Source organism: Cellulosimicrobium marinum (assembly GCF_020551945.1).
Taxonomy (GTDB): domain Bacteria; phylum Actinomycetota; class Actinomycetes; order Actinomycetales; family Cellulomonadaceae; genus Cellulosimicrobium; species Cellulosimicrobium marinum.
The window spans coordinates 1-50,695 of the sequence record NZ_JAJBZH010000011.1; the positions used below are offsets into that span (position 1 = coordinate 1).

General features: G+C 69.4%; 53 protein-coding genes and 1 pseudogene. 13 read left to right on the forward strand and 41 right to left on the reverse strand.

All coding sequences use genetic code 11. From position 1 onward, the window contains the following. Window positions 1–303: 303 nt before the first annotated feature. The 12 genes from LGQ04_RS16925 to LGQ04_RS16980 form a co-directional block, all read right to left on the reverse strand. Window positions 304–1,335, reverse strand: coding sequence for a DUF4192 domain-containing protein (locus LGQ04_RS16925; protein ID WP_229245148.1), 1,032 nt, complete (start codon window positions 1,333–1,335; stop codon window positions 304–306). Window positions 1,336–1,788: 453 nt separating this feature from the next. Continuing rightward, entirely contained in the window at window positions 1,789–1,950 is a 162-nt protein-coding gene (locus tag LGQ04_RS16930; protein ID WP_229245149.1) for a hypothetical protein, read from the reverse strand. 25 nt (window positions 1,951–1,975) lie between these two features. Beyond that, complete coding sequence (locus LGQ04_RS16935) at window positions 1,976–2,197, reverse strand: ParB family protein (protein WP_229245150.1); 222 nt, start codon at window positions 2,195–2,197, stop codon at window positions 1,976–1,978. 254 nt (window positions 2,198–2,451) lie between these two features. Beyond that, window positions 2,452–3,339 (reverse strand): ParA family protein, encoded by an 888-nt coding sequence (locus LGQ04_RS16940; RefSeq protein ID WP_229245151.1) that lies wholly within the window; start codon window positions 3,337–3,339, stop codon window positions 2,452–2,454. 158 nt (window positions 3,340–3,497) lie between these two features. Further along, complete coding sequence (locus LGQ04_RS16945; RefSeq protein WP_229245152.1) at window positions 3,498–5,111, reverse strand: bifunctional DNA primase/polymerase; 1,614 nt, start codon at window positions 5,109–5,111, stop codon at window positions 3,498–3,500. A 386-nt stretch (window positions 5,112–5,497) separates the two neighbouring features. Further along, window positions 5,498–5,788 (reverse strand): hypothetical protein, encoded by a 291-nt coding sequence (locus LGQ04_RS16950; protein ID WP_143314469.1) that lies wholly within the window; start codon window positions 5,786–5,788, stop codon window positions 5,498–5,500. A 58-nt stretch (window positions 5,789–5,846) separates the two neighbouring features. Beyond that, the gene (locus tag LGQ04_RS16955; protein WP_229245153.1) at window positions 5,847–6,164 is read right to left on the reverse strand and encodes an ArsR/SmtB family transcription factor; all 318 of its coding nucleotides are present in this window, start codon (window positions 6,162–6,164) and stop codon (window positions 5,847–5,849) included. A 179-nt stretch (window positions 6,165–6,343) separates the two neighbouring features. After that, window positions 6,344–6,649 (reverse strand): ArsR/SmtB family transcription factor, encoded by a 306-nt coding sequence (locus tag LGQ04_RS16960; protein WP_229245154.1) that lies wholly within the window; start codon window positions 6,647–6,649, stop codon window positions 6,344–6,346. Window positions 6,650–6,695: 46 nt separating this feature from the next. After that, window positions 6,696–7,964: a MinD/ParA family ATP-binding protein gene (locus LGQ04_RS16965; RefSeq protein WP_229245155.1), complete on the reverse strand. Its 1,269-nt coding sequence runs from the start codon at window positions 7,962–7,964 to the stop codon at window positions 6,696–6,698. A 104-nt stretch (window positions 7,965–8,068) separates the two neighbouring features. Then, window positions 8,069–9,502, reverse strand: a complete 1,434-nt coding sequence (locus tag LGQ04_RS16970) for a hypothetical protein (protein WP_229245156.1) — start codon at window positions 9,500–9,502, stop codon at window positions 8,069–8,071. Window positions 9,503–9,527: 25 nt separating this feature from the next. After that, window positions 9,528–10,604, reverse strand: coding sequence for a M15 family metallopeptidase (locus tag LGQ04_RS16975; protein ID WP_229245157.1), 1,077 nt, complete (start codon window positions 10,602–10,604; stop codon window positions 9,528–9,530). A gap of 29 nt (window positions 10,605–10,633) precedes the next feature. Then, a complete protein-coding gene (locus LGQ04_RS16980) occupies window positions 10,634–11,083 on the reverse strand; it encodes a hypothetical protein (protein ID WP_229245158.1) in 450 nt (149 codons plus the stop codon). A 155-nt stretch (window positions 11,084–11,238) separates the two neighbouring features. Here LGQ04_RS16980 and LGQ04_RS16985 point away from each other — a divergent pair, with 155 nt between their 5' ends. From LGQ04_RS16985 to LGQ04_RS17025, 9 genes are read left to right on the forward strand one after another with little or no spacing between them, the layout of a single operon-like run. Beyond that, window positions 11,239–11,907 carry a DUF6668 family protein gene (locus LGQ04_RS16985; protein WP_229245159.1) on the forward strand — a complete coding sequence of 223 codons (669 nt, stop codon included), beginning with the start codon at window positions 11,239–11,241 and terminating at the stop codon, window positions 11,905–11,907. Next, entirely contained in the window at window positions 11,904–12,173 is a 270-nt protein-coding gene (locus LGQ04_RS16990) for a hypothetical protein (RefSeq protein WP_229245160.1), read from the forward strand. Before LGQ04_RS16985 ends, LGQ04_RS16990 begins: the two co-directional genes overlap by 4 nt. Before the next feature lie 12 nt (window positions 12,174–12,185). Further along, window positions 12,186–12,911, forward strand: a complete 726-nt coding sequence (locus LGQ04_RS16995) for a DUF8175 domain-containg protein (RefSeq protein WP_229245161.1) — start codon at window positions 12,186–12,188, stop codon at window positions 12,909–12,911. Next, window positions 12,904–14,322 (forward strand): hypothetical protein, encoded by a 1,419-nt coding sequence (locus LGQ04_RS17000; RefSeq protein WP_229245162.1) that lies wholly within the window; start codon window positions 12,904–12,906, stop codon window positions 14,320–14,322. Before LGQ04_RS16995 ends, LGQ04_RS17000 begins: the two co-directional genes overlap by 8 nt. After that, window positions 14,319–15,830: an SCO6880 family protein gene (locus LGQ04_RS17005; RefSeq protein ID WP_229245163.1), complete on the forward strand. Its 1,512-nt coding sequence runs from the start codon at window positions 14,319–14,321 to the stop codon at window positions 15,828–15,830. Before LGQ04_RS17000 ends, LGQ04_RS17005 begins: the two co-directional genes overlap by 4 nt. Beyond that, the gene (locus LGQ04_RS17010; protein WP_229245164.1) at window positions 15,830–17,485 is read left to right on the forward strand and encodes a putative type IV secretion/conjugal transfer ATPase; all 1,656 of its coding nucleotides are present in this window, start codon (window positions 15,830–15,832) and stop codon (window positions 17,483–17,485) included. The genes LGQ04_RS17005 and LGQ04_RS17010 overlap by 1 nt, the downstream gene beginning before the upstream one ends. Then, window positions 17,485–19,236 (forward strand): type IV secretory system conjugative DNA transfer family protein, encoded by a 1,752-nt coding sequence (locus LGQ04_RS17015; RefSeq protein ID WP_229245165.1) that lies wholly within the window; start codon window positions 17,485–17,487, stop codon window positions 19,234–19,236. Before LGQ04_RS17010 ends, LGQ04_RS17015 begins: the two co-directional genes overlap by 1 nt. After that, complete coding sequence (locus LGQ04_RS17020) at window positions 19,233–19,640, forward strand: DUF4913 domain-containing protein (RefSeq protein WP_229245166.1); 408 nt, start codon at window positions 19,233–19,235, stop codon at window positions 19,638–19,640. The genes LGQ04_RS17015 and LGQ04_RS17020 overlap by 4 nt, the downstream gene beginning before the upstream one ends. Window positions 19,641–19,670: 30 nt before the next feature. Beyond that, window positions 19,671–20,771 (forward strand): hypothetical protein, encoded by a 1,101-nt coding sequence (locus LGQ04_RS17025; RefSeq protein WP_229245167.1) that lies wholly within the window; start codon window positions 19,671–19,673, stop codon window positions 20,769–20,771. A gap of 88 nt (window positions 20,772–20,859) precedes the next feature. On the opposite strand, the gene LGQ04_RS17950 is transcribed toward LGQ04_RS17025, so the two are convergent. From LGQ04_RS17950 to LGQ04_RS17070, 10 genes are all read right to left on the reverse strand, one after another. Next, on the reverse strand, window positions 20,860–21,561 hold the full coding sequence (locus LGQ04_RS17950; RefSeq protein WP_372470128.1) for an ABC transporter ATP-binding protein: 702 nt from the start codon (window positions 21,559–21,561) through the stop codon (window positions 20,860–20,862). After that, a complete protein-coding gene (locus LGQ04_RS17030) occupies window positions 21,558–22,643 on the reverse strand; it encodes a hypothetical protein (RefSeq protein ID WP_229245168.1) in 1,086 nt (361 codons plus the stop codon). Before LGQ04_RS17030 ends, LGQ04_RS17950 begins: the two co-directional genes overlap by 4 nt. Before the next feature lie 2 nt (window positions 22,644–22,645). Beyond that, on the reverse strand, window positions 22,646–23,611 hold the full coding sequence (locus LGQ04_RS17035; protein ID WP_229245169.1) for a hypothetical protein: 966 nt from the start codon (window positions 23,609–23,611) through the stop codon (window positions 22,646–22,648). An 86-nt stretch (window positions 23,612–23,697) separates the two neighbouring features. Next, on the reverse strand, window positions 23,698–24,084 hold the full coding sequence (locus tag LGQ04_RS17040; RefSeq protein ID WP_229245170.1) for a hypothetical protein: 387 nt from the start codon (window positions 24,082–24,084) through the stop codon (window positions 23,698–23,700). A 239-nt stretch (window positions 24,085–24,323) separates the two neighbouring features. Continuing rightward, the gene (locus LGQ04_RS17045; RefSeq protein ID WP_229245171.1) at window positions 24,324–25,259 is read right to left on the reverse strand and encodes a TIR domain-containing protein; all 936 of its coding nucleotides are present in this window, start codon (window positions 25,257–25,259) and stop codon (window positions 24,324–24,326) included. A gap of 103 nt (window positions 25,260–25,362) precedes the next feature. Further along, complete coding sequence (locus LGQ04_RS17050; protein WP_229245172.1) at window positions 25,363–27,507, reverse strand: DNA methyltransferase; 2,145 nt, start codon at window positions 27,505–27,507, stop codon at window positions 25,363–25,365. Window positions 27,508–27,509: 2 nt separating this feature from the next. Beyond that, entirely contained in the window at window positions 27,510–30,251 is a 2,742-nt protein-coding gene (locus LGQ04_RS17055) for a DEAD/DEAH box helicase (RefSeq protein ID WP_229245173.1), read from the reverse strand. A gap of 268 nt (window positions 30,252–30,519) precedes the next feature. Further along, window positions 30,520–30,819, reverse strand: coding sequence for a histone-like nucleoid-structuring protein Lsr2 (locus LGQ04_RS17060; RefSeq protein ID WP_267495108.1), 300 nt, complete (start codon window positions 30,817–30,819; stop codon window positions 30,520–30,522). A 338-nt stretch (window positions 30,820–31,157) separates the two neighbouring features. Continuing rightward, a complete protein-coding gene (locus tag LGQ04_RS17065; protein ID WP_229245174.1) occupies window positions 31,158–31,304 on the reverse strand; it encodes a hypothetical protein in 147 nt (48 codons plus the stop codon). Between the two features lie 58 nt (window positions 31,305–31,362). Continuing rightward, the gene (locus tag LGQ04_RS17070; protein WP_229245175.1) at window positions 31,363–31,680 is read right to left on the reverse strand and encodes a hypothetical protein; all 318 of its coding nucleotides are present in this window, start codon (window positions 31,678–31,680) and stop codon (window positions 31,363–31,365) included. Between the two features lie 159 nt (window positions 31,681–31,839). On the opposite strand from LGQ04_RS17070, the gene imuA' reads away from it, so the two are divergent. After that, entirely contained in the window at window positions 31,840–32,199 is a 360-nt protein-coding gene (gene imuA' / locus LGQ04_RS17975; protein WP_504748520.1) for a DnaE2-dependent mutagenesis accessory factor ImuA', read from the forward strand. Window positions 32,200–32,405: 206 nt separating this feature from the next. Here imuA' and LGQ04_RS17075 read toward each other — a convergent pair whose 3' ends face one another. After that, on the reverse strand, window positions 32,406–32,924 hold the full coding sequence (locus LGQ04_RS17075) for a GNAT family N-acetyltransferase (protein ID WP_229245176.1): 519 nt from the start codon (window positions 32,922–32,924) through the stop codon (window positions 32,406–32,408). A 404-nt stretch (window positions 32,925–33,328) separates the two neighbouring features. Between LGQ04_RS17075 and LGQ04_RS17080 the strand changes: the two genes are divergently transcribed. Beyond that, the gene (locus tag LGQ04_RS17080; protein ID WP_229245177.1) at window positions 33,329–33,493 is read left to right on the forward strand and encodes a hypothetical protein; all 165 of its coding nucleotides are present in this window, start codon (window positions 33,329–33,331) and stop codon (window positions 33,491–33,493) included. Between the two features lie 1,379 nt (window positions 33,494–34,872). On the opposite strand, the pseudogene LGQ04_RS17085 reads toward LGQ04_RS17080, so the two are convergent. The 3 genes and pseudogenes from LGQ04_RS17085 to LGQ04_RS17095 all read right to left on the reverse strand — a co-directional run. Further along, window positions 34,873–34,973 (reverse strand): annotated as a pseudogene (locus LGQ04_RS17085) (thymidylate synthase); the annotation flags it as partial. Between the two features lie 314 nt (window positions 34,974–35,287). Beyond that, on the reverse strand, window positions 35,288–36,295 hold the full coding sequence (locus LGQ04_RS17090; RefSeq protein WP_229245178.1) for a zeta toxin family protein: 1,008 nt from the start codon (window positions 36,293–36,295) through the stop codon (window positions 35,288–35,290). A 17-nt stretch (window positions 36,296–36,312) separates the two neighbouring features. Next, entirely contained in the window at window positions 36,313–36,771 is a 459-nt protein-coding gene (locus tag LGQ04_RS17095) for a sigma-70 family RNA polymerase sigma factor (protein WP_229245179.1), read from the reverse strand. A gap of 109 nt (window positions 36,772–36,880) precedes the next feature. Here LGQ04_RS17095 and LGQ04_RS17100 point away from each other — a divergent pair, with 109 nt between their 5' ends. Beyond that, on the forward strand, window positions 36,881–37,531 hold the full coding sequence (locus LGQ04_RS17100; RefSeq protein ID WP_229245180.1) for a hypothetical protein: 651 nt from the start codon (window positions 36,881–36,883) through the stop codon (window positions 37,529–37,531). A 21-nt stretch (window positions 37,532–37,552) separates the two neighbouring features. On the opposite strand, the gene LGQ04_RS17105 is transcribed toward LGQ04_RS17100, so the two are convergent. Then, complete coding sequence (locus LGQ04_RS17105) at window positions 37,553–39,109, reverse strand: relaxase/mobilization nuclease domain-containing protein (RefSeq protein WP_229245181.1); 1,557 nt, start codon at window positions 39,107–39,109, stop codon at window positions 37,553–37,555. Next, window positions 39,106–39,507 (reverse strand): MobC family plasmid mobilization relaxosome protein, encoded by a 402-nt coding sequence (locus tag LGQ04_RS17110; protein WP_229245182.1) that lies wholly within the window; start codon window positions 39,505–39,507, stop codon window positions 39,106–39,108. Before LGQ04_RS17110 ends, LGQ04_RS17105 begins: the two co-directional genes overlap by 4 nt. Window positions 39,508–39,744: 237 nt before the next feature. Here LGQ04_RS17110 and LGQ04_RS17115 point away from each other — a divergent pair, with 237 nt between their 5' ends. Then, the gene (locus tag LGQ04_RS17115; protein WP_229245183.1) at window positions 39,745–40,041 is read left to right on the forward strand and encodes a hypothetical protein; all 297 of its coding nucleotides are present in this window, start codon (window positions 39,745–39,747) and stop codon (window positions 40,039–40,041) included. 64 nt (window positions 40,042–40,105) lie between these two features. Here LGQ04_RS17115 and LGQ04_RS17120 read toward each other — a convergent pair whose 3' ends face one another. The 13 genes from LGQ04_RS17120 to LGQ04_RS17180 all read right to left on the reverse strand — a co-directional run bounded on the left by LGQ04_RS17120 (window position 40,106) and on the right by LGQ04_RS17180 (window position 50,302). After that, a complete protein-coding gene (locus LGQ04_RS17120; protein ID WP_229245184.1) occupies window positions 40,106–40,891 on the reverse strand; it encodes a Fic/DOC family protein in 786 nt (261 codons plus the stop codon). 2 nt (window positions 40,892–40,893) lie between these two features. Beyond that, window positions 40,894–41,085 carry an antitoxin VbhA family protein gene (locus LGQ04_RS17125; protein ID WP_043652390.1) on the reverse strand — a complete coding sequence of 64 codons (192 nt, stop codon included), beginning with the start codon at window positions 41,083–41,085 and terminating at the stop codon, window positions 40,894–40,896. A 53-nt stretch (window positions 41,086–41,138) separates the two neighbouring features. Further along, entirely contained in the window at window positions 41,139–42,161 is a 1,023-nt protein-coding gene (locus tag LGQ04_RS17130) for a toprim domain-containing protein (protein WP_229245185.1), read from the reverse strand. A 7-nt stretch (window positions 42,162–42,168) separates the two neighbouring features. Further along, complete coding sequence (locus tag LGQ04_RS17135) at window positions 42,169–42,492, reverse strand: LPD29 domain-containing protein (RefSeq protein ID WP_229245186.1); 324 nt, start codon at window positions 42,490–42,492, stop codon at window positions 42,169–42,171. Window position 42,493: 1 nt separating this feature from the next. After that, window positions 42,494–42,745, reverse strand: a complete 252-nt coding sequence (nrdH, locus tag LGQ04_RS17140; RefSeq protein ID WP_229245187.1) for a glutaredoxin-like protein NrdH — start codon at window positions 42,743–42,745, stop codon at window positions 42,494–42,496. A gap of 332 nt (window positions 42,746–43,077) precedes the next feature. Then, window positions 43,078–43,866 (reverse strand): hypothetical protein, encoded by a 789-nt coding sequence (locus tag LGQ04_RS17145; RefSeq protein ID WP_229245188.1) that lies wholly within the window; start codon window positions 43,864–43,866, stop codon window positions 43,078–43,080. 555 nt (window positions 43,867–44,421) lie between these two features. Further along, complete coding sequence (locus LGQ04_RS17150) at window positions 44,422–45,138, reverse strand: hypothetical protein (RefSeq protein WP_229245189.1); 717 nt, start codon at window positions 45,136–45,138, stop codon at window positions 44,422–44,424. 203 nt (window positions 45,139–45,341) lie between these two features. Beyond that, a complete protein-coding gene (locus LGQ04_RS17155; protein WP_229245190.1) occupies window positions 45,342–46,283 on the reverse strand; it encodes a DUF3560 domain-containing protein in 942 nt (313 codons plus the stop codon). 82 nt (window positions 46,284–46,365) lie between these two features. Then, on the reverse strand, window positions 46,366–46,647 hold the full coding sequence (locus tag LGQ04_RS17160) for a hypothetical protein (protein ID WP_229245191.1): 282 nt from the start codon (window positions 46,645–46,647) through the stop codon (window positions 46,366–46,368). Between the two features lie 150 nt (window positions 46,648–46,797). Beyond that, window positions 46,798–47,130 carry a hypothetical protein gene (locus LGQ04_RS17165; RefSeq protein ID WP_229245192.1) on the reverse strand — a complete coding sequence of 111 codons (333 nt, stop codon included), beginning with the start codon at window positions 47,128–47,130 and terminating at the stop codon, window positions 46,798–46,800. A gap of 74 nt (window positions 47,131–47,204) precedes the next feature. Then, on the reverse strand, window positions 47,205–47,600 hold the full coding sequence (locus tag LGQ04_RS17170; protein ID WP_229245193.1) for a DUF6573 family protein: 396 nt from the start codon (window positions 47,598–47,600) through the stop codon (window positions 47,205–47,207). 429 nt (window positions 47,601–48,029) lie between these two features. Further along, a complete protein-coding gene (locus LGQ04_RS17175; protein WP_229245194.1) occupies window positions 48,030–48,689 on the reverse strand; it encodes a hypothetical protein in 660 nt (219 codons plus the stop codon). Window positions 48,690–48,889: 200 nt separating this feature from the next. Continuing rightward, window positions 48,890–50,302, reverse strand: coding sequence for a ParB/RepB/Spo0J family partition protein (locus LGQ04_RS17180; protein WP_229245195.1), 1,413 nt, complete (start codon window positions 50,300–50,302; stop codon window positions 48,890–48,892). Window positions 50,303–50,695 lie beyond the last annotated feature (393 nt).

Genomic DNA, 50,695 nt, shown 5'->3' on the forward strand with positions numbered 1-50,695 from the left:
AACCGCGGCCGCGCAGCGGCCACGACTCGGGTCCCGGCCGAAGGCCGGGAAAGCACCAACCCGGCGAGCTCGACCACCACAGCCAGCCCCACCACTCCCCCACCGGCCACCGGCCGGGACCACCTGCACACCGAGGACTCGTTGGCGGCGTCGTCGTCGACGCCGGCCCCACGCTGGAGGCGGGGGTTCGGGGGGCGGCAGCTCCCCGGTGCCCGTGCCGGCCCTCGATGGGCCGGTACGGGCAGCACCACGTGCGACGGCGCGCGGCCCGCGGGGCTCCCCCACGGGCCGTGCGCCGGGCGGTCAGTGCGCGTCGCGCTCGCGCGCGACCCAGGCGGGGGGCATCCCGACTTGGATGGCGGTGTTGAGCAGGAGCGCGAGCCGGTAGGACTCGTCGCTGCGCAGCGCGCGGGCGAATGCGTCGCCCGCGGCCGGGCTCTGCCCGTGCCACCAGGCGACCAGGCCCCAGAGGGTCCAGGCGGGGGCGCTGGTGGGCACGTGGGCGACGATCTGGGCGAGGAGGTCGGCGGCCGCGTCGGCGGCGTGGCCCGGGCGCTCGCCCACCTTCGGGTCGACGATCGCCGCCACCGCCCGCCCGGTTGCCTCGTCGGGCGCGTTTCCGGCGGCGGTCTCGGTCACGGTGTCGGGGCCGATCCCGGGGACCATGGACAGCAGGGCGGCGTCGCGCACCTTGGTGTGCGTGAGCATTTGCGCCAGTTCGCCGTAGACCCCGGGGCCTCCGACCAGGCCCGTGAGCGCGAGCCGCCACGTGGCGAGCGCGTGCGTGGTCTGCTCGTCGGCACTCTTCGCCGCGTGCTTCTCGGCGGCCCGACGGGCCGTGGCCTGCGCCTCGGGCTGGGCCTCGGCGGGCAGCAGCCCGGCGCGGTCGCGGACCGGAGCGATGCCGAGGGCGACCATCTCGGCGGCGAGCACGCTCGACGTGACGTCCGACAGGGGACGGACGACGGCGGCCGAGGCGTGCATGTCGACGTACCCGGCGGCGCTCACCTGGACGGCGTCCTGGACGTCGATGGCCTGCCCGTGGAGCGCTTCGGTCATGCTGGCGAGCACGCGGTCGGCCCCCTGCCGGTCGTCGGTGTAGAGGGCGACCACCGCCGACGCGGCGCGGTCGTTCGCGATGTGCACCGCGAGCATGTCGGCCGTCTCGGGCGTCACGTCGGACAGGTCGGCGCGGGCGACCAGCCCGACCTGTCCCGTGGTCGACCGGCGCCCGACGACGACCAGGCTCTCGGTCGGCGCGTAGCCGATGCGGGCGGGGATGTAGGCGAGCAAGTCGGCGACGGAGCGCGCACGGATCTGGGGCTGCTGAGCCACGTAGGGCTCCTTCCTGCGCAGGTGGTGGGTGGCCGGTGGTCCCGACCGTTTTTCGCCCCCTCCTGGCGTCGTAATCACCACCCGCGCGGGGCCCCCGGGCCGCAACCCGCGGTCCGGACCGACGGCGGGGCCGGTTTGCGCGGACACGCCTTTCGTCCGCGCGGGCCGGTTTCGACGGCGGGCCGGCGCCGAAGGCGAGCGGGTTTCGGCACGGGGTGCGCGGGTGATGATGGAGAGCCAGGAGGGGAAGAAAACCGCGCGCAGCGCGGCAACCGCGGCCGCGCAGCGGCCACGACTCAGGTCCCGGCCACCGGCCGGGAGCACCACCCACCCCGGCGAGCTCGACCACCACAGCCAGCCCCACCACTCCCCCACCGGCCACCGGCCGGGTCTGGGAACGACACCGCCCCGGTGTCCCTCATCCGAGGATCACCGAGGCGGTGGGAAGAGTTGCTAGAGCTGGTCGGGAGCCGCGGCGTTCGGCCAGATCAGGTCTGCCACCACGGGCCCGCTCGGCCCATCTCCCAGGATCCTGAGCAGACTCCCTTCGACGTCCGCACGCGCCGGAGGCATCGTCACGGTGAACGTGTGGGGGTGTGTGAGGTCGATGGTCATGCGCTGCTCCTTCGATCGGTGGCGGTCAGGACCCGATGGGCCGGCCCCTGCGGAACCCTCCTCGGTTCGCGGGGAACGGCTCGCCGTCGTTCAGCTCGTCCTCGAGGCGGGCTAGCTCGCGCTCGAGCGCGGTGTTGAGCAGCGCGGTCATGGAGACGTGGCCGCCCTCGAGGCCGGCGGTGCGCAGGACGGCTGTCTCGGCACGGCGGATCAGGGCCTCTTGGAATCGGAAGGTCCGGGAGATCATGGCTGTGCCCACGGTGGCCGGCACCGGAGGTTCAGGCTCGGTCGAGCGCGGGCGCTGCGCCGGGGAGCGCCGCCGCGGCACGGCCGCGGGCGGAGCCTCAGTCCGCGTGCCTGGCTGCTCCGACGGTGCCGTCGGAGCTGCGGGGTCGGCTGTCGGCTGGACGACTGGCGCGGGCACCGCAGGTGTCGCGATCGGCTCGACGCGGGGCGTCAGGGAGATCGGGCTGGTTCCGCTGGGCCGCTTGCGCTCAACCATCAGGCGATCCTCTCGGCGTACGCTGGCAGAATCCGGTCGATGATGCGCTGGGCGACCTCGTCGAAGATGCGGACTGTGGTGCGTCCGCGCTCATCGTTCCAGGCGGTGAGCGAGACGCCGGCGGCGTCGGCCTCTGCGAACCTCGTCCACTCGGGCACGTACGGCGGCGTGAGTTCCACTTCCACGTCGCCGGGGATGATCTTCGCGGTGCGCAGGTTCCACACGAGGTCGCCAAAGCGCTCACGCAGCCCTTCGATCTGGAAATCTCCCTCAGCGGTCTGGCGGCGCCGTGTCACGAGGACTCCGCCGACGCGGAGCTTGGGGTTGGCGAGGTCGACGGCGTGCTGCGTTACGAAGTCGCTGACCCGGATCGCCGCTTCGACGGAGTCGTAGCCTGTGTCGGAGGGGATGACTACGACGTCAGCGGCGCTCATCGACATCTGCACCAGGTGGCCAAGGTCCGGGCGGGAGTCGATAAGTACGACGTCGTAGTCCTCTGTCCAGCCCGTGAGTGCCTTGCGCAGGCGGCGGAACGCGCCGACGGTGCCGGCTTCGGCTTCGCGGTTGATGAGGTCGAAACGGGCCGGAATCACGTCGATGTGCTTGGCCTCTGCCGTCGCTTCGCCGGCGGCGTTCTTCCAGCCGCACTCGACGACCGCACCTTCACCGGCGCCCTCGGCGTTCGCGGCGATGGCCTCGGACACGCTCGGGATGGGATTGGCGGGGTCCCAGTCGATCCCGAGGCGTCGGGTGGCGTTCGCCTGCGGGTCCATGTCGACGACCAGGACGTCGAGCCCCTGACGTGCGAGACCGGCTGCGGTCTGGACCGTGCATCCGGTCTTCTGGACTCCACCCTTGTTGTTGGCGAAGAGGATCGTGACGGGCATCTCTGGCACCTCCTGCTGCAATGCAAGCATTGCAATACTTGCTTTCGTTGCTGGACACGCCGTGGCGCGGCAACCAGCATAGCAAATAATGTAATGCTTTCAATCCTTGTAAGACTTGCATTACTTGCAAGTCTTACAAGCCTTGCTGCCAACCATGCCTATGACGCGAGGCCGTCGACCAACGTCCACTCACTCGCCTGCGCATCGTCCGGTGGCCACCACCAGGACTCGACCGGGTCTGCAGGTTCCGCGGCTTCGTGTCGCGTGAGGTACGCACGCCATGCGCCGCGCTGCGCGGCGTAGAGGCGCAGCTGGTCCGCGACGCCCTCGAGGGCCCCGAGCTGCTCGGCCACGCGGAGCAGCGCGTCGGAGCGGGGGAGAAGCGCTCCCGCCGTCCGCTCGAGGAGTCCCCACCCGCTGAGCAGGTCGACGGCTTCGTGAACCGCGCGGCGGGAGATCCCGGTGACGTCCACCAACTGGGTGATCGTCTCTGCGCGGCTGTTCTCGACGGCCTCGAACACTAGCGCGGCTACATGCCCTAGCTCCCGGAACACGGGTCTCAGCGCGTGCACTTGCCCGCGTTCCCACCGCAGGTGCGTGGCGCGGTCAACCAGGTCCGACGGGAGCGTGAGGGCGTAGAGATCAGCGTGCTCGCCCCGACCTTGCTCGAGCCGGTCGATCCAGCCGGCCTTCCCGAGTTCGTGGAGCAGGACGGAGACGGTTGAGTGGTCCATCCCCGTCGCGATGGCCAGAGAGCGGGTGCCGAACGAGACGTACCGGCTCCCGGTCTTGTGCGCTGCTTCTCCGAGAGCTCGTAGGAGGAATCGAGCGCCGTACCACTTACGGCCAGGGAACCGGTGTTGCTCTGTAGTGCGAAGGCAGGCTCGCCAGGTCCTAACGAAGGCGTGCTCGTCGCCGAGGTCTGCGGTGCCCCCCTGTGACTCTTGGGCGCTTGTGTTGGATCTATGCACAGTGTGATTCCCGGCCGTCGTGGGCGGGGGGGTGTGCTGGGTGACGTGGCGCTGGGCGTTGTGCCAGTCGCGGGCGAGGGCGCCGTGGCGCTGGGTGGGCGAGTAGCGGGCGTAGAGCGCTGCCAGGCCGGGCCAGCGTCCGTCGGTGAGGCGGGCGGCGACGTCGGCAAGGCGCCAGCCTGCGGCGGCCGCGCCGGCGATGACGGCCTGTCGTGCCTCGGACGGTGAGGGGTAGCGGCCGGTGTCGTAGACGCCGTCGCGGGCGATGCGCGTCAGACGCGCCGAAAGAGCCCGCCCGCGGACGGTCGAGCTGTGCGGGTCCGTAGCGGGCTCAGAGGCATGGAGAGGGGCCTGTGCGGCCCGCAGCGCGTCGATCTGGGCGCGGTAGGCGTCCTGGAGCGCGCCGACCGCTGCGGCGGCGCTGGGCCGGTGCAGGACGTCGACGGCGATGTTGAGGCTCATCGTGAGCGCCTGGTGGCCGCCCGTTGCGTGGGCGGCGCCGGGGACGCGGATGCAACCGGTGCGCAGCGACTGGTGCGGTCCGGGGTCCATCGTGGGGTAGGCGGTCGCGATCGCCTCAACGAGCTCGCGGGCGCTGGTGTAGTCCAGGCGCTCGGCCAGCGGGACATAGACGTGGCGGCCGCCGTTGGGGGAGACGTCGGTGATCACCCGAGCGCCGACCGACTCGAGCTCGCGCACGAGCCGTGTCGCATCGGCGAGGACGCGCGCTGCGCCACCCCGTGAGGAGTCGAGGTCGAAGCACAGGGCACGGCAGGTGCCGTCGTCGCCGTACACGCGCACGGCTGCCGGCGTCGAGGGCAGGGCGGCGGTCAGGGGACGCTCGTCGCGGTCGCGGTACTGGACCCCGCCGGCGCGTCGTGATCCGAGCCGGACCCGCGGAGCGCCTGCGAGCAGGGGAGCGCAGGCGGCCCACTCTGCCGTGGCTACGTCGGGGGACGCACTGGACGTTCGTTCAGAATCGGGCGCGTGCAGCTCGACGCCGCTCGGTGTGTCGCCCCCGAATTCGTGTGCGAGGGCCCGATGGGTGCTTATGATGGTCTCCAGACAGCGACGCACCTGAGGGTGCGTCAATCGGGGCCCATCACCTCCGCGCCGCCAAGCTTGAGGGTGATGAGCTTCTGATCGTGGCCCGCCCCTTCGGGGGCGGGCCGCTCTGCGTTATGGGGTTATGCGCTCTTGCGAGGAGCAGCCTCCCGTCGGTTGGCGATCACCAGTTCGAATCCGTCCTGCTGCGTGGCCGACGACGGCCACCACTCGGGGACTCCGTTGTCGTCGAGCTCGCTCCGCGCGTGCTTCGCCAGCTCCTCGAGCACGAGGGCGAGCGAGACTCCGGTGGCGTCCGCGATCTCGTCGAACGTGGCCTTCGCGTCCTTGTCGATCTCAGCGAACAGCGACCGGCGCGTGTGAGCGTCGAGGGACCCGCGGGCCCGTCGTGTCCTCGCTGCCTTCGTAGCCATGTCTAGAAACCTAGCCATAGGCATATGGCGACTGTGGGAGGACACGCCGCGCGTGTCGTCAGCGGCCGGCGATGTAGTCCGCGAACGCGGTGCCGATTTTCTCGACCTCGCGCTGGTTGGCGCGCCATTGCACGCGACGGCCTTGGCGCCGTTCCGGCGGCACGTCGCCGTGGACGAGCTCTTGCGCCTCAAGCACGCGCAGGTGTCTCTGGACGGCCTGCCGGGTCGCTCCGAGTAGGTCCGCGAGCTCTGGGATTGTGAGCGTGTCATGGAGAGCCAGGGCGCGCAGCACCTCGGCGCGCGCCCTGTTGCCGATGAGCTCAATGGCGACCTCGACCTCCCTAGGCATCCCCGGGGGCTTCGTCAGTCGCGGCATGACTTCATCCTGCCGGATGAGCGCGTGACGCCCTGCCCCCTCCTGCTAACAATCTATCGTTGTATGTTGCGTACTCTGATGCTTGCCAAGTGAACAGCGCGATTCTCGGTGAGTCTCGGGGCCGAGAACAGGCCCGGGCGCGTTGTGTGCGCCCGGGCCCGGGGGAGTGTGAGCCGGCGTCAGCCGAGCAGCACTCGTTCGAACTTCTTGAGGAGCTGACGGACGCGCTTCTCGTCGAGCTGGTAGCGGACGTACCGACCGTGCCGCTCGTGCTGGGGGAGGTCTCCCTGGATCACTCCTGCGGTCTCGAGCTCGCGCAGGTGCTTCCCGAGACTGCCGGTGGCTATGCCGGTGCCCTTCTGGATGGCACCGAAGTAGTTCTCGGCGGGCTTCTGACGCAGGTGTCGGATCACGGCGATCCTGTCATCGCTGCGGGCGATCTGTCCGAGCGAGTCGAGGTCGTCGTCCGGGGACTTGTAGGGCAACTGAGATCTCGTTCTGTGAGGGCTGACGTGTGGACTTGCGCGGCGGTCAGAGACCGCGGGCTACCGCTGCCCCCGCGGATAGCCAAGCACGTCTTGTCTCGGGCCGCAGCGCTCCGTATCGGAGCGTGCCCTCCTGCATGGCCGGGTCGAACGGGATGGCCACGGCTTCTCGGGCGATCCACCGGTCATCTGCTGCGAGCTTGGAGGCTTCGTCGAGGGTGCCGCCCTTCTTCTCCTGGCTGACCACGACGACGGCGTTGCGTGCGAGGGCGGCACTGCGCTCGTCGCGCTCTTCGAGGGTGTCGAGCAGGAGTCGGCCAGCCTCGGCTCGGTCGGCCTGGGTGGTCGTCGCGACCACCAGCTGGTCGGCGTTCTCGACCGCGCGCAGCCACAGTTCGTCCGACTCGTCGTTGCCCGTGTCGATGAAGATGAGCCGGTAGTACTTGCGCAGGACGGAGTGGAGCGCGTCGAACTGGTCGGCGCCGAGCCGCTGGTCCTTGGCAAGGATGAGCGGCTGGGAGCGCAGAACGTCGTAGCGGTCGCGCGTCTGGTGATGTACATAGTGAGCGAGGTCAGCGCTCTGGGCCGAGGTCCCGAGCAGCCGGTCGACGGCCGGCAGCAGGTCCAGGAACGTGGCCTCGTGTGGGCCCTGTTCGGTCCTCCACCCCAGCGTCCCTCTCGTCTGGTTGTTGTCCATCGCGGCGACGCCGGCACCACCGAAGAGCGCGAACACGGCGGACAGGCAGATGGTCGTGGGGGTCTTGTTCGCCCCGCCCTTGCCGTTGACGATCACGATGGTGCGCGGGCCGGGCCAGTGCTGGGAGACGTGCCGGGCGTCCTCGCGTTGAGCTCGCTCGGCCTCGTTGGGCGCCATGCGGATCCCGACGCGGGCGAGGAGCCCGCGCAGCCCTTCCTGTGCCGGCTCTTCGATCTGCTCATGGGTGAGGAACGACTCACGCCGCTCGCGCCGCGTGGCGGGAGCGCCGTCGTGAGCGGCCGCTGCGCGCGGCGTGTCGGAGTACGGCGGGGGAGTCGGGCCGTCAGTTCGGGCGTCCTGGTGAGGCGCCGTCGCGAGGGCGGGGAGCGCAGCAGGCCTCTCGTCGGCGAGCTCCGGCCCGGCGGCGGTCGGGACCGCGGTCTCGGGTTCCGCCTCGGGCGCGGCCGCCGTGGGTGCGAGACCGGCGTCCTCGTCGAGGGTGATGACCTCGACTCGGCCGTCGGGGGTGACGCGCAGGTGGCGCATCTGCGCGCCGGTCTCAGCCTGGACGGTGAGCGACTCGCCAGAGCTGGCCGAGTGCTCGACGAGCACGCTCACGGCCTGAGCCTGCACTTCGCTCGGTGATCCCGGATCGAGGTCGACGATGCGGTCAGGCATTCGGACCTGGCCGCCCGTGCCGTCAGGGCGGACGAGAACGGTGATCATGGGTTCGTCCTTTCAGTTGTGCGGGGAAGTGCGTACAGCAGGGTTTGGTCGACCTTCTCGGCGACGAAGTAGGCGAAGTCGTCGGTGACGGCGAAGGGGAGGGCTGGCGCCCCGCTGTCGCCGTAGACACGAACCGTGCCCGTGCCCGTGCCCGTGCCCGTGCCCGTGCCCGTGGCGATCGCAGCGCGACGGTCGGCGGACCCGTAGACGGTCCGCCCATGGACGGCGGTCGGCGTGATGTCCTTGAGCTGGGCGACGTGCGGCGTGTCCGAGTAGTCGACGAGCACAGTGCCGAGCGTCATGGAGTCGCCCGTGGGGTCGTGCAGAGGTTCGGCGTCCGCGCGGATAGCGCCTGTGGCGATGTCGCTCGAGGCTCGGATCGTCCCGTTCGTGAGGTCGATCAGCGCCGCCACGGCGCTGTCGTCGCCGGTGGACCAGGTGACGAAGAGCTGGGTGTCGGTCGCGGCGGAGACGGCGAGGGGCTTCCCGCTGGCTCCCGCGGGCCGGGGAAGTTCGTGCTCCTGAGGCTCGTTGTCGGCCGTGACCAGCCACCACGTGTCAGGTCCGACGGCGATGACGCCCTCACCTGTCGCGAGGACGGGCCGGGAGCCGACGGGGATGTCCCGTCGGGTCAGGCCGTCGCCGTCGAAGAGGGCGACGGTCTGGTTCTCGAGCGTGACGAGTGGCACCGACCCCAGGTAGGTGACCTTGCCGCGCGCGGTCAGATCGAGGGTGACCGGGGACCCGTCCCACTCATCTGCTCCCATGTCGAGCGGCCACAAGGTCAGCTCCTCTCCCGAGGAAGCGGCCAGGACCGGCCGGCCCTGCACCTGAGCCGCATGCACGTCGGCACGAGCCTTGGATCCCGTCCAGGTCGTTGCCGCGGTCGCGCCGTCGACGATGCGCAGCCGGCCGTCCGGATCGGTCAGGACTACGCGCCCGTCGGCCAGGAGGATGGGCGTGGACCGTGCGGCGACCGGAAGCGCCCACGTGGCCTTCTGCGCGAACCCGGGGGGAGCGAGGACCGGAAGGTTGGCGCCCGCACCTGGCAGTGGGGCAGGCGTGGAGCGTTCGGTAGTGGCTGGCGGTGCTGGATCCTCTCCGCCGGCGAGCGCGACGCCTACGGCGGTCAGGCTCAGAACGGCCAGGACGCTCGTCCCGACCGCGGCCAGGAGGAGCGGTCGACGGCGGGGCGCAGCGCGCTCTGGTGGGGGAGTCGTGTCGATCGCCTCACCGTCGGCCGTGACGATCATCTGGAAGGTGCCGTCGGGGGTTGTGGCTCGGGCGCGCACCGCGTTCAGGTGGTGGGCGCGGACGTACTCGGCGACCGCCTGGACGCCGACGGTCGTCGCGCTCTGGCCGTCCGCGACCTCCACGGGTGCACCGTCGACGAAGAGCTCACCGCTGGTCGAGAGGCGGAGGTTGACCACCGGGAACGGCGGTACAGACTGCGGATCAAGCGTCATCTCGAACTCCCCAGAACTCCCAGTGCCACGGCTCGGGCAGGTCCCCTCCCTCGTCGGCCCAGACCGGCAAGATCCAGCCGTAGGCAGGGGCGTTGTTCTTCATCCAGACGTGCTGCGGTGTGCCGAACCGGTTGATGCCGCCACCGAGGTCGACTGCGAGGGCCCAACCGTGGAACGAAGTACCGGGCGTGGCTGCCATCCCGCCCTTCTGGTCCTTGAGGATGACCTGGGTGTCGTAGTCCCGGTACGCGTCGGTGATGGCGATGTCCCTGCCGAACTGCGCGCGGTAGGCGTTGTTCAGCGCGATCAGCGCGTCGGCGGCGTCGGCGCGCAGGCGGTGACCAGGGGCCCACGGCAGCGGCTTGATCTGGCTGTCCGGGATGCGCCCGTTCTGGTGACCGCCCCAGGGGCCCGGCTCCGCCCACCCAACCGGGATCGCGCCGCTTCCCGCGCTGGTGTCGACGGCGCACCTGGGAGCTGATCCCGTACCGCTCGGATCTACGACGATGCCGGCAAGTGCGCCGACGATGATGTTGGCCGTCTCCCAGTGCGGCTCGTAGTGCCACGGGTTGGCATTGCGCTGCACGTGGTGGATGGCGATGGTCGGCTCGAGGTCCGTCCACCCGTCGACCTTCGCCAGCGCGCGGAAGAAGAGCTTTGCGCTCGTCGAGGGGTCCATGACCTCCTCCTTCGTGCCCCACCCCAGGCACCACTGCTGCTGGAAGAGGCCGAGCGAGCACGTGGGGGTGCCATCCGGGTTGGTGACGCCGTGGATGTCGTCTCCGTAGTCGACATTGATCAGCGTCGACTCCCCGAGTGCCGCCTGGACGCCGATGATCTGGGCCTTGACCGGCAACCCTTCCTCGGTGGCGGCGTTCATGATGAACGCGGCGTTGCGGATCTGCTCCGCGCGCGTCTCTGGGTCGCTGGAGAGACCGGGGCTCGGCACGTCGGGCAGCTGCTCGGTGTCGACGCTGACGGCGTCAGTGACGACCCCGGTGGCGCCGCCGACACAGCCGCCACCGCCGAGGATGACCACCAGAAGGATCGGGAGGAACAGCGCCACCGCGGCGACGCCTCCTGCGACGCGCCCCATCAGGAGTCACCGGGCGGGGTGAGCCGGTCGACGAGCCATGGGGCGCCCACCGACTGGCGCACCAGCTCCACCCGGTACTGCCCCACGTCGGTGCCGACGAGCACGGAGGCCGAGGTCCCGTCCGGTGCGGCACTGAGCGTTCCGTTGTCGGTCACGGACGCGGCCGGGATCGCGGCCGGGTCAGTGAACTCGAACGCCTGCCGCGCCCCTGGCGTCAGGTGCGGCGCGAACGCGCGCCACCAGTCCTCGTACGACCGCTCGCGAGCGACGAAGTCGGACAGCGCGTCGACGGCCGCAGATCGGGCCCCTGCATCATCGCCCGGGACGAGGGTGTCGGGGGCGGACTCTCCGGGAGCGGGCGTCGGCAGCGTCGACGTCGGCGGCAGCCCTCCGGCGGTCGTCGGCGGCGACGCGCTCGGCGACGTGGCGCAGGCTCCGAGCCCAGCCACGCATGCCGCCACGACCACCACCCCCGCAAGTCGCTGGTAGTGCTGCATCCGCTCCCCCTGTCGCGTCCATCTGAACCTGATATGAGAAAATACTAGCAGACATCCTTACGATTGTGCGATAATCTAAGTCAATCATCGTTAGAAGGAGTGAGGGAGTGATTCGACGCAAGCGGGAGCCGGCGGTGCCGGCCCCACAGAACCCCTTCGTGGCAGCGGCCGCGCCTCCGCCGGCGGCCGTGCAGGAGGAGGCCGCCGGGGACCCGTTGTGGGACGACGCGCTGAGCCTGACCGGCCCTGCCCGACCTCAGTCCGCCCCCGATGTGGATGTCAGCGACGAGCGACCGTGGCCGGTCGTCGAGACGGGCGATCGCCCGGCGCTCTGCGTCATGGGCCTGCACGGCGGCGCCGGAGCGAGCACCGTGACGGCCCTGCTGGGGCCCGACGCGCTCGACGTCGGGCAGCACTGGCCGGTCGCGTCCGGCTGGGAGCGTCCTCTCCCCAGGCTGAACGTCGTGGCAGTCGCGCGGACCCATCGCGCCGGCCTCGCAGCGGCGGACCGGTTCGCAAAGCTCTGGGCCGCCGACACACTTCCCGCGTCACGGCTAGTGGGTCTCGTCTTGGTCGACGACGGACCCCGCCTCACCGCGGCGCAGCGCTCAGCCGCGCGCAGGCTCGGGCGGATGACCCCACACGGCTGGCACCTGCCGTGGATGGAGGCGTGGCGCGTTGAGGAAGCGCGCCTGTCCTCAAGCCCCCTGCGAGTTCGGCAGGTCATCAAGAACGTCCGCGCGCTCGCGCGGGAAACCGAAAGGGATGAAGCATGAACCGGATCTACGCGCTGGCCACCAGCGTTCTTCCGAACCCGACCCCGGAAGCGCCCCCCGGCGTCGACGGCATCTCGACGCTCCTCAACTGGCTGGCGTGGGGAGTGATCATCCTGGGCCTCGCAGGCTTCCTCGCGTCCGCGGGCTACCTGGCGTTCGCCGCGTTCACCGGCCGTGAGATCCAGGGGTTCAAGGGCCTGGCGATCAGCATCTTGGTCTGCATCCTCGCGTCGGCGGCCGGCACGATCCTGCTGACCTTCGTCTAGGAGCTGCTGATCATGAGCGACGAGAAGGAGACGTCGAACCCGTTCAACGCCTGGTGGTGGGTCTCGGGCGGGTTCTTGCTGCTGATCGTCGTCCTCGTGGCCGTGGTGGTCGCGACGTCGTCGGGATCGGAACCCGATCCCGACCCGTCGCAGAGCGTCACGGCGACGCCCTCGCCCTCGTCTACAACGGGGGCTGAGCTGGACGAGGACGACACCTGCATTCCTGGCGGTGCGAACCAGGACATCCCCGTGTCTGGACCCGAGGCTCAGTGGGAGGCGGTGGGGTACTTCATGGTTCCCACGTCCCCCGAGCACGGGCCGGTGGACGGGCCCGAGCCGCTGTGGCCGTGCTTCGCGCACTCACCGACGGGCGCCCTGTTCGCTGCTGCAAGCTTCTTCGCGGGGCTCGGAGAGCCCGACTACGAAGAGTTCAGCGCCGTCGCCGCGGTGGACAACCCCGCCTTGCCCGCCTGGCTGGCTACCCAGGACCCCTCGGACCGGACGCAAACGCCCGGGCGGGTGGCACAGATCGCTGGCTTCCAGTTCCAGCAGGTCGAGCCTGACGCCGCGATCGTGAGCCTGGGCTTCCGCCAGGAAGACATCGAGGCCGAGGTCCGGGTCTCGCTGGTCTGGGACGACGCGATCGACAACTGGAGAGGCGACCTCGCGACGAGCCAGCTCACGCCGTCGATCGTCGATCTGACGACGTTCACACCGTGGGGGGCGACCGATGGCTGAGGAGTGCTCGAGCTGGCACGACTTCTCCTGCCATCTCGGGAACATCGGCAGCAGCGTCGCGGAGTCCGCAGCGGCAGACTTCGTCATGAGCCTTGGCGAGGGCACCGTCGCGGTGCTCGGGTGGCTCAACACATTCTGGATCAACATGCCGGGCGTCGACGTGGCCTCCGGGCCGGTGACCGTGATCCAGGGGCACCTGTCGTGGTACACCTTCGCGTTCGCGCTCGTGGGGATCCTCGTTGCGCTCGCTCGGATGGCGACGACCCACGACTTCCGCAGTGGGGCAGGCGCGGTCAAGATGGTGGTGCGCCTGATCATCACCTCCGCCGCCCTCACCGCGGGGTTCACGGCCCTGATGGCCGCCGGTGACGCGTTCGCACCGTGGATCGTGGACAAGGTCACCGGTGAACCGATGACCTTGAACGGGTTCCTGTCGGTCGAGATGCTGTTGGCCGGCGGCGTCGGCCCGGGTCTGATCCTCGGGCTCCTGGCCTTCTTCGGCAGCTTGGCGAACGTGGCGTTCATGATCGTCCGCAACGCGCTCGTGCTGGTCCTCTTCGCCTTCCTGCCCACGTTGGCCGCGGCGTCGGGCACCGAGTCGGGGGAGCAGGCCTTTCGCAAGGCCATCGGATGGATGACGGCGTTCGTGCTGTTCAAGCCGGTCGCGGGCTGCATCTACGCCCTTGGGATCAAGATGCTGAAGAACCCGCCTCAGATCCCAGGTCTGGACCCGATCGCCAACGCGATCTATGCCTCGTGCATCGCCGTGGTGGTGCTCCTCGCGGCAGCGCTCGCGCTGCCGGCACTCGTGAAGTTCATCTCTCCGGTTGCCGCCAACGGTATGTCGGGAGTGTTCTCCGGCAGCGGCGCTGCGGCGGGCGCGGTTGCGGCAGGCGCCGCAGTCGTCGCGATCGGCGCGACGGGCGGCGCGGCCGCGCCTGCCGTCGCAGGTGGAGGAACCGCGGCCGCCGGGGGCGGCGCAGCAGCAACCGGCAGCGCAGCGTCCGCAGGCGCAGGCGCGGGTGCAGGCGCGGGTGCAGGCGCAAGCGGAGGCGGGTCCGCGTCCGGTGGTGCGGCCGGCGGGGGTACCTCTGGCGGACCGACCGGTGGCGGCTCTGGCTCGGGCCCGTCGGGTGCGGGACCGACCGGTGGCGGGTCCGGCACGAACCCGACGGGGTCGGAGAGCGGCGGTCCGACCGGAGCGAGCGCCGGAGCCAGCACAACGTCGACGGGCGCGGGAACGTCCTCGACACAGGGCGGGTCGTCCGCGACGAGAGACAGCATGACCAGCGCGGGCAGCACGAGCGGTCCGTCGAGGGCGCAGGTAGGTGCCCAGGTGCTCGGTGATCTGGCGAGCGCCAGCGCTCACGGACCGAGCGCGTTCGATGACACGACAGGGGAGCAGCGATGAGCAACACGACGGTAGTTCCTGGCGCCTACGGCAACCTCACCGAGCCCAGGCGTACCGGCATCTTCGGTCTGCCCATGGGCGTGATGCTCCTGGGCATCCCCTTCGTTCTCGTGGTCATTCTCATGATCGCCCGGGGGCTGTTCTTCGCGGCGGCAGGCGTCGTGGCGGTCGGGATCGTGGCGGTGGTGCTGCTGGTCGGGTTCAAGAAGCAGGGCCGGACGTTCTACGCCCGACGGGCGCTGGCGCGCGCTCACCGGGCGAAGGTCCGCCGTGGTGAGAGCCTGTACGTCGCCGGCCCGGCGGGCAAGGTCCGCGACGGCTCGTTCACGCTCCCCGGCCTCATGGCGCCGAGCTCGCTGAGCGAGCACCAGGACGCGTTCGGCAACCGCTTCGGCCTGATCCGCCTACGTGCCGCGCGGCACTACACCGTCGTCCTCGAGGCCTACCCCGACGGCGACGCTCTGGTGGACCAGAGCACCATCGACTCCCAGGTAGCGCACTGGGGTGCGTGGCTCGCGCAGCTGGGCGTCGACGAGGGAATCGTCGGAGCCAGCGTGACCGTGGAGACCGCACCGGACTCCGGTGTCCGTCTGACGAGGATGGTGCGCGGGAACATCGACGAGGAGACCGCCCACCCGTTCGCGGTGAACGTCGCCACCGAGCTCGTGGGGGAGCTCGCGACCGGCTCGCCCACGATCGTGACGCGCCTGGCCCTGACGTTCTCGGGGACGAACATCGAGGGGAAGTCCGGCGACCGCGGCCTGACGGCGATGGCCGAAGAGATCGGGAACCGCCTGCCGGTGCTGCTGTCGTCCCTGTGGGAGACCGGGGCCGGGACCTCGGTACGCGCCTGCACCGCGCAGGACATCATCGACTTCACCCGCACCGCGTACGACCCCACCGTGGCCGCTCAGATCGAACAGGCCCGGGCCGACGGGGGGACGGGCTTGTCGTGGGCGGAAGCCGGACCGACGTGGCACGACGACGGCGCGCTCGAGGTGTACTACCACGACCGAGCCGTGTCGAAGTCGTGGCAGATGTACCGCGGCCCGAACGGGATGTTCTTCTCCAACTCGCTGCGTCGGCTCGTCGAGCCAACGCCGGGTGTCCTTCGCAAGCGGGTGACGATCCTGTACCGGCCGATCCCGGCCGGTGAGGCGACCGACGTCGTCGAGTCCGACATCAACAACGCGACGTTCGGCGCGTCGTCGAAGCAGCGCGCCACGGCCCGTCAGCAGCAGAGGTTGGCCTACGCCAAGAAGGCCGCGCAGGAGGAGGCCGCGGGAGCTGGGCTCGTGAGGTTCGGGCTGATCGTCACCGTGACGTGCGCTCGATCGGACGACCTGCCGCGCCTGGAGAAGATGATCCCCTCCCTGGGCAACCAGGCGCGGCTGCGCCTGCGCCCCGCGCTCGGCAACCAGGCCGTCGCCTTCCAGGCGGGTCTGCCCCTCGGTCTCGTCCTGCCCGAGCACTCGATCATCCCGAGCCAGCTGAGGGAGTACCTGTGATGACGACGAAGAAGCAGGCCATCGACCAGCCGGTCCAGCTGACGCTGAGCCGCCGCGAGCAGCGACAGCTGGCTACCCGCGCAGCCCGCTCGCTCAAGCGCGATCGTTCTCCGCGCCGCGGTCCGCTCAGCCGGTTCCTTGCCGCGGCGGCCGCCGGGCGCGCGGCCGCGGGGGAGCGCGCAGGGCGTCGCGGGTGGGCCGGCCCCGGGGCCGGGCGTGAGCGGTACATCGAGCCGGCCCCAGAGTGGCAGGGCACCACGGTCCAGGTCTGCGGCCTGTGGCCGTTCATCGCAGGGTCCGGCAACCCGGTGCGCGGCGTGCCGCTGGGCCCGAACCTCCTGAACGGCTCGACGGTCTGCGCGGACCCGATTCACTGGTTCCTGGCGAACCTCGTACTCAACCCGTCGTGCTTCGTGCTCGGCCGGCCGGGGCTGGGCAAGTCCTCGCTCATCCGTCGCATGGTGACGGTCCTGCAGTCGTGGGGCATCGTCCCGATGGTCCTGTCGGACACCAAGCCCGACTACGTGGACCTGATCCGCGCGCTGGACGGTCAGGTCATCGCGCTCGGGCCGGGCGTCGGGTCGATCAACCCGCTCGACCTCGGGCCGGTCGTGCGCGAGCTCGAGCAGATTCCCGACGACCAGCAGCGGCGCAAGGCCCTGGAGGAGATGCGGGCACGACGCCGCACGACGGTGCTCGGTCTGCTCGACCTGGTCCGCGGGTCGCGTCTTCGCGACTACGAGCAGTCGCTGGTGTCCGAGGGGCTCCGGATCCTCGACGAGGAGCACCAAGGCGTGCCGGTCGTCGACGACCTCACGAACTTGGTGCGCGCTCACCACCCTCGCCTCGTGCGGGTGGCGAGCGGGCGCGGCGACCTCAACCACTATGACGAGCGCGTGCAGGATCTCCTGGACGCGCTGCTCGCGCTGGGGCAGTCGGGACCGTTCGGAGACGTCTTCGCGACCCCGACCTCGGAGTACATCCAGCTCGGACGTCCGATGGTCTACGACCTGTCCGGGATCGACGACGCGGACCTCCAGCTGCAGGCCGCTGTCCAGTCCGTGTGCTGGTCGGTGGGCTCCGCCATGGTCTCGGCGGACAAGCACCTGGCGGCCGCCGGCCTCCGGCCGCAGCGGCACTACTTCCTGGTCATGGACGAGCTGTGGCGGATGCTGCGGGCCAGTGACTCGATGGTCTACTTCCTGGACGCCCTGACCCGGCTCAACCGCAACCGGGCCATCGGGCAGGCCATGATCACGCACACCATGAACGACCTCAAGCTCGCCAGCGCGCACCTGACCGACATCGCGTGGGGCTTCGTCGAGCGGTCCGCGATGGTGTTCCTCGGCGGGCTCGCCGAGAAGGAGATGGGCAACCTCGCCGAGGTGTTCGCACTCTCGGCGCGCGAGCGGTCGATGATCACGGACTGGTCGACCGAGGGGAGCGTCAACCCCGAGACCTCGCAGGCTGCTGCACCTCCCGGGCGCGGGAAGTTCCTGCTCAAGACCGGGAAGAAGGCCGGCGTCCCGTTCATCATGCGCATGGTCGCCGCCGAGCTCGACGTGAACAACACCAACCGCGCGTGGGAAGCGGCCATGGAGCGCGCGATGCGCGCTGGGGTCCTGCTCGACGAGGACGAGGAGGTGCGTGTCTGATGGCACGTCAGCGCAACCGCCGCTCCGAACCCGGCGGCAGCGAGACCGGCTACCTGCTCCTGCTCATGGTGCTCGCGGCGCTCGTCGTCGCGGGCGCCGCAGTCTGGGCAGGGGCGCAGCTGAACCCTGCCGTCGAGCGCGGCTCGAACCCGTTCCTCGTCATCGCACAGGCCGTGACGGGACAAGTGCCGTTCACCACCGCCCAGGGCGTCGTGACCTTCGGCGCCCTCGGGCTCTTGGTCGTCGTCGGTGGACTCGTCGGGGTGGCGGCCGTGCGCAACGCGCGGGCTCGGTCGCGGGTGGACGACAAGGCGCGCTACCTGGCCAGCGGCAGCGACGTCGACGAGCTCACCGAGAAGGCGGTCGCCAAAGGCAGCCGCCGGCTCGGTGCCGACGGGGCTGGCGTCGGCGTCACCCTCGGGACACACCTCCCCTCCCGCCGCCGCCTCTATGCCTCGTGGGAGTGGGTGCAGATCTGGCTCATGGGGCCGCGCGCCGGCAAGACCTCGTGCGTGTGCATCCCGCAGGTTCTGGAGACCCTGGGGCCCGTCGTCACGACGTCGAACAAGCCCGACATCGTCGACGCAACCCGCGGCCCGCGCAGCGAGCTCGGGGTCACGTGGGTGCACGACGTCCAGGGCATCATCGGCGAACCGGCGTCGTGGTGGTGGAACCCGCTGTCATTCGTCGAGGACCTCGAGACGGCGGAGAAGCTGGCCGACGTCTTCATCTCCTCGGCGACGTCGGCCGGGGCGAAGCAGGATGCCTACTTCGAGTCGGCGGGCAAGGAGCTCCTGTCGCGACTCTTCCTGGCGGCCGCACTCGCCGGTCGGCCGATCACCGCAGTCTTCGACTGGGCCAACGATCCCGACGCGACCCGCGGTGACAACCCCGCGACCCTGCTCAAGGAGCATGGGGAGCGATCCCAGGCCGTGGCGTTGGAGAAGACGCAGAAGCTCACCGAGAAGCAGCGCGACGGCGTCTACGGCACGGTGCGGCCCTGGATCGGTGTGCTCGGAAACCAGAAGATCGCCGAGTGGGTCACCGACCCGAGCCGACGCCGGCCGCACTTCGACCCGGCATCGTTCCTGGCGTCCTCCGACACCGTCTACCTGGTCTCCAAGGAGGGTGGCGGGTCAGCGCGCGCGATCACCGCGGCGCTGACCATGGCGATCCTCACGGCCGCAGAGAAGGCGGGATCGCGCTCCCGTGGAGGCCGGCTCACGCCTCCGCTCACCGCGGTTCTCGACGAGGTCGCCAACGTGTGCCGCTGGCGAGAGCTGCCCGACGTGTACTCCCACTACGGCTCACGCGGGATCGTCGTGAGCGCGTTCTTCCAGTCCTGGTCCCAGGGTGTCGAAGCCTTCGGGGAGACCGGCATGCAGAAGCTCTGGAGCGCGGCGAACGTTCGCGCCGTCGGGTCCGGGCTCTCGGAGGACAAGTTCTTGCCCTTCGTCTCCAACCTCGTCGGGGATCACGACGTGCTCAAGCGCTCGACGTCGCAGCACAAGGGCGGCCGCACGGTCTCGACGTCGGTCCAGCGGCAACGGACCTTCGACGTGTCGGACCTGACCGCCCTCCCGCGCGGTCGGGCCGTCCTCATGGCCTCGGGCACCCCGGCCGCGCTGCTGCGTCTCGACCACTTCAGCGCTCGGCCGTACGCCGACAAGGTCAGCGCGAGCTTCGCGCACTACGAGAAGGCTCGCGCCCAGACGGGCGCGACCGAGCGAGAGAGGACCGGGGTGGCATGAGCGAGTTCGACGACGAGGTCACGGTGGATCTGGACGACGAGGCCGCGGCGCCGACGACGTTCTACCCGAACGTCGCGGAGTGGGTGCAGGAGTGGCTGCTCCCGCACTACAAGCGCAACCCGAAGGCGTTCCGGTGGGACCCGCGCTGGTGGGAGTACACCGAAGTCGTGGCCCGGCTGGAAGCGCTGTGGCAGTCGTGGGAGTTCTTGCGCAACGAAGGCATGACCGGCATGACCGTGTTCTTCCGGGACTACTTCGGCCCCGAGATGCGCGAGCTCACGGCCCCGGACGGGCCGTTCTGGCGGGTGAGCGCCGTCGAGGACCGCCAGCTGCCCGAAAGGTGGGCGAGCGAGACCCCGCCGGCAGGGCTCTTCCGGTCGGCCGACCATCCAGCCGAACAGTGACCGAGGAACCGACAGGGGAGAGGGATGACGATGAGCAACGAGGACGAGATCGGTCAGGAACTCGACCGCTTCGTGCGGTCCACGCTCATGGCCGTGGGCCAAATTCGGGAGCGCGCGGCGCGGCAGCAGGCCGACCGGTCGATGACCGAGCAGCGCGAGCTCTCGCGCGTCGCGAGCGAGTCGCGCGAGCAGACGTCGCTGGTCTACGACCGTGTGCGCCGCCCGGACTTCTGGGACCGCGCGACGGCGACACAGGTCGCCGAGGTCGAGGCGTACACGGCTTCCGTGGCGCCGCATGACGCCCGCGGCCGCGAGGCACACCTGGTCATCGGTGAGCAGCTGGTCGGCCGCTACGGCGTCGATCTTGACGCCATCCACCGTGCCCACCCGCAAGACCCTGACGCGCGCCGTGCGGCTCTGGACGGAGCCGTGGACCAGGCGCAGGCGCAGAACGTCTACCGCCAATCCACGACCGGGAAGTTCTGGAAGGAAGAGTCTCGCAACGAGCTCGCGGACGTCGTTACGTACGCCGCGGCTCGGACCGAACGCGACGAGGGCGCTCGACGCACCCTGGACGAAGCGCAGAAGGGCCTCGAGGGCCGGTTCGGCATCGACCTCACCCGGGTCCGATCCGCCCACCCCGACAGCGAGGCGGACCGACGGAACGCCCTGCTGCACGCGATCGACGACGCGGAGGCAGCGCGCCGGCACGACGAAGAAGCCCGCGAAGACCTGCGCGAGGCCGACAACCTCGAGGACCGGGCAGAGGAGAAACGAGGGCAGGACGACCCCAGGCCCGCGGCCGACGAAGTACGGGCGGAGGACGCTCACGCCGACGCGCGCGAGCACCTGGCCGAGCACGACCGGCTGCACGACTCGGCGGAGCACGAGGCAGGGCGCGCCGCGACCCGCTCCCCGCAGGACGCGACGGTGCCGGCGTACGCGCGAACAACAGAACCCGAACTAGGGCAGGTCCCCGCCGCGGCGGCGGCCGCACGACGCGAGTCGTCCCCGAGCTTCCCCCGCTCCGCGAACGCGACACTGCGCGAGTCCAGCCGCCGCAACTCACCTCGAGCGCGCACGCGGCGCTCAAGCCAGACGCTCGAGCGGCCCCACGAACTTGCACGCTGACCCTCCACAACAGAGCCGCCCTCCGCATCGCGGGGGGCGGCTCTGTCGTCGAGGGCTATAGGTCCAACGCGGGGGGGACGCTCCGACGTTACGCAAAATTGTGCACGACCACTTTTCCCGCATCCATGTGCACAACGCGATCACATCTCTGAGCGACTCGTTCATCGTGTGTGGCGATAATCAATGACGCACCGCGCGCCCGAGCTCCGAGCATCAGATCAAGGACCTGCGCCCCAGTGGAGGCATCAAGTGCTGCAGTTGGCTCGTCAGCAAGGACCAGTTTAGGGCCATTTATCAGTGCCCTCGCGATCGCGACGCGTTGCTTTTCGCCCCCTGACAATGACGACGCGCGGCTGAATGTCGCCCAACCTAAACCGACCGCTTCCAGAGCTGATTGGACCCTTTGAGAGCGTTCTCGCCGTCCACCCTTGGGCGACGCGTACTCCAGGGGAATGGCTACGTTCTCATGAACACTCACATGTGGGATGATCGCAAAGTCCTGCTGAACGTATCCGAAGAACGCGTTTCTCAACCGCGCGCGATCCCGTTCCGCAGTCGGCGCAGCCTCACCTCCGATAAGGACGTCCCCAGCCGTCGGAACCGAGACCAAGCCAAGCAGCCTCAAGAGTGTCGACTTGCCACAGCCCGATGGGCCCATGAGTGCGACGGCTTCGCCTTGGGCGATAGTGATCGAGGCGCCCGACAGCGCGGCAACATGGGCCCTTCCGTCTGGATACCTCTTCGTGACGGATCGGGCCTCCACCAGACAAGGAGACTCATTTGTCATCATCGACGCTCCAACTCCATCCTTGCCTGCATCCGCCACACCAATGCCCAAAGGCCAGCCCCGAGCATCGAGACAGCTAGGACCATCCAGGCGGCACCCGAACTGATTGGTGGACCCAAGAGCGACAGCGCGAGCAGCGGTACAGTTGCTGGAACCACGACGGCTGCAAACACAAATCCCCCAATTCTTGACGCGCTGTTCCACACGCTGGCTCCATAGGTGCGCCGAATGATGAAGGTGGCCAGTTCGTCGCGAACGGTCAGAAATGCGGAGGATATAAATGCAGCAACGACGATACCTAGGAACGCGACTAGGCCGAGCACATACATTCCGGACATGACCATCATGGCGGCCAGACGCTGCGGCTGGTCGATCGCGACATTATGCGGGACTAGTTGCAGCCCATTTCGTGCGGCACTTGCAACGAAACTGTCCGCGCTGGACGCGTCGCTCGTGAGGATAACCGCCCGAATCAAAGCTTCCTCTAATTCGTAGGGGTCAAGGTGCCCGATAGAATCCGGTGGCAGGTTTAGGACGATTGAGTCATCCAAAGGCACGGATCCCAAGTTTGCGTCGAAGAACGATGCGCCGGGCGCCAGACGGTCACGCATCTCAATTTGGCTTCCTGCAAACTCGAACTCGTTGGGAATCGACGACAGGTCGACGCCTCTTCCTGCCGACGCGCAAGGAGCTGGGGCGCACTGATCAACGTCCGGAAGCAATTTGCTGATCATGCTACCGAAGGTGACGATCACCGGAACGCCATCGAGGAATCCGGGATCGTTCACCTGCACGTTGTGCACGATCGCAGTGTAGGCGTCCTCGGATTCGATCATTTCGGACAAGGACTCGACTGTTGCAGGGGCAGGGGCGGTGACGTCATCGCTCGTGTAAAACGGCGTGAAAACAACCGCGCCGCGCGCGCGGAGTTCTGAACCTGCGCGCAGGGCGGAGAACTGGATCAGTACATCTGCGAGGAGAATAGCCATGACGGCGCAAGCGACAGAAATCATGGCGGAGAGCCCGAGGAGCCGTGGCCATCGCCGGATTGCCATTCCAATCCCGCCCGCGAAATCATCAGCCATGCTCAGTCCTCCCTTCCGCGAATCGCTATCGCTCCTGCGCCGAAGCGCAGCACCGCACTAAGCAATAGGCCGCCCGCTGCGCCCAGGCCGACTGCTAGGAGGTCATTTTCGGTAATCGGCTCACGGCCAATGCTGACGACGATTCCCAACGTGACGACGGAACCAAGCGCGACTCCTATGCACTGCCAAACGATGCCCCTTGCCCACGAGCTAGTCACCAAGCCCAACCTCCTGGCGCCGTGCCGCATGCGAATAGTGTACTCACGCCGAAGTTGGGCGAAGGTCAGCACCCAGTGCATCCCGGTAGCGATTGCAGCCAGAACCAGAAGAAGCGACGTCGCATTGACCAGTGGGTCCTCAAGGAGATCACGGACTAGCGGCATTGCGCGCGATTCACGTAGTTCCAGTCCACTTTCCTGAAGCAGAAGCACGGCCTCGCGGAGTAGGTCTGGATCGGCGGTACTGATGACGTAGTCTCCTGGGGGAGGGTTCGGACCTATGGAGTCGACAACGAACTGAAGGCTGCCGATACCCCCCGGTGGATCGATGACCCCTGCGATAGCCGCATCGTCTGCGACGAATGGTACCTGTCCCCCGCGCAGCCAGAGATCGGCGGAATATGTTCCCGCAAACAGATACGTGGCCGCGTTGTCGCCGTCTTGCTCTGGAAGCCAGCCTAGTCGCGAGCCAGGGTCCTCGGCCTGGAGTCCAGGTGGACCATCGCCGACGGACGCCGTGACTAACGTTAGACCTTCTCTCGCCAAGAACGCACGGAGTTCATTCGGAGAGTGGTCGGCCGTGGCGCGCGCCGTGAGTTCCGGAGATGCGGCAAGCTCTAGGGCCGTCGTCTCTCCTTTCAAAGCAAAGGTAACGTCCGCATAGTCCGCGAGCTTCCACGTAACGGCCCAAGCCGCAAACGACGCCAAGATGCCAAAGAGTGCAGATACTATGACTAGTCTGGTGCGCACGTTAGTGTCCCGCCGTTTGTTTCATCAAGCACGCCATCGCCTGGTCACACGATACTCGTGTGACCAGGCGATGGTTATAGAACGAGTCAGAACCAGAAGAAGCCGTAGTTGAACTTCGTTGTGTACTGGTCCCCCCAGAGTGGCGAGTCCCAGACCGCCGTCGTACGGGAGCGGAAAATCGTCTCGGAAGGCGATGCAGCGGTCGGAGTGTAGAGACGACCGGTGTCAAGTGCTGGTCCGGCGGCCCGGGTGAACCGGATATACGCCTGCTTTGCATGCCGCCCGGAATCGTTGTGAGCGGCTTTGATTCGAATGAGGCCGTTCCAGCGGGTGCCGGCATCGGACTGGAAAGATTTGTAGCAGTTGACCGCGCCGCCATCGCAGTGTCCGATCGCGGAGGTCGGAGCTGCAAAGACTCCGACTGCGACCGCAATTGAGATGAAGATGGCCAGAACTCGGGCCTTCGGTTTCATAGATCCCCCCGGGTCGATGATGGTCTAGTCGGCGACGTTGCCGACAGCGACGATCGAACCACGCCGGTGGTACGGGCGCAAGACTCCCAGACCTCCTCACATGCCGGCATGGCGTACCTCTCATCGACGGGGGCGCAGCCGCGTCAGGCGCGGTCTCGCGCTCGTGCTGGCCTCGCGCAGCGTGTAGGTGGCCTCGCGCTGCTGGAATCGCGACTAGCCGACGCCACCGCGCGAGGTGGCTACACGATGCGGAATGGTCCCGCAAGCGACGCCTGAAGATCGCCGGGCTGAGGCTCCACCCGAGCTCCGGCATCGCGGAGTCGCGAGTACAGATCCTGGCGACGGTCCCATGAGCCATCGAGCGGCACCCAGTTGAAGCCGTCAATGTCCGAGACGGGACGCGTCCGTTCTGACTGCACGAAGATCGTTCGTCGCGGGTCGGTCGCAAACGCCATCCCGGCCTCGAGGATGACGTTCTGTCGCGCCTGACCCGTCGGTCGCTCCTCTGGCTCTCCCGGCGCGAGCCGCGGATCAAGCCGCGCCTGATCGTCGGGTGAGAAGATCACTATGACCGCCCCAGCGCCAGCCATCCCCGCCGCCACGATCTCGTAGGTGGTCGGCGACGGCTTTCCCGTTAGTGCGCGTGCCTCAGACCAAGGCATGGCGCGCAGCCCGATGAAGATGAGGAACTGCTCGAGGACCTCCACCGGGCGCATGTCCCGGCCGTGAACGACGAACACCCGACTCGGATCGCGTTGTGGTGCCGCTGTGAACATGGGTGCCTCCTGAGCGAAGGGGGTGGGCCCGGTACCCGGGCGGGCGGGCAGAGGCAAGTGCGCTGCGGTAACGCCCGGCAACTTGAACCCGCCTTCGCCGAGCGTGACGCCGCGCGGGTCGAGCACTCGCGTCTTGAGGGTTGCGTACTTGTCGCCCTCGATGCGCCACTGCGCGGTGGGGCTGTCGACGTAGATGTAGTTGAGCAGTTCAAGAATCACCGGGTCCGGCTCAGGCTCATCGTCGAAGATGCGTCGTATGAGCTCAGCACCTCGCCCGACCCGAGTGCCATCGGTCGTGTACTCCAAGCCGAGCTCGAAGGTGTCCTGCTGCCCGTGGGTGAGGTCGGCGACCATGTCCGCCAGGAAGCGGCGGTCCGCCCGGCGGAACACAGATGACATGTCGCAACGATAGGCGCGGCCGACGGTTTCGGAGGGACACCAACTCAGAACGGTCACCTTGTGCCTTCACCTGTCGAGCCGGCGTGAGCTCGAACCACTGGTCCTATCGCCGTGTGTTGATCTCGAAGTTGCGCAGGTAGTCCGCGTATAGCCGGGTTGTCTTCAGCGCGGGGTCGAGCTTGGCCACGATCTGCTGGTACTCCACGATCGAATCGGTCACGATGAACGCGTGGCGCAGGTCCTCGCGCTTCGCGGCCGCGGACACGAATGCTCCCCAGGCGGTCGTGTCGAACAGCACCCCGTACACCGCGTCGGCCGGCAAGGACCACCCGGTCTCTTCCACGTGGTCGATGCGTGCCCCGCTGCAGCCGGCGCGCAGCCACAGCAGGGGAGCGATTGCGTCGAACCGTCGGCCGAGAGTGACGAGCCCTGGGTCTTCGTAGGTGAGGGTGAAGAACTCGGCGTTTTCCTGGAAGCCTTGGGAGATCGGGAACTCGTCGGTGAAGCCGTAGTTCCCAGCGATCGGCTCACCCGCGGGAGTCGCTCCGGTGATCGCGGCACGGATCCGTGGCTTGGTGACGAACTCGCAGATCCCGAGATCCTCCCAGGCTGTGTCTCCGGGGCGGTGTCCGTCCGCCCGAAGTGATGCGCGCTCGTCGGCGCTGACCTCGTTGTTCGTGACCATGACCGAGCGCCGTCGTCCGCCGTCTTGCTTGTTCAGCCGCATGACGGCGTGGGCGGTGGTGCCCGAGCCTGCGAAGAAGTCGAGCACGAGCGCGTCGGGCTTGTTGCCCACCGCGATGCGCAACGTGTCCTCGACTGCGTACAGCGACTTCGGGAACTGGAAGCGACCGCGGCTCACGAGGAGCTGGTTGAGCAACTGGGCGCCACCAGCACCCCCAGCGGTGTGTCGACCGCGGCGCCAGACGGTCTTGGCGCGCTGGACGCGTTCGACCTCTGGGAACTCGACCTGAACCTCGCCGCGCTCTCCGTGACCGGTCACGACGAGTTCGCCAGACGCGATCCGTTCGATGGTTCCGCTGAGCAGATATCGCAGTGTCGGCTGTGCGGTGTGGGGCTTCGAGCTGATGTGCGCGTATCCCTTGGCGATCAGGTCGTTGAGCTTGCGACTGTCGACTCTCCAGATGCCCAGGCGCCCGTCGGACCGCACCGGCCACGCGACGGGGTGTCCGTCGATCGTCTCGGGGCGTGCGCTCTCGTCGCCGACGAGCGGGTCGCCGGCGCGGATCATGCGGGTGCGGTCGTCGTTGAGGAGCACGGGGTAGCAGAGGTTGGGCCGCTTGTCGCGGTACCAGGTTCCACCGCCACGAAGTAGCCATTCCCAGCGGACTCCGGAGGTTCCGATCTTGGCGCCGTCGGCCTCGAGTTCGCTGAGCAGGTCGTCGGGTGCATCGTGGGGAAGGGCGTCGCCGAGGAAGCAGAAGAAGACGTACTCCTCGACTCGGGACAGGTAGCCACGGGAGGTGCCGCTCGGGTTGATCACGACCGTGGCCATCTGGATGTGCGCCGCCGGGAACGTCTGCTCGAGCAGGAGGCCGAGGCGTAGGTACTCCTTCTCGTCGATGGTGACGATCAGGACTGAGTCGGCAGGGTTGAGCAGGCGCTTGGCGAGGAGCAGGCGGCGTTCGATGAAGCTGAGCCACTTGGAGTGGCGGTAGGGGTCGTTGTCGTCGACGTAGTCGTTGTTGTACTTCCAGTCGCGGGCGCCGGTGTTGTACGGGGGGTCGATGTAGATCGCGTCGACCTGGCCCTCGTAGGCGAACAGCAGGGCCTCGAGCGCGTGGTAGTTCTCGGCGTTGATGACGGTGTGGAAGGGCTTGCCGCCGTCGTCACCATCGGTCCCTCCGCCTCGAAGGACCCGGCCGGTGGGCTTCAGGCCGGGGTAGATGGGGTCGCCGAACTCGCGGGTCGCGACGAGCTGGGAGACGGGGACCTCGCGGGTTTGGCCGGCGCCGTCGCGCAGCACCGCGGTGGCAGGTCGCATCTCGATGACGGTCCAGATGCCGGTGTCGTCGAGATCGGTCGGGTCGTCGGACCCCTCGGTGATGACCTGGACCTTCTCACCCTGGCGGATGGTGAAACCGGGCAGGGTGACGGACTCGGGCAGGTGGCGGTCGAAGACGAGGCCCAGGCGGCGGTTCTTGGTGACCTTGTCGATCTCGGCGTGCAGCGCGGCGCGCAGTGTGGGGTCCTTGACGGACTCGATGAGGTTGTCGAGGTGGGCCATGGTCAGTACCTCGTCCCGTGGGTGCGGAACAGGTCGCGTGAGTCGGTGCCGTCGAAGTCGGCGATCGCGGTGCGGATGGCGGGGTCCTTGTGGTTGAGCATGAGGTACGTGTCGTCGACGAGCGCGATCGACTGGATCCGGTGGTAGTCGGCGGAGTGCTTCGCGGCGTACTCGGTCAGGCCCTTGAGCTTGTCGACCGCGTCCGCGAGGTGGGTGCCGTGGGGGTCGATGAGGGATGCGCGCAGCTCGCCGGCGACCTGGTGGACGAAGACGAAGTCCACGGCCAGGCCGCGGATGCCCCCGCTGGTGACGTACGGGATCTGCAGGGAGTGCCGCCCGGTCGCCGGGTTGCGGTACCAGGCGAGCGCCCCGGCGTCGAGCTCGGCGCGCAGTACGTGCTCTTCCCAGCCCTGGAGCTCGGCACGGAAGATCCCGTTGGCGTCGGACAGGATGTGCCGGTCCCACGCGCTACCGCTCGAGCTCTCCGTCTTGTTGCTCGGGAGCGTGATCGTCGTGGGCAGGGGACGGTCGGCTTCGCGCTTGATCCGGTCGAACCGCTCCTGCTCGGGAGCCGGCAGCCGGGTGATCGCGCCGCCGTGGTCCTTGAACCACTGCTCCACGAGCTGTGACGCCCGGTCCTTGAGCGCGCCGGGCAGCGTGTCGTCCGTGGTGAGGGCGATGGTCGTCAGCTGGGCCTCGCGGATCTGCTCGTCGCGCACCGCGAGACGCTTGATGTACGCGTTCGCCAGGCCCTGCGGGAGCACGGCCTCGGCGCGCTTGAGCAGGATCTGCACCCCGCGGGTGTCGAGAACGAGGTCGGAGCTGGTGTCCGTACTGGCCGCGTCGGGGTCGGCGAACCCGACGGTCCGCTCGTACAGCCGGGTGATGCCGGCCCCCCGGACGAGGTCGTCGAGCTCGCCGGCGTCCTGGAGGACGGCACGGTGGGTGTCGATGACCGCGAGGAGCTCGTTCTTGGCCTTGAGAGGCGCCTTGGCGTCGATCGTCGTGCCGTCGTGCTCACCCGCGAGCAAGATCGCCATCTGGGTGAGCCGGTCGATGGGGGAACGCAGCGTACGTCGCGGGATGGTGTAGGACGGCAGCGCTGCGATGACGTCGAAGACCGACGTCTCAGCGCCCGCGGTGAGCTCGTGCACGGGCGCATCCGCCGCGTCGAACAGCCCGCCAGACGCCTCGCCCTGGCCGACGGCGGTCGTCACCGCTTCGTCCACGCCGGGCACCGTTGCCGTGTCGTCCTGCCGGGTGCTCGCGGGCGGGGGCGCAGCCTCATCAGCGGTGACGAGCTCGAACCCGTCGTCGTCGGCGTCAGCCTGCGGCTCCGCGACGCTCGCCGGCACAGGGGCCGGCGCCGGGGCTGCGAAGGTCGGGTTCCGGGTGAGCTCGACGGCGTCCACGATCACGGTCGTTCCCGTGGCGAGGGTCTCGGCGTCACCGACCTGGAACCGCTCCGCGATCGCATCGACGGCCGCAGCGTCGAAGCTGGGAAGGATGCAGTGCACCGCGTTGAGGTCCTGGTCGGTGTCAATCCGGCGCGCGAGAGGGGTGCGGACCATGCGACCCATGACCTGGGTGATCAAGTCCAGGTCGCGCGCCACCCGGAACGAGAGCAGCACCTCCGCGCGCGGGCAGTCCCACCCGGTCGTGATCGCGGTCTTGCACAGCACAACCCGGACGTCCGTGCGGTCCTGGATGTCCTCCGGCGGACACCACGGGATCTGAAATGCACCCGCGTCGAGCGCGGCGTGATCCGCAAATGTGTGCACGACCGCACCCGCGTCGATCTCCGGCCACTCCTCGAGCACGGTGGCTATCACCGTGCCCAGCTCCTGCGCGGTCGGTCTGTCGGCGACCTGGATCACCAACGCCGGATGCACCGCCGGCTCACCGGTCGATGCGGTGTAGTCCACCCACTTCTGCTCGTAGGTACGCACCCGCTCCACAGCGAACCGCACGAGCGATGACTCTGCCGCGTCGACCCCCTGGGTGTGCCCCAAGACGATCTGCTCTTTCAGCAGGCCCGACGCGCGAACGTCCTCGATCGCGACGGTGTGCTGCTTGGTCGTGCGCCCCGACTCAGCCATCGCGGCCAGGAACCGGCCGGGGGTCGCGGAGATACCCCACACGACCGGAGCCGCCGGCCGACCCGTCGTCCCGCCTCCGATGATCTGACTGACGATCGTCTCGCGCGTCCTGCCGGCGACAGCGGTCGACGTCGTGCCGCGGTGAGCTTCGTCGATCACGACGACGAACCCGTGCGGGCGCTGCGCAACCGTGTTCGCGATCGTCTCCCATAGGGAGTACGTGCGGCCGTCGACGCCGGACTTGGACAGGTTCGCCGTCGCGGAGAGCTTCTGGATGTTCAGGAAGTAGACCCGCCCCGGTTCGAAGATCTCCTCGTCGAAGTCGTTCTCGATGATCGTCAGCCGGTTCAGCTGCAGGTCTGACGCCGAGTCCATCATCTTCTGCAGCGTCTGACGGTTCAGCGAGGGGTCGTCCGTGACCCACAGAAACGTAGCTCCTTCAACGCCCGGCGTAGCCTCATCCCCGTCCAGAGACGCCTCAATCACACCCGTCGCGATCACTGTCTTCCCTGCACCCGTCGGCGCCGACAGCACTACCGCGGTGCGCTCGTCGGGGTCCTCGGCGTGGTCCCGGGCAGCCCGGATCAGGTGCTTGGAGAGCGCCGCGACGGCGGCCTCCTGGTAGTCAAACAGCTCGTACTTCAACGCACCTGCTCCTCATCGCCGGGCCTGCGAGCGAAGCCTATGCCCCCGGATCGGGCCACCAGGCACGAGCGACGAGGGTCCATAGGGTGAAGGCGCAGATCGGTACGATTCGCCATCACGCTGGTTGATCGATCGTCGACGAGGTCTCCGCCGAGTCGCGTGGACCGCGTGCGGCATTCGCGAGCGGTCAGGTTCGCTCAGGCCCACCCCGCTGCCGAGCCTCAGTGGTTCAGAAAGCTCTGCGCCGGCGGGCGAGACTCTGCACCGCTCAACGGGTGCGGTACGCCTCAAGCAACTTGGTCGGTATGCGGCCACGGTCGGAGACCTCGTGCCCGTTCCCCCGTGCCCAGGCGCGCACCGCGGCCTGGTGCTCGCCGCTCAAGCGTGTCGACGACGATTCGGTGCCGCGAGGTCCACGCCGCCCGATGCGATGCCCGGCGTCGATGTAGGGCGAGAGTGCGCGCATTAGCTCGTCGCGGTGGGCGTCGGTCAGGTCGATCTCGTATGTGGCGTCCTGCCACGCGAATCGGTAGGTCTTGGCGCCCTCGGTTCCGTCGAAGGTCGTCAGTCACGATCACATGCTTCTGCTGGGCAAGCGAACACGATGCCGGTCGTGTCTCGGGCGTCCTCGCCATGCGGTCCAAGGTGGGTGCGCCGGCGGGCTTACGCCGGGGTTCGACGGTGGCGGCCGCGTCAGGTGTCGTCGCTGGAATGACGTTCGCGCCGACGGTTCGCACGCATGTCGAGGAGCGCCCCCAACATCATGCCGACGAACAGTCCGAGCACCCACACCGGCACTCGCGGTGGACCGGGGACCAGGCGGTCGATGATGGCGCCGAACGCTGCGAGAGCGGCGGCCAAGGTGGCGGTTCGTGGCCCGACACCGTCCGGGCGGAAGATCAGCAGTCAGATGATCCAGCCGATCAGCATCCCCGGGAACCACAGCGATGCGTCGTCAAGAAGTGACTCCCCGATGATCAGGCCGGCCAGACCCAGCACGAGGCCGAACCACAGGTACCTCGTCTCCCGGGTCGTGCGGTAGGCAAGTGCCATCTGTCGATGGTGGCAGAGCCGCCACCGACACGCCCTCGTGCTGGGGGAGCGTCCGGCCTCAGGCTCCGGGCCGGGGCCGGCGCGGCAGTGTCCGGAACACGTCGCGGGCGGGCAGCCAGACGTAGTTCTCGTGCGCGTCACCGGGAGCGTCGACGTCGACGAGCGCGACCATGACGTGTTCGGAGGTCCATCGAACCGCGCGACCGGGCATGAACTCCTCGTGTGTGTCCCACAGCAGGTGCGCGATGACGGGCACAGAGCCCTGCGGCTTGATCGGCACGTGTTCAGGGCGTTCCGCGTTCAGCGGGGTGGTGACGGACCACCGGGAATCGGCGCCCGGTGGCCGCCAGACCGGCGGGTCGGACGACGTGCTCACCCGCTCATCGTAGAGCCCGGTTCGAACTGGTGTTCGATACTGAACGGGTGAGCACGACGATATCGGACCCACTGGACGTGGCTCGGCGCGCGCTGGTGGCCGCTCCTCGGCGCCCGCTGTGTCGTCGACGTCGACGACAGCCCGCGCCCGCTCGGGGCAATCCTCGACAACGGCCGCCTGCCCCGCGGCGCGGCCGCCGTCGTGCACGGGTCGACGTCGCTCCTACTGGCGCTGCTCGCGCAGTCGCAAGGATCCTCGGACTGGGTCGCGTTCGTCGGCGTGCGCGACGTCGGGATTCTCGCAGCCCATGACGCCGGCGTGGCGCTCGAGCGCGCCGCTCTGGCACCGAGCGTGCAGGCAAACCCTGCTAGAGCCGTCGCCGCATCGCTCGACGGCATGGCGCACGTGATCCGCGAACCCGCTGTCGCGTCGCCCGCGGGGATGCGGAGCCACGCCGTCCTTAATCTTAAGACGCCTAAATCGGGCGAAACTGACATAACAGCGGTTATCGGTTCATAACTGGTGCGATTTGCATCAGATGCAAGAGCTCGCACCTGGATGCGATGACGGCGTCGCTGCAGGCCAGGCGGCTCGTCGGTCGCCCCAATGGGCCGTATCTCTACCCGAATCCCTGTCGCGGATCCGCTGGTCACGCAAGCTTCGTGCATCAGATGCACGATTCCGCGGAAAGGCGACGGGCCGCCGGCGCGCGGAGCCGTGGGGTCTCAGGCGCCCGTTGCCGTCCTCTGATAAAGGCTCGAGGCGAGGAGGCGCGATCCGTCTGGAGCAGCAACGACCACGTCCCGCACGTGCACGAAGCCCTCGTGCTCGTAGAAGCTGCGCAGTCCGGGATTGTCGGCGGCGCAGTCCAGACGGACCAGCGGCCGGCCCCGTCTCACGGCCTGGTCTCGCGTCCACCGCAGCAGGCGGCGGCCCAGACCGGCGCCGCGCCGATGTTGAGCGACCGCAAGCCGGTGCACATACACCGCGGGCTCGTCGTCATCGCCCCATGTCTCGCGATCGGATTCGCAGAGCGCGACCATCGCAGCAAGGTTCGAACCGTCGCGCACGACGTAGAGGCTGCCCCTGTCGACGTCGGCCCTGATCACTGCGTCGGGGATGTCGTCCTGCCACTGATCGATCGACCGCGCATGCAGCCACTTCCGCGCGCCGTCGATCAGGCCCTGCGCGGCCACGATGTCGTCGGCGGTTCCCACCTCGACCTGCAGCACTTCATCCCTCACCGACTGGAGGCTAGCAACGCGACCGACCACCTAGCTCGAGCGGCAGCTCTAGTTCCGCAACTAGGTCGACGAGGGTGACCAGCTCGCACCTCTCGAGCACGCACCCCTACCAGCTAACTAGTGCGAGTTGCGTCAGATGCAAGAACTCGCGCCAGCACGCATCGACAACGTCGCTGGAGGTCAGCGGCATAGTTCTTCTTGTGGACGCGTCGGCAACCGGTCGACTCGCGCAACCTCACCGCAGGTCACGCCGAGGTTCGTGCATCCGATGCACGATTCCTCCGCGTCCAGATCGGTGCGCACGGCACTAGCAACGCGCAGGGGGCGACTTAAGCCGCCCGCCCGTGATCGTGTCCTCCCGAGTCGCCGGAACAGCCGGAGCACCCAACGAAAGGACCACGACCATGACCGCGAAGCCCGAGGGCTACTCCCTCCTCTACCGCGTGCTCCACGAGCGCTACGACACCATCCCCACCACCCTCACCAAGGACGAAGCTCGCGCCATCAGCAACGAGGTCGATCGACAGCGCCGGACCGGTGAGCCTCCCACTGCCCCGCTCCACCACTAGTTCCCCGCCGCCGAGCACGTGGAACGGATACAGCCCCGCACCCAAACAAGGGTGCGGGGCTGTATCCGTTCCAGGGCCTCACACGGCGGCCGCCCGACGGCGCCTACTACGAGATGACATTCGCAACTCGCGACTACTGATCCTCCGCGTCCTGCCGTGGGCAATGTCCGCTGCGATCGCGCGGGCGGGTCCACCGGGGCGGGCGCGGTAGAGCAGTTGAATCTCGGCTCTGCCCGCGCCATCGGGGAACAGCGTCAGCGAGACCTCTCCGACTCCATCCGCGAGTCGCCCATCTTCCAGCTTGCGGGGACCCTGCGCGATTCCATGGCGCGGGATCATGAGGACGTCCCACGCCTCACCGGCTCCCGTCCACACCGCACACACCAGGGCTGCGCCGTTCGACAAAGACGTACGCCGGACCTCGAACCGGCCCCTGGGCCGGCGAGACCAGCCCACGGAGCCCTGCACGGCCGCCACGATGAGCGGGCCCACGATGCCGCCCATGAGGAACGAGAGCCAATCCATGCTCCTGGACCGTAGCGCCCGGTGCCCACACCAACCTCGCTCGCGGTCGCGAGCACGAGCCACTCGCGCCCCTCGAGCACGCACCATTACCAACTGAATGGTGCGAGTTGCATCTGATGCAAGAACCCGCACGCGCACGCGCACGCGCACGCGACGATGATCTCGCCGGCGGCCGACCAATGCTCGGGCAATGCGCCGCAAGGCGCGCGGGCGCTCGCCCGCGCACCTTGCGCCAGGTAAGTCCGGAGGCCCGAAGCAACCCTGAGCGGCTCCGGGAGCCGCTTACGGCGTTGACGCACCCTCCGTCACACAGGCTCCCGGAGGCTCAGGTACAGGCACGACAGAACCCGCGGTGTCCGCCAGCCCACTCGGGTTGAAGACCATGAAGGCGAGTATGACGATCCACGCCTGGTTGGGGATCGACACTGAGGTCGACTCCGAGGAAGCGGTCACGGGTGTTCTCCTTTCATCGGGAGGTTCACCCACGCGCCAGGCACGCCAACCAAGGCCTGCTACCGTGTGACTGTGGGACAGTAGGCGGGCGAGCGGGTGAACCTCGTCACTTGTTCTTCTGCGGACAGGGCCGGACTCAGTTGCAGCTGAGACCCGGCCCTTCGTCTTCTCCACCCCCGAGCATCGAATACTCGGTTAGGACGTGGAGATGAACGAAGTCCCGGTCGCGTTGTGACCTGCCATGACTCTAGTACGTGGGGTGCACCCCTTTCGGGAAACTACCCAGCCCTGTAGCACCGACCACCGCACTTCGCACCGCGCACGGCGCGCACGGCCGGAGCTCATGCACCTGATCGACGTGGTGCCGTGGATGCGCAGGTCACCGCCCGGCCACGCGCGAAGTCACCGCCTGGCCACGCGCGAAGTCACCGACCACGAGTCCAGTTTGCGACGCGACGAGCAGCGCGTACGTCTTGATGTTGAACGGCACGCCGAGGAAGAGGCCGACACGATGTGCCGCCTTGAGGTTGGGGATCGACGCCGTCCGTCCGGCACCACCCTCCCCGGCGAGGTCAACGCGCGACCGGCTCAAACTCGCATCGACGTCGCCCACTCTTCCCAGATCGTCACGGCGCGTTCGACGCTGTCGTCGCCTCCACCGTCCATGTACTCGACCGGGCTGCTAGCCAAATGAGCTCACGAGCTCTGTTCAACGTGCGACTCGCACGTCCCGAGTACGTACGCTCACCGGTCAACGAGTACGGGTTTGCATCTGATGCATAACCGCGCGCCGACGCTCCCGGTGGAGCGCCGTGGCTAACGCTGCGGCCCGTTCTCTCGTTCCGGACGGTCGCCTTGTGGGCGGCGTCGCTGGAAGCTCGTCGACGATCGCCGATGCGAGTCGATCACGGCGTACTCCAGCAGTTCGCCCCCTCGCTGCAGTCGGCCCGTGTCGACCTCGACCTGCATCGCCGCGCCCTGGGCTGAGGTCCAGAAGCGACGGTGGCGCAGTACAGCGGGGCAACCGGCGGCCAGCGCCGTAGCGGACGCCTGGGAGCGCGCACGACCATCCGGGCCGTCGAAGACATCGCGGGCGTAGACGCTCGGGACCCATCGGCCACCGAGCCCTTCCCGTGTCAGGACGGCCCCCTCGTAGGACTCGCGCCAGCGCTGGGCGATGCGGGCCTGGGACAGCTCGTAGGGGACTTCAACGTCGACGACCTCGACCTCGTAGCCGGCGGCCGCGAGGCGTTCGCCGAGGGCGAGCGCGGCGTCGGGCTTGGAGAGGACCGAGTCGATGACGATGTTCGTCCCTTCGCGCAGGGCCTCGTCACGGAGCAGGCGGGCAAGGTGTGAGGACTCCTCGTGCACGAGCGCGGCGAGCTCGAGGGGGTAGAACGGTTCCCCCGCGGCCTCACGCTCGCGCACGGCGTCGGGCTTGAGGAAGGCGTCGTAGCTGCCGTCGGCCAGGGCTTCGCGGAGCAACTTTTCCTTGAACTTGTCGGCGTCGACGACGAGCCAGGCGCTCTTGTCGAGCCCGAGGACGTTCTTCTGGATGTGGCCCTTGCCTGCCCCGGGCGGACCGGCGAGCACGATGGCCTTGCCGTCTTGGCGCGCCCCGGGCGCCTCTGCGCGTGCTTCGTCGCGCAGGCGGCGCCAGAGGGCGCGCCGACCGGCTGTCGGTTGGTCGACCTGCCCTTCGATGAACCACGCGGGGTTGTTCAGCGTGGAGTGCGGCCCGTCCTTGTCGAGCGGGCCCCCGGCACGGGAGAACTCTCGGACGGTCTCACGGTGGGCCGCGTGCAGGTCGTGGTCGTCGTTCACGCCCGCGAGTTAAACGGTCAGCGCGCAGAGCGTCCAGTCTTGGCGGCGAGCACTGCGTCGTAGGTGTCGCCGTCGAGCAGGCCGTCGTCGAGCGCGCGGCCGACCTCCTCGAACGTGCCGGCGATGTCCTCGACCAGCCAGTCGAACCCGTCGGTCTTCGGCGTGTTCGCGTACGGCCAGCGCGCGAGCTCGTCGATCACGCGGTCCCGGTCGATCTGCCCGGCGACGTATCGCTCGGCGATCTCGTACGGGCTGGCACCGCTGAACCCGTCTGGCAGGTTCGGGACTCGCGCGGCGGCCCGCAGCTTCTTGTTCACCGCCGGCTGGCTGATCGCGAGCACCTGTGCGATCTCGGTCTGCGTCATCGTGTCAGCGAGGCGGCGGACCAGGCGCAGCTCGTCGAGCCGGTCGACGACCTGACGATGCCGCAGCCGAACGACGGCGCGGACGTCCGGGTCTTCGGTCGTGCTCGTCATGGGGATCACCTCCGTTATAGCCTAGGTTATAACAGCGGGGGCGGGATGGCGAACTGCGACGAGGAGGGACACCGGGGTGCGACGTGTACGTGTCTGGGAAGTGCCGAGAGTGGCGTGGACGCTTGCGCTGGCCTTCGCGGGTGAGGACCCCGACGAGGCGCCGATCCCCCGACACGTGCGCAGGACGATCGCGAGCACGACGGCGGCCGGTCTCGCGGCGACGGTGCTGCTGCAGCTCGGCGATCACTACAGCAGCCGTGACGGCCTCGTGGTGGCGTGTCTGCACCGCCAAGGCTGGCGGAGCGCCCTGGTCGCGGTCCCGATGCTCGTCGTGCTGGTAGCCCTCACCGCCATCGCCGAACTCGGCAGCGGGATGGTGGCCACCGCCGCCCTTGTGCTCGTCGCTGGGTGGATCTTTGCCACTCTCGCCATGGTCGGTGGACTTGGGTACGCCCGACGCCGATACCGTCCAGGCGCCCCGTCCTGGAGGCTCCACGCACCGCTCGCGACGTGGACGCTCTCGAACGTCGCGGTCCGCCCGGGGGCGTCGCCGCTGAGGTTGTTCGAAGTGCGGGCGCTCCTGCATGGGAACCTCCAACTGGGCGCCACGGTCGCCTGCGTTGCGGGCTCCAGCCGTACGGGCCGGGCATACGAGAAGTGGCACTTCGTGCGGGTCGGGCCGGGTGACGCCCGGATGGTGCTCACGGTCCTTCCTGAGCACCAGCCGGACACCGTGAAGGTCTCGCCCCGCGCGCGGTGACCGGCCTGCGACGTCGAGCCGTCAGTCGCGTTCGACCCCGTCCCGGCCATCGCGCGACGGTCCGCGATCGGCCGGCCGACGTGTCGCGTGCGCCGGGACCGGCCTACTGCTCGCACCGCTCTGGACTGCGCGCTCGAGCTGTGGCACGGCCCGCGCTACTGCCGCGAGTGCCTGGTTGGTTCGGGCCGCCGCTTGCACCTGTCCGCGCAGCTCTTGGGCGTGCGCGATCGCGCGCGCCGCGCGCTCGGCCTGTCGCAGCACGGCGATCCAACCCACCTTTGCGTCGCGGCTCGTCGCCCGCGCCACCAGGCGTGAGGCGTAGGCGGCGTTCAGCGACGCCCGCTCGCTCTTCTCCCGCTCCCTGTGCGCGAAGTCGTGCGCGGGCGGTTGGGCTGCTCGAGCCAGGGCGTCTGACGCCTCCTGGAGCGGTCCTGGGCGGTCCTTCTCCAGAGCTAGCGACGCGCGCGCGAACACGCCGGCGACGTCGAGCGCAGCGACCCGCTGCTCTGCATCTCCGAGCCGACCGGTCATCCCGTGCAGGGCGCGGGCGGCGTCCGCGGGCGGGGTGTTGGCCGCGACCTTCCCTGCGACTGTGGCGCCTTCCCAGCGTTCGGTCCACGCGGTCGTGAGCCCCGGGTCGCCGGCGACGTCGACGCCCCACCGCGTGCGGAGCTGGCCGAGCGCGAGAGTCCGGTCGAGCTTCCCCGCACCGAACCACACGGGGTCTTCGCGACGCCCAGCGACAACGTTGGGGACCAACGCGACGGAGTAACCCACGACGCGTTCACGGCCGCCCTCGGCGTACCTCGGGCGGACCAGGACGCGGGCATCCTTCAACGCGTCCAGGTATTCACGTTCACCGCTCGAGCCCGCCGCCGCGGCGCGCACGCGGCGGCGCAGCTCCTCGCGAGCGGGAAGCGCGACGGCGGCCCGCTCAGCCCGGTTGAGCTCGCCCGGCTTGGCCCCGGCAAGAGCTCCGCGGCCGCTCTCGCGGGACTCCAGGACGACGAGGCCATGTCGCTTCTCGAGGGTGTTCGCCAGCTGCTGCGCACGCGGGAAATCTTTGTGCACGCGCGCCTTCGTGCCGTCCTCTCTGACGAGGTTGACCACGACGTGGACGTGGTCGTTCCCGTTGCTCGACAGCCCGTGCCGGACCGCGACCCAGCGACACCCCGCTCCCCCGTCCTCGTCGCCGGCGAAGCCCATCCCCTCGACGAACTCGGTGGCGATCTGACCCCACTGCGCGTCGCTCAGCTGGCCCTCGGATGCGTCGAGCGAGAGCGAGCAGTGCCACACGTGGGCGTCGCTGTCTCCCACCTTGACCATGGCCTGCTCGGCCTCGCTCCACTCCTTCACGGGCATGGTCACCCGCGTGCCGAAAACTCGCCGCGGCTGGTCGAGCTCGTTCGCGATGTCGAGCGCGTCATCTGTCGAGAGCTGCCGCGACCCGACGCCCTGCACAACGACATCGTGTCCAGCCACGACGTGCGGGTTGCTGTGCTCGTTGTGCCGCCCCTCACCCGCGAGGTAGACCATCAGCCCGGCGACTCGGGCACCACGGGTGATGTTGGGGATCACGGGCGCTGTCCCTCTGCCTCACGCAGCGCCGCACCGACCCGCGCACTCACCGTCTGAACCGCGCGCAACGTCTCGTCCAGCTCCGCCTGAACCTCCCCGGTCGCGTTCGTAGCACGGGCGATCTGGTTGAGGTTGTTCGACACGGCCGCGAGAAGCCGTCGCGCGTGAAAGAGCTCGGTCAGGTGACTCGCCCGGTCCGTCGCGGTCTCGCCCTGTTCCGCCAGCGCGGACTCCACCAGAAGACGCGGGATCGTCACCCGCGCCGCCGTCGCCCGCTGAAGCAGCAGCGCCTCCTCTTCCGGTGTCACCCCGACCCGGTGGTAGTGCCGCCGTCCGCCCGGCACGTTGGCGCGACGCTGACGCTGACGCGCGCGTGCCCGCGGCATTGCTTCGGTCATCGTTTGCGTCCTTCCTGCCCAGCGCAGCGACCCCGAGCATCGGGGACCACACGACAAGTGTGCCATCGGCCTAGCGCAGCGTCGAGCCGATGGAGCCATTTACGGTACGTAAGTGTATAGCTTGCTCGGCTCAGGTCGTCCGCCGGGATCTGTCACTTTGCGTGCGTGACGGACATGGACTACGCCTGGATGGCGCGGCACTAGCGCGCCGCCACTGGGGCTCCGTAGCATGGCGGCATGGCGAGAGAACTGGACCTAGAGGCGGCAGAAGCGAAGGCTCGTGAGTTGCTCGATGCGCGGATCTCATCCGTGCGCGGGCTCGTCCGCGCGGCGCAGGCCGAGGCGGAGGTTCGTGCACAGATGCAGGCTGCTGAGCGTGAGCACGCGAGGGCGTACGCAGCAGCGGTCGGGGACGGCTGGACGCCCGACGAACTCCGTAAGCTCGGGCTGCAAGACCCCGAACGGAAGGCGCGCACGCCGCGGCGCCGGAGCGCGAGCGTCCGTAGCGCCGCTGCCGCCGATAGCGGCGACTGATCCCACGACGAAGGGCCCCAACGTGAACCTCACGCTGGGGCCCTTCGCACGTCACCGTGCATCCCTACTCGCGACCGACCCCGGTCTCGGGTGCGCGCCCGTGGATGGGGCGCTGAGTTGCCGAACCACGCGGGGCCGTGTGCCCACCACCGCCGATGCGCCGTCCCGCCTGCGCGATCCTCACCGCTTCGAACGCGGCGACGTCGAAGCTGTCGCGCTCCGCCCTCGTGACGATGCGATGGAACATGTCCCTGAGCGCACTCGGATCGCCTGATGCAGCGAGCCGGCTGGCGCGGTCGTTCTCCGATTCGAGGTCGCCTCGGCCGAGCGTGACACGGGTCCAGTCGACGTGGTGGCCTGACTCGCGAGCGAGGGCGGTGACGTACTCCCGCTGGGTGCGACCGTTGCCCTCGCGGAACGGATGCGCCTGGTTAGTCAGGTTATAGACCTGCGCCAGCGTGCCAGGGATGCGTTCCGGGTCGATGGAGCGCAGGTTCTCCGTCTGCGCGATCTGCTCGCCGACGGCCTGCATCGTCGGTGCGATCCGACCGAGGGGGGCGAACCACCCGTCATGACCCTTGCGGATCGACACCGTCCGCACCTCGCCGGCCCACTCGTAGACGTCCTGGAACAGGTGTCGGTGGACCGCGCGTAGCCCGTCGAGACCGTACGAGTCCGGTAGGCCGTGCTCGCGCAAGGTGAGTGCCCTGGCCTCGACCAGATGCTCCTCAGCACGACGAAGCTGTTCCGGGGTCCGAGCCCCGACGAGGTTGCGCAGAGTGCGCTTGTCCTCCAGCAGATATCCGTCCCAACGGGCGTACTCATCGCCGCTCTCCCACGGCCTGCTCACGCCTACTCCCCCTCGCCTGCCAAGTACGCCTTGGTCCGACGGATCAACTCTTCTCCGTCAATCTCCCCGCGCACATACATGTCCTGGATCGCCCTCGCGGCGTCGTCGGTCCGTCCGCCCTCGAGCTCAGTGCTGTGTCGGATGCGCTGTGCATCGGCCGCGCGCTGGGCGCGCTCCTCGTCGCTGATCGGCATGCTCTTCCTCCCGGTCCTGGCGCATGCCAACCTAGCCGGGCCCAGATGCCGGCTCAGGTGGTGCCGCGCGCGGCGGCCGCGGCGATCGCGAGCTCGCCGGCGATCACGCCGAGGTCGGTGTGCGGGGCCAGGCGCGCGTGCAGCTGCGTCCCGACGCGCGACAGCGGCACGTCCGCGATGCGCGCAACGAGCGCGGCCGCGGCCCGCACGGCGTTCACCCGACCCTCGACGGTCATCAGGTCATGACGGGACAGGACGACGTCGACCACGACGGACACCAGGCTCTGCGGCTGGGCCAGACGCTCGGCCAGGGCCCGGCCGTGGCCGTCCTCGACGAGCTGGGCGGGGTCCGTCCCGTCGGGCAGGACCAGGGCGCCGGCGGTGCCGGCCTCGTCGTCGGTCAGCAGGTCCCATGCGCGCACCGCGGCCGCCTGACCGGCGGCGTCGGCGTCGAACGCGAACACCGCCAGCGCGACGGCGCCCGGGTGGATCGCACGCACGCGCTCGAGGTGGGTCGCGGTGAGCGCGGTGCCACACCCGGACAGAGGCACGACGGGCGACCCGGTGCGACGGATGGCCTCGACGTCCAGGGCTCCCTCGACGAACACGACCCGCGCGCCCGCCTGGATGCGGCGCACCGCGGCCGGGTCGATGCCGTACAAGTCCCGGGACTTGTCGAACGCCGGCGTGCTGGTGGTATTGAGGTACTTCGCCGGGGCGTCGTCGACGTCGTCGGTCGCGGGATTGCGGCGGGCGCTGAACCCGACGATCGCGCCCGCCTCGTCGCGGTACGGCAGGACCAGCCGGTCACGGAACACGTCCCCGACCTGGCCCTTCTCGGTGCGGAACGCGAGGCCGGCAGCCACGAGTTCGTCCGCGCTGTACCCGCGCCCGCGCATGCGCCCCACGAGCCGAGCCCACCCCTCGGGCGCGTACCCGGCCTGCAGGCCGCGCAGCCCGCGGCGGGCCAGGTAGCCCCGGGTCCAGTCATCCGCGCTGTTCGCGTGGAAGCGCCAGAACTCCCACGCCGCGGCGTTGATCTCCACGACCCGCCCACGGGTCAGCTCGGTAGCCACTTCGTGCTCACTCCCCCTGCTCGTCGTCGACGCGGTAGGCGTCGACGTCGGTCACCATGTAGCGGACCCGGGCGCCGGCGTAGGTGACCCTGATGGGCCGCGAGCAGTCCGTCATGGCGTCAGAGCTTCGTCCCTCGAACGTGCTGGCGACGGCGCCCACCGCGGTCTGTGTGGGCCCACCTGCCCAACGCACGCTCAGCCCCTGTCCGTAGGTGGAACGGCGGGTCCGGACGGAGAACTTGTGCCCCGGGAACGCGGTCTTCAGCGCGGCGCGCAAGCGCCGGGCCGCTTCGACGGCCGGTACCTGGACGATCTGGCCCCCGGTCTCCACTTCACGCCTCCTGACGGGTCGCGAGGGCGTTGATCTGGTCGGGCCTGAAGCCGCTCCACGACTCCTCGCCGGCGACGACGACCGGGGCCTGGAGGTACCCCAGCGCGCGCACCCGCTCGAGCGCGTCGCCGTCGGCGGAGATATCGACCACGGTGTACTCGATCCCCTTCTTGTCGAGCGCTCGGTAGGTCGCGTCGCACTGGACGCACGCCGGCTTGCTGTACACGGTGACCTTGACCTGCTGGCTGGCCATGATGCCTCCCCAACGTCGTTTTTCGGACCGTCCCTGCAAGCGGAGCGTTTGGCCGGTAGCCGTCTCAGGACGCACCCGCAGGGCGTGAGCGCAGCGAGCGAGTCGAGGTGCCCGGACGGGTGGAAAGTCCTCGGCGGGCTCAACGAGCGCAGCGAGTGCAGCCGGGGACTTTCCACCCGGGCGGGCCGTAGCGCAGCGGAGCCGACTTGCGCCCTGGGACGGCCGGCCACACTCGGAGCCAGGGACGGACCGAAGACTCAGAACGCTCGTCAGCCGCGGCCCGCAGGGCTGCGCCAGATCGTGCGCGGCGCTCCGTCGCCGGGCACCGTGGTTCACGCCACGGCCGTCTCGCCGCGATCCGTGGCCCACTGCATCTGGGGCTGGTCCGCGGGCTGGTTCAGGACGACGTCGTGCTTGCGCAGGACCCGGTTCACCGTCGACCGCGACCATGGCACCCGCTGGGCGAGGTCCCGTTCGGAACGCGCCTCACGTGCAAGCTGGAGGATCAGGGCGTCACGCTGGTCAGCTGACATCGTGCGTGGGTCCAGGTCACCACTCGCCTGGACCAGCGCGCGGCCCGCGCCGACCGCCCCGACCTCGACGGGCTCGACCGGCTCGACCGGCTCGACCGGCTCAGCGACAGGCTCGGCAATCTCGACGGGCTCGACCGGCTCAGCGACAGGCTCGGCCTCCACCGGCTCAACCTCCACGGCCTCCTCGGCTGTCGCGCGTGTCTCCATGAGCGGCGCGGCCGCCGCCGGGTCGGTCATCGGGTCGCCCGTCTCAGCTGCGCCCGGACGGGGACGGCGCACGCCGAGCAGGTGGGCGAGCGCGGCGCCCATACCCATGACGGCGACGGGCACGCACGCAACGCCGACGACGACCTGCCAGGGTGCTCGCTCGATGCCGGCAGCGTGGAGCAGGTGGTAGGTGATTTGCCCTGCGGCTCCGATCACGAGAGAGGCCAGGACCGACCAGCCCGCGAAAGCTCGCGCGGTAGGTCGGATGTTGCGGTGGGTGAGCCAGACGCCGAGGGCGAACGCGGCGTAGACCTCCATGCCCAGAGGCAGTGTGATCGCGAGGTTCACGGTCAGGTCCATGATTCCCGGGAGCAGGTTCACCGGCCCGAAGCCTGACATCCGGCCCAGGTCCACCCACCCGCCCCAGATCGCGACGAACGCGCCGGCGGCGAGGAGGACGACGGGCCAGCGCGGGAACGACTCGTAGGTCTCGGCCGCCTGCTGAGCCGCCATCGGCTCAGGCGTGGCCCGTGCGGGCCGAACCACCGAACCGGCGAGAGCAAGGGGCCTACGAGAGTGGTTCATCATGCCTCCAATATCCGAACGCTTGCGTTCTAGTTTAGCAGAAACAGAACGTTTCGGTTCTGTTAGCGTGGTCAGATGAGCAAGGAATCCGAGCCCGTTGGGCCGGTTGATCCGGGGCCTGGGCCGCGCGGGCTGTACGACAGCGCGCGCCTGGCTCAGCGGCTCGGCGTCTCGCCGGTTTCGTTGCGCACCGCCCGGCACCGCGGGGTGGACTGGCTACCCGATCCGGCCGGCGAGCTCAACGGCGGCCCGGTGTGGACCGCGGAGTCCCTAGATGGGATCGAAGATCGTCGGCGTGGCGCTGGCCGTCCGCGAACCAAGCGGTGAGGTCGACTCGCTCAGCGAGGCGGCTCAGCCCTGTGCGAGCCAGGCGTCGAGCGTGCGGCGGGTGATGCCAGCGCGGGCGGCGAGGTCGACCTTCGTCAGCAACTGCGCGCGATAGAGGCCCCGGACGGCGGTGCGCAGCAGCGCACGTCGGTGCGCCTCGTCGACGTCGGCCGCGCCGCTGGTGGGTGTGCCGTGAGCGGTGAGCTCGGCCAGGAGCCGGTCGCCATGGGTGGCGTACCAGGCTGCAGCGAGGACGTCGTCGGCGAGCTCGAGCTCGAGGACGTGAGCGGCGAGGCGGGCGGTGACGGGCACGAGTCCGGTGCCGCTGGCGTGGGTGAGCCAGGCGGCCACGAGACGGACCGGGCGCACGCTCGCCGGCAGAGGGTCGGGCTGGTCCTTGAACGTGCGGCGCAGGTCGAGGGCGCCTTGCATGCGCACGTCCCAGTCCCATGAGCCGATCGGCTCGCCGGCGTGGGCCAGGGCGTCGGTCCACGGCTCACGCTCGACCTCGGGCTGGGCCAGGGCGAGCTGGCGCAGGGTATGCGCGGCGTACTGGCCGGCGGACAGGGTCCGCCGGGCTGCCTTGTACCCGGTGCGCACGCGCACCTGTCCGGCCTCGGCCGCGGCCCATGCTCCCCCATCGCCGGCAGGCGGCGTCGCGGCCGCGCGCACTCGGTCGAGCAGGTCGAGGATCGGGCCGGCGTGCTCGTCGGGCAGGGCGTCGACGCGGCGGGTCGTCATGGGTGGGGCACCTCGGGGTTGCAGGCGATGGTGCGCCGCGCCGGAGGCGGGGGGTGTGGGGGGCGGCAAGTCCCCCACGGCGGCGCGGCGGGTACGGGTGAGCCTACGGGTTCGGGGTGCGGTGGCGGTCGTCATGGCGGTTCTCCTCGTGTCGGTACGGGCTGGGCCAGGGCGGGCCGGTCGTGGCCCGCCCTGGCGGCTGGTCACGCGGTCTGGGCCACGCGGTGGTCGGTGACCTCGTGCCACGGGGCGCGGTCGGTCCAGGAGTAGTCCGTCTCGACGCTCACGGACTTGGCGTTGACGCGGGCGACGCGGCGCCACCAATGGCCGATCTTGACCTCGTCGCCCTTGGCGACGTTGTGCGGCCCGTAGTCGGTGACGGCGCCGTCCGCGACCTGTTGGGCGCGCACGCCCTCCCAGTGCGCGAGGTTGTCGCGGGACTCGGCGATCGCCGGCTCAAGGCGACGTCGGCGCCGCGCCAGCTCGCGCTCGGTCGCGGGCCGATATCCCGTGTCGGGGTCGTAGACCGGAGCGACCAGCTCGCGCTCGTGCTTGCGGATCTCCGCGGCGAGCCGGGCGATGCGGTTCCCGACGGTGACCGGGTTGTACCGGGCGCCGGTCGTCGCCGCGGCGGTCGCCGCGGCCTGCTGGGCGGCGTCGGCGTCGCGCTGGGCGTGGACAGCGACCCCGAGCGTGGACCAGGCGCGTTCGGTGTCGCGACGGTGGCGCTTCTCGGAGTGGTGGCCAATCTTGATCGGCTCCCCACCCTCGGGCAGACGCTCGACGGCGGCCTCGTGCCGCGCGTAGGCGGCATCCGCCGCGCCCGCCTTGCGGTCGGCCTTGGCTGCCAGCGCGTCAGCGCGGGCGGCCTGCCGGGCGATCTTGTCGGCCTCGACGACGGCGGCCGGACGGGCCGTGTCGTCGATGGTGACCTCGACGTCGTAGCCGGCCTCGCGCAGCGCGGCCGCGGTCGTCTCGATCGTGCGCACCTTGGCGGCGCGGTCGCGCGACTGCGGCACGTACCAGGTGCCGAGGTTGCGGCTGAACCGCCAGCGGTGGGCCTTGAGGACGACGTTGGTGCCGTCGCCGCGCTCGGTGCCGTCGATGAGGGTTCCGGCCTCGCGGGTGTGGGTGATGCTCAGCATTGGGGTTCTCCTGCTCGCTGGTGTGGTTCAGGTGGGCCAGCCGGTGGGCCGGGGGTCTCCCTCTCCGGCCCACCGGGGCACGTCAGGCGAGCAGGTCGGCGAGCGTCCGCGTGGGCGGGGTGTAGGTGCGGCGCCCGGTGGGATCGATCCACAACGCGGCGCGCAGGCGCTGGGCCGCGCGGGCCTTGTCGCCACTGATGAGCGGGTGGTTCACCGGGACCGTGCTGGCGTCGTTGACGTCCATCCGGTCCAGCAGGTCGTTCAGCGGCTCGCCGGTGCGCTCCGCGTGGCGCTTGGCAGCCTCGATGCTGGCCTCGAACGACGCGCGGCTCGCGTCCTGGGCGGCGATGGTGTTCTGAGCCACGGGGCCCTCCTTTGTGTTGGTGTCGGGTGGCCGGTGGTCTCCGGCCGTTGTGTGCCCTTCCAACAACTCAAGTATACCGCTTAACTCACTCGATGTATACTTCTGCGAAGGTGCGGGCCGGGCGTTGTTCGCGCCCGGCCCGCGGGTGGCTCAGTCGAAGAGTTGGCCGGCCTCGTCCTCGGCTGCCTCGTCGGCGGCGTCGATGGGGTCGCGCCCGGCGTCGTAGTCGTCGCGCCAGCGGCGGTCCGCGATGTCGCGGTGGGTGAGCCAGACTTGGCGCGTGAGCCGGAGGTCGACCAGGGCGAGCCAGAGCGCGATATCGGCGTCGCCGTTCGCGTACTGGGTGACGTACTGGTCGGGGTAGCCGGTCAGACGGCGGCGGATGCGCTCCTCGAGCGCGGCGCGCTGCTCGCCCTCGAGCTGCGCGGGGTGGCAGTTGATCGCGGCCACGCGCTGGCGCATCGTCTGGTGCTCGGTGGTCATGTGGTTCCCTTCGTGGGCCGGGCTGGGTCTGGTGGTCCGCGGCGGGCCGGTCGTCGGCCCGCCGCGGGTGGGTGTCAGTCCTCGCCGGGGAGGCTGATCGTCACGACCGGCGCCGCGGTGTCGCCAGGGCCGACGTGGAGCACCAGGTCGAGGTCCTGGGCCTCGACCTGGCCCGGGGCGCCCGGGACTCGGGCCACGGTGAACCGGGAGCGACCCGCGTGGGCCGCGATCGTGGCGAGCCAGAGCACGTCCCACAGTCGCCCGGTCTCGTCCTGCCCGGCTTCGTACTCGGGGCTCCACGCGACGGCCTCGGCATGTGCCGCCTGGGTGAGCACGACGGGCCAGCGGAACCCTGCTTCCTGGGCCAGTAGTCCGGCGTCAACCAGCAGGCCATCCGCCAGGGCCTGGGCGCGCGTGTACGTGTGGATCGGCGGGCCGAACACACCTTCGGTGGGGGTGGTGGTGGTCATGGTGACCCTTCCTGCCAGGTGGTGGGTGGCCGGTGGTCCCGACCGTTTTTCGCCCCCTCCTGGCGTCGTAATCACCGCCCGCATAAGCGACCCGGAGTGCAACCGACCGGTCCCGGACCGGCGGGGCTCGTCGGCCGAGCTCAGGGAGCGCAGCGACCGCAGGCCGACGAGTTTCGACGGGCCGGGACGCGCAGCGAGGTCGGTTGCGCGCAGGGTCGCGCGGGCGATGATGGAGAGCCAGGAGGGGAAGAGAACCGCGCGCAGCGCGGCAACCGCGGCCGCGCAGCGGCCACGACTCGGGTCCCGGCCGAAGGCCGGGAAAGCACCAACCCGGCGAGCTCGACCACCACAGCCAGCCCCACCACTCCCCCACCGGCCACCGGCCGGGACCACGCGCCCGCCGACGAGTCGGCGGATATCAATCTGGGCTTAGTTGAGCCGATCTCGGTACTGCCGCGGCGCCTCTCGCCAGGAGTAGAGAACACCCGCGATTACTCGCGGAAACCGTCTCGTCTGCGAGTTCTTGGCGAGCTCGTAGGAGCGAATCTCGGATTCGTCCGGCCCGCCAGTGACGATGAGAGACCCGACGTGATCCTTCTCCCAGGTGTTGCCACTGGCGTCGCGGAACGAGCACCGCACGGCTTGTGTGCCCTCGTGGTAGTCGGCGGTGAATCCGAAAGTTTCCGCCTGGACCGGCCCGGGTGGAAGGAACTTGTGACGGATCGACCTCGTGAAGGGACCCACTGAGGAATCAAACCCTCGGAGCGGTTCCGTCTCGAAGTCCCAAACAGGCTGGCCAGATGCATTCTGCCAGCGCACCGTTGCACCCATTTCGGGGCTGTCCTCAGCAAGTACAACAGCGTCAACCCACGCATAGATCTGGTTCGCCTGATCGCGGAGCGTTCTGGCGCGGGCGTCAGCTCGTTCTTTCCGAGCACGCCTCCTCTCATCCGCTGCAAGCCACACCGCGAACCCCGCCGCGATAGCGGCGGCGAGCCCTCCGACCCATACCCCGATGACCTCCCAGGAACGCAGGGAATCGACGGGCGCGGACGGCTGCGCGGCCATGGCGTAGATCGTGCGCATCATGCCTGCAACGTAGCGGTGTGAGAGCCTCGCATCGCCTTTTCCTCGCCTTCGCGAGATCGACGAGCGGAAGCGGGGGTCCGGGGGGGGCGGCAGCTCCGCGGTGCCCGTACGGGCCCTCGATGGGCCGGCACGGGCAGCACCACGCGCGGCGGGCGCGCGGCCCGCAGGGGCTCTCCCCGCGAGCCCCGCGCCGGGCTGGGCTACTTCTTCTTGGGTGCCTTCCCTCGGGCGATCTTCTCGACGTGGCTGAGGGCGTAGCCCCAGGACTCCAGCGCGCCCAGGTACTCGGCCAGGCTGCCCTCGTGCCGCCAGGACTGGACGCCGGTCCCGGTCTCGCACGCAGCCAGGCAGATCACGAGCGCGATGTGCTGCGCCCGGCCCGCCGTGGCCTTCGCGGCGGCCTGAGCGATGCCCTGGCTGCGGCCCCGGTACGCGCTCGTCCCGGGCTTGATCCCGAGCCACTGCGCGGCCAGTTCGTGGTCCTTGTCGGCCCCGTGCCCCAGGGTGTGGGTGCCGGTCGCGATCCGTGCGGCGATGAACGCGGCCGCTCCGGTGGGGGCGGTCTTGCGCTGGGAGAACTCCGCGAGCCACTTCCTCCGGACGACCTCGGCAGACTTCCACGCCTTGTTGTTCTCGATCACCCGGCGGCGCTCGGCCTTCTCCGCCTCGCTCATCGACCCCGTGCGCTGGGTGCTCGCGGTGCCGTACCGGTCACCGTGGCCATGCTTGCGCCAGTTCGTGCAGACGTAGACGACCTCGACCCGCTGCCACTGGGCCGAGATGTAGGCCGCGTGGCCGGGGCATTCAGCGTGCGCGTCCACGGTGAGGTCGGTGCCGTTCGCGTCGTCGGCGGCGGGCTTGAGGCTGTCCAGGCGCTTGATCTTGGCGTCGTCGTAGCCGGGTCGGGGAACCTCGGTCACGTTCTGTGCGGCCAGCGTGTCGCGGGCCGCCGCGACCTCGGCAGCGCGCTGGCGGTCGTCGCGCGCCCGCTGGGCCGCGTGGGCAAAGCCGTTCGGGTCCTCGACGGCGACGGCGGTCAGGCTCTTGACGGTCTCGGGGTCGTCCTCGAACTCCGTGATCGCTGCCACGACGTCGAGGGGCAGGTCGTACTTGGCCTGGACGGCAACGCCGAACTTCGACCCGGCGACCGTGAGCGCGCTGGCCACGACACCCTTGTCCGTGCCGGTGCGCTTGGCGATCTGCGCCGCACTCAGCCCGATGAGCGACAACTGCTGGAACGCGGCGGTGCGGTGGCTGTCGCGCATGTCCCTGCGCTGGTCGTTCTCGGCCAGCTGCTCGACGATGCGGCGGGCCTCGTCCTCGGTGCCTTCGATGATCTGAACGGGGATCGTTGCCCGCCCAGCCTCGATTGCGGCGAGCGTGCGGCGCTGCCCCTCGAGGACGACCAGGATCCCGTCCTCGTCGCGGCGGGCGCGGACAGCCTGCAAGACGCCGTGCTGCTTGATGGACCCGACGAACGCGGGGGTGAGGTCCGCATCGGCACGAACGTTGACGCCGATGACGAGCGTTCGGGGGTCAACGTGAGCGAACTCGACGCTCTCGGACGTAGGTCCCGCCTCGACCTCGGTGGACGTTGCTTCGGTGGTGGTCATGGCGACCCTTCCTGCCAGGTGGTGGGTGGCCGGTGGTCCCGACCGTTTTTCGCCCCCTCCTGGCGTCGTAATCACCGCCCGCATAAGCGACCCGGAGTGCAACCGACCGGTCCCGGACCGGCGGGGCTCGTCGGCCGAGCTCAGGGAGCGCAGCGACCGCAGGCCGACGAGTTTCGACGGGCCGGGACGCGCAGCGAGGTCGGTTGCGCGCAGGGTCGCGCGGGCGATGATGGAGAGCCAGGAGGGGAAGAGAACCGCGCGCAGCGCGGCAACCGCGGCCGCGCAGCGGCCACGACTCGGGTCCCGGCCGAAGGCCGGGAAAGCACCAACCCGGCGAGCTCGACCACCACAGCCAGCCCCACCACTCCCCCACCGGCCACCGGCCGGGACCAC

Coding starts and splice junctions, on each gene's coding strand:
- LGQ04_RS16990 (WP_229245160.1), top strand. CDS start 11,904: ATGAACCGGATCTACGCGCTGGCCACCAGCGTTCTTCCGAACCCGACC.
- LGQ04_RS17125 (WP_043652390.1), bottom strand. CDS start 41,085: ATGCCGATCAGCGACGAGGAGCGCGCCCAGCGCGCGGCCGATGCACAG.
- LGQ04_RS17155 (WP_229245190.1), bottom strand. CDS start 46,283: ATGCTGAGCATCACCCACACCCGCGAGGCCGGAACCCTCATCGACGGC.
- LGQ04_RS17030 (WP_229245168.1), bottom strand. CDS start 22,643: ATGGCTGATGATTTCGCGGGCGGGATTGGAATGGCAATCCGGCGATGG.
- LGQ04_RS17025 (WP_229245167.1), top strand. CDS start 19,671: ATGAGCAACGAGGACGAGATCGGTCAGGAACTCGACCGCTTCGTGCGG.
- LGQ04_RS17115 (WP_229245183.1), top strand. CDS start 39,745: ATGGCGAGAGAACTGGACCTAGAGGCGGCAGAAGCGAAGGCTCGTGAG.
- LGQ04_RS17015 (WP_229245165.1), top strand. CDS start 17,485: ATGGCACGTCAGCGCAACCGCCGCTCCGAACCCGGCGGCAGCGAGACC.
- LGQ04_RS17170 (WP_229245193.1), bottom strand. CDS start 47,600: ATGACCACCACCACCCCCACCGAAGGTGTGTTCGGCCCGCCGATCCAC.
- LGQ04_RS17150 (WP_229245189.1), bottom strand. CDS start 45,138: ATGACGACCCGCCGCGTCGACGCCCTGCCCGACGAGCACGCCGGCCCG.
- LGQ04_RS17010 (WP_229245164.1), top strand. CDS start 15,830: ATGACGACGAAGAAGCAGGCCATCGACCAGCCGGTCCAGCTGACGCTG.
- LGQ04_RS16955 (WP_229245153.1), bottom strand. CDS start 6,164: ATGCCGCGACTGACGAAGCCCCCGGGGATGCCTAGGGAGGTCGAGGTC.
- LGQ04_RS16950 (WP_143314469.1), bottom strand. CDS start 5,788: ATGGCTACGAAGGCAGCGAGGACACGACGGGCCCGCGGGTCCCTCGAC.
- LGQ04_RS17110 (WP_229245182.1), bottom strand. CDS start 39,507: ATGACCGAAGCAATGCCGCGGGCACGCGCGCGTCAGCGTCAGCGTCGC.
- LGQ04_RS17050 (WP_229245172.1), bottom strand. CDS start 27,507: ATGGCCCACCTCGACAACCTCATCGAGTCCGTCAAGGACCCCACACTG.
- LGQ04_RS17165 (WP_229245192.1), bottom strand. CDS start 47,130: ATGACCACCGAGCACCAGACGATGCGCCAGCGCGTGGCCGCGATCAAC.
- LGQ04_RS16930 (WP_229245149.1), bottom strand. CDS start 1,950: ATGACCATCGACCTCACACACCCCCACACGTTCACCGTGACGATGCCT.
- LGQ04_RS17180 (WP_229245195.1), bottom strand. CDS start 50,302: ATGACCACCACCGAAGCAACGTCCACCGAGGTCGAGGCGGGACCTACG.
- LGQ04_RS16940 (WP_229245151.1), bottom strand. CDS start 3,339: ATGCCCGTCACGATCCTCTTCGCCAACAACAAGGGTGGAGTCCAGAAG.
- LGQ04_RS17175 (WP_229245194.1), bottom strand. CDS start 48,689: ATGATGCGCACGATCTACGCCATGGCCGCGCAGCCGTCCGCGCCCGTC.
- nrdH (WP_229245187.1), bottom strand. CDS start 42,745: ATGGCCAGCCAGCAGGTCAAGGTCACCGTGTACAGCAAGCCGGCGTGC.
- LGQ04_RS17095 (WP_229245179.1), bottom strand. CDS start 36,771: ATGACGAGCACGACCGAAGACCCGGACGTCCGCGCCGTCGTTCGGCTG.
- LGQ04_RS17005 (WP_229245163.1), top strand. CDS start 14,319: ATGAGCAACACGACGGTAGTTCCTGGCGCCTACGGCAACCTCACCGAG.
- LGQ04_RS17080 (WP_229245177.1), top strand. CDS start 33,329: ATGACCGCGAAGCCCGAGGGCTACTCCCTCCTCTACCGCGTGCTCCAC.
- LGQ04_RS17950 (WP_372470128.1), bottom strand. CDS start 21,561: ATGATGACAAATGAGTCTCCTTGTCTGGTGGAGGCCCGATCCGTCACG.
- LGQ04_RS16995 (WP_229245161.1), top strand. CDS start 12,186: ATGAGCGACGAGAAGGAGACGTCGAACCCGTTCAACGCCTGGTGGTGG.
- LGQ04_RS17045 (WP_229245171.1), bottom strand. CDS start 25,259: ATGTCATCTGTGTTCCGCCGGGCGGACCGCCGCTTCCTGGCGGACATG.
- LGQ04_RS17040 (WP_229245170.1), bottom strand. CDS start 24,084: ATGAAACCGAAGGCCCGAGTTCTGGCCATCTTCATCTCAATTGCGGTC.
- LGQ04_RS17000 (WP_229245162.1), top strand. CDS start 12,904: ATGGCTGAGGAGTGCTCGAGCTGGCACGACTTCTCCTGCCATCTCGGG.
- LGQ04_RS17065 (WP_229245174.1), bottom strand. CDS start 31,304: ATGGCACTTGCCTACCGCACGACCCGGGAGACGAGGTACCTGTGGTTC.
- LGQ04_RS16935 (WP_229245150.1), bottom strand. CDS start 2,197: ATGATCTCCCGGACCTTCCGATTCCAAGAGGCCCTGATCCGCCGTGCC.
- LGQ04_RS17020 (WP_229245166.1), top strand. CDS start 19,233: ATGAGCGAGTTCGACGACGAGGTCACGGTGGATCTGGACGACGAGGCC.